Source organism: Streptomyces sp. WMMC940, assembly GCF_027460265.1.
Lineage (GTDB): Bacteria > Actinomycetota > Actinomycetes > Streptomycetales > Streptomycetaceae > Streptomyces.
Genome location: NZ_JAPZBC010000001.1, coordinates 5,548,060 through 5,604,757 on the forward strand (window position 1 = coordinate 5,548,060; position 56,698 = coordinate 5,604,757).

Genomic DNA, 56,698 nt, shown 5'->3' on the forward strand with positions numbered 1-56,698 from the left:
AACGACGTCCCGCCGGAGGAGTTCCTGCTGCGCCGCGCCGCCGCGTACCGCGCCTACTGGGAGAACCAGCCGCTGCGCAGACCGCAGCGGCCGGCCGGCCCGGACATGCGGCTCTACCGCCGGCTGCGGTTCGGCCGCCTCGCCCAGTTCGACGTGCTCGACACCCGTCAGTACCGCTCCGACCAGGCGTACGGCGACGGCTGGCAGACCCCGGGGCCCGAGTCCGAGGATCCGTCGCGCACGATGACGGGCGCGACGCAGGAGCGCTGGCTGCTCGACGGCTGGCGGGCCTCGGACGCGGTCTGGAACGTGGTGCCGCAGCAGGTCACGTTCGCCCAGCGGCGCAACCTCCCCACGCCCGACTACAAGCTCTCGATGGACTCCTGGGACGGCTACCCGGCCTCCAGGCAGCGGATCCTCGACGGTGCCGAGGCCGCCGGCATCGACAACCTCGTCGTCCTCACCGGCGATGTCCACGTCGGTTACGCGTTCGACCTGAAGAAGGACTTCGACGACCCGTCCTCGCGAACGGTCGGCACGGAGTTCGTCGCCACGTCCGTCAGCAGCGGAAAGGACGGCGCCGAGAAGCCCGCCAACTGGGACAACCTCACCCTGGCCAACCCGCACATGAGGTTCTACAACGGCCGCCGCGGTTATGTGACGGTCACACTGACCACCGAGCACGCCCGCGCGGACTTCCGTACGGTCTCCGCGGTGACGACCCCGGGCGCGCCGGTCACCACGGCCGCGTCCTTCGTCACCGAGGCCGGCGACCCCGGCCTCGTGCAGGTCTGACCGGGGCGGCCACTGCTGTTCCGGGAGGGGCGGGCCCGCACGTCTGAGGGGCGCGGGCCCGTGCTCCCGCCCGCCGGCGGGAAGTCCTTCCGTGGTTGGCTCCCGACTCGCACCCCGGCGAAGTCCCGCGCCGCCCGGTGGAAGGCCATCGCGACCACCCCGCGTCACCTCCTCGTCCGGCGACGCCGTCGGCTGCGCCGTGAGCGCCGCCGCGTTCCCGGCGGTCGCGCACCCCACCGCACCGCGTCACCCGTGGCCGTTCCTGGGTCCCCGGCCCCGCCCGGTCCCCGGTTCTCGGCTCGCCGGTGCTCCGTGGCCGATCCCGGCGGTGCCCGGGCACCGGCCGCGACCACTCCGGACGAGCTGAGAGCATATGGGGCGACGACCAGGACAGGAGCTGTTGATGCCGGAGAGCGGGCCGCCCACCCCAGAGCACATATCCCCCGCCGCGTCCGGCCCGTTGCCGGTACCTCCTCCCTCTCCGGTACCTGCTTCCTCTCCGGCGGCGGAAGCCACCCCGTCCCTGGCCGCGGTACCCGCCGCCGTCGCGGCCGCGCGCCGGGCCGGTCTGCTCGTCACCCTGGTCCTCGGCGGGCTCACCGCGCTCCCGCCGCTCTCCATGGACATGTACCTCCCGGCGCTCCCGGAGGTCACCGGCGATCTCCGCGCACCCGCCGCCACCGTCCAGCTCACCCTCACCGCCTGCCTCGCCGGGATGGCCCTCGGTCAGCTAGTCGTCGGCCCGATGAGCGACAGATGGGGCCGCCGCCGTCCGCTGCTCGCGGGCATGGCGGTGTACGTGGCCGCCACCGCTGCCTGTGCTCTCGCGACCGGCGCCGAGATGCTGATCGCCTTCCGGCTGCTCCAGGGACTGGCGGGGGCGGCCGGGATCGTCATCGCCAGGGCCGTCGTGCGCGACCTCTACGACGGCGTGGAGATGGCCCGCTTCTTCTCGACCCTGATGCTGGTCTCCGGAGTGGCCCCGATCGTGGCACCGCTCGTCGGTGCCCAGGTCCTCCGCGTCACCGACTGGCGGGGCGTCTTCCACGTCCTCACCGGGATCGGCGTGCTGCTCACCCTCGTCGTGGCGAAGTGGCTGCACGAGACGCTGCCTCCGGAGCGGCGCCACAGCGGCGGCGTGGGCCACGCCCTGCGCACCATGCGCGCGCTGGTCGCCGATCGGGTCTTCACCGGCTACACGCTGGCGGGCGGTCTCGCCTTCGCCGCGCTGTTCGCCTATCTCTCGGCCTCTCCGTTCGTGGTCCAGAGCCTCTACGGCGCCTCGCCCCAGACGTTCGGGCTGCTCTTCGCCGTCAACTCGATCGGCCTGGTCGCGGTGGGGCAGATCAACGGCAAGCTGCTGGTGGGCCGGGTCAGCCTGGACAAGGCACTGGGCTTCGGGCTCGCCGTGATCGCGCTGTCGGCCCTCGCGCTGCTGCTGGTCACCGCAGGCGTCTTCGGCGAGAGAGGGCTCCTTCCCGTGGCCGCCGGGCTCTTCGTCCTGATGTCGGCGATGGGCGTCACCCTGCCGAACACGAACGCCCAGGCCCTGATGCGCGCGCCGCACGCGGCCGGATCGGCGTCGGCGCTGCTCGGCACGTCCTCCTTCCTCGTCGGGGCGATCGCCTCCCCGCTCGTCGGGATCGCGGGCGAGGCGACGGCGGTGCCGATGGCGGTCGTCCAACTGGTGTGCGCGCTGGGTGCGGTGGGCTGCTTCCTGGGGCTGTGCCGGCCGTGGCGGGCGCGGGGGACCCGGGAAGCGGCGGTACGGTCGGCGGCCGAGGAAAAGGGCGAGACGGACAAGCGGGGCAAGGTGGGTGAGAGGGGCAAGGCCGGCCAGGACGGCAAGGCGGATGAGGAAGGCAAGGCGGACGAGGCCGGCCGGGACACGTAGCCGACGGGCTCGTGGGAACGGTCTCGTGGCGAGAACCGGCGGGACGCGCGGGAACGGACGCGCGGGAACGGACGCGCGGAAACCGGTTCGAGGGCACGGTCCCGCAGGCAGAGGGTGCCTGAGGCAGGTGACCCGTACCTCGGTGCCCCTCCTCGAGGCTCCTCGAGGTCAGGGGGCCGGGGCGGGACGATCCGCGCGGACGTAGCCGATCAGGTGCAGCCGGTCCCGGTTGTCCGTCCAGCGGAAGACGCCGACGCCCGAGGCCTCCGCCGCGGGCAGTCGTACGCTGCGGGGCAGCGGCTGGGGCACGCCCGTCGCGAGGTCCACGACGTGGGGCGCCCCGACGCCGGCCAGTGCCTCGGCGGGGCCGCGGGCGTCGGTCGCCCCGTAGGCGATTCCCGCGTCCGTGACCGTCGTCAGCGTGAGCGGACGCGTGCCGTCCGGCTCCTCGAAGCAGAGGCCGGTGCGTTTCTCCAGGTCGAAGGCGAGGTTCCCGGCGGCGAGGTAGCGCATCCGGGGGGAGAGCACGGCCTGCGGGTACGTCCCCGGCTCGATCGCCGGCTTGTGGCACTCGGCCGTGACCAGCGGCTTGCCCGACGCGGCGTCGTGCACCGCCCAGAGGTCGCGGGTGGTGGCCGCCTTGGTGCCCTTCGCCTTCTGCCAGCGCACGAGTAGCCGCCCGGAGGCCAGGGACACCGGTATCCCGTTCGCCCGGTCCGCGCCGCGGGGCGCGACGTTCCGGCTGAACCAGCCGTCGCGTACCCAGAACTCCCGGGCCCCGCGCACCAGCAGACCCTTCGCCGTCACTCCCTGGACCGCGGTGAGTTGCCGGCAGGTGGCGCAGCCCCTCGGCGGGCGCAGGTCCTCGGGCGCGACCACGGAGACCTCGCCGCTGTCGGGGTCGACGACCGCGCTGCGCGTGCCGCCGTCGCCGATGAGGATGCCGGGCCCGGTCCCGGAGACCGTGGGCGCGCCGGTCCAGGGCACCTCCACCCGCCGCCGCGAGCCGTCCACCGCGTCGTAGACGTCGAGGGAGACGAAGGGGCCCGAGGGCGTGAGGGAGCCGCGGCCCGTCTTCCCGTACGACCAGACGACGAAGTACTGCCGGTCGCCCTTGGCCACGGACAGCAGCCGCGGGAAGTTCTCCGCGCCGGAGAGCGGGGTGAAGGGGTCGCCGGACCAGCCGGGGCGTCCCGTGCCGGTGTAGAGCGTGCGCAGCCGGAAACGGGCGTCCTGCACCCGTTCCAGATGGGCGATGAGCCCGGACCGGGTGGCGAGCGCGTGGTCGGGCGAGGTGTCGGGGACCTCCCAGCCCCTGGCGGTGTCGTACCCGGCGGGGACGGTGAGCTCGGTGACCGGGCCGAAGACGCGCTTCCCCGGCCGCTTCGGCCCGTCGCCGCGGTCGTCGTCCTTCCCGCCTCCGCCGCCGCAGGTGGCGAGCAGAAGGATCATGGCCAGTACGGCGACGCCGGCCACCAGGGCCGCGCGCACGATCCTCTGTCTCATGGTCCCCCCGATGGGCGCTGCCGGGCACAACGGCCGTCAGATTAGCAACTGGGCGTGTACGCACAGTAGTTCGTCCGAGTGCTCGTTCCGGGGCGACCGCGCACCGGCCCGGGGAGCGGTGCCGTGCCGGGTGGCGACGACGGAAGGGCTCACCGGCATACGACGCCCCGCACGGCGCCTCGCGGGCGTTGCCGGAGTCGCCCGAGCGCTCCCGGGCACGAGGGCGCTCCCTCCGCCTCGTGGAGCGCCGTGCCGCGCCGGAGGGCGCTCCCTTCGCCTCGTGGAGCGCCGTGCCGGACGCCGCGGGCCTCGCGGGGCGACCCTTCCGGTCGCGCCCTAGAATTCGCCGGTGAACACAACCCTGCCCGACGCCCTCGCCGGTCTCCTCGACGGGCTGCCGCAGGGCCGAGCCGCCCAGGCGGTGGAGCGCCTGATCGCCAGCTACCGGGGGGACACTCCGACCGACGCGCCGGTGCTGCGCGACCGCGCCGATGTGGCCGCCTACGCCGCGTACCGGATGCCCGCGACCTTCGAGGCGGTGCGGTCCGCGCTCGACGCGCTCCGGGCGGCTGCGCCCGAGTGGACGCCCGCGACCCACACCGACATCGGTGGCGGTACGGGCGCGGCGAGCTGGGCGGTCGCCGACGCCTGGCCGGAGGGGGAGCACCGCACCACGGTCCTGGACTGGGCGGAGCCCGCGCTGGAGCTCGGCCGCGAGCTGGCGGCGTCCGCGGACTCGCCGGCGCTGCGGGGCGCGCGGTGGCGGCGGGCGCGGATCGGCGAGTCGATGGGGCTGGAGCCGGCGGACCTGATCACGGTCTCGTACGTGCTGAAGGAACTCGACGAGCGGAGCCGGGCGGCGGTCGTGCGCCAGGCCGCGGCGGCGGGACGGACCGTCCTGGTCGTGGAACCCGGCACACCGGACGGCTACGAGCGGATCATCGCGGCGCGTGACCTACTGGTGGACGCGGGGCTGCGGGTGGCGGCGCCGTGCCCGCACAGCGGGGAGTGCCCCATCGTGCCGGGTACGGACTGGTGCCATTTCGCGGCGCGGGTCAGCCGGTCGTCGCTCCACCGGCGGGTGAAGGGCGGCTCGCTTCCCTACGAGGACGAGAAGTTCGCTTACGTCGCCGCCACCAGCGACCCGGCGATCCCGGCGCCCTCCCGGGTGACGCGGAAGCCGCAGATCCGCAAGGGTCAGGTCCTGCTGGACCTGTGTTCCGCCGACGGCGCCCTCCACCGCGAAACGGTCGCCAAACGCCATGGCTCCCTCTACCGGGCGGCGCGCGACACGTCCTGGGGCGCCGCCTGGCCGCCGCCGGACGCCGAGGACGCCTGAGCCGGCCGGTTCGGGCCTGCCGGCGGGCGCCGGCCGGGCGCGGGGGTCGGTGGGGGCGGCGGACCGCCCCCGCCTTCGGCACTCAGGCGCGCAGCTCCTGGGTGCAGCACTTCACGCTGCCGCCGCCTTTCAGCAGTTCGCCCGTGTCCATCCCGATCGGTTCGAAGCCCCGTGCCCGCAGGGGGTCGAAGAGGCCCAGGGCCGCCTGCGGCAGCAGGACGTGGCGGCCGTCGCTGACCGCGTTGAGGCCGAAGGCCGCCGCGTCCGCATCGCGGGCGACGAGGGCGTCGGGGAAAAGGCGGGCGAGGACCGCGCGGCTGCCCGGGGAGAAGGCGCCGGGGTAGTACATGATCTCGTCCGTCTCGTCGTCGAGGACCGACAGCGCGGTGTCCAGGTGGTAGTAGCGGGGGTCCACCAGATCGAGCCCGATCACCGGCCGTCCGAAGAACTCCTGCGCCTCGTCGTGGGACAGCGGGCTCGACCGGAAGCCCCGGCCCGCCAGCACATAGGTCGAGGTCACCGCGAAGTCGCCCTCGCCCTCGTTGATGTGGGCCGGTTCGTGGATCTCGGTGAAACCGTGGGCGCGGAACCACTCGAGATGGGCGTCCGCCTCCGCGGCCCGCTCGGGGAAGGCGAAGCGCGCGCCGAGCACCCGGCCGTCGACCACGGTGGCGCCGTTCGCGGCGAAGACCATGTCCGGCAGGTCCTCGCGGGGTTCGAGCACTTCGACGGTGTGGCCGAGCGCGCGGTAGCGGTCGCGCAGGACCTCCCACTGGGTCATCGCCAGCGACAGGTCGACGGGCTTCCCGGGGTCCATCCAGGGGTTGATGGAGTACGTCACCTCGAAGTGCGTGGGTGGGCACATGAGGTAGCGGCGGGATCTGGCGTCACGAGGCAATGCGGGCTCCTCACGGACGACTGGGCGCACGGTTGTGCGTGAGGCCATGGTGCGGCCTCCGGCGCTTTCGCGCAGTGATCCGATCGGGTGGTTCATCGGACGTACGCCTGATATGAACCAAGACGATACGTCTCGTCGCGGTCATTGCTAGATTGGGCCCATGCCAGAGAGCAGGAAGCCCGACTCCTCACGCCGCAGCGAGCGTTCCCGCCGCGCCATCTACGAAGCCGCCCTCGCGCTCGTCGGCGAGGCCGGCTACACCCGGACGACGATCGAGGGTATCGCCGCCCGCGCCGGCGTCGGCAAGCAGACCATCTACCGCTGGTGGCCCTCAAAGGCCGCCGTCCTCCTGGAGGCATTCCTCGACGTCGCCGAGCAGGCCGCCCGGGGCGAGCACGCCCTCCCCGACACCGGGGACCTGGAGCAGGACCTGAAGCTCGTGCTGCGCGCCACCGTCGACGAACTCAACTCGCCCGTCTACGACGCCCCCGCACGCGCCCTCGCCGCCGAGAGCGTCGTGGACCCCGCCCTCGCCGCCCAGTTCGTGGAGAAGGTCCTCGAACCGCAGCTGGAGCTGTACGTGCACAGGCTGCGCGCGGCCCAGGACGCCGGACAGACGAGCCCCGGCATCGACCCCCGTATCGCCCTGGAACTGCTCGTGGGACCGCTGGCCCACCGCTGGCTGCTGCGGACCCTGCCCCTCACACACGAGTACGCCGACAGGGTCGTCGAGTACGCCCTGCGCGGGCTGGCCCCCCGCCCTTGACCGGCCCCGCCTCCGCCCCCGACCGGCGATTCGGCCACTCGATCGGGGGGTGCGGCCACCCGGCGCGTCCGATGGTGGGACGATGGCAGCAGTGCCGACGCGCGGCCGTGCCCGCGCGAGCCGGGGCGAGCAGGGAGATGTGAGGGGATAGATGGGCGACGGCAACGGCCGCTACCGCGGCACGGAGAGCAGGCTTTCCTGGGACAACCGGCTGCCGCAGTGGCTGCGCCGCCGCTCCCGGGAGGACGCCGCCGGCGCCGCGTCCGGCCGGGCCCGGTACCGTCTCGACCAGCTTCTGGCGGCGGCAGCCGCGGGACTCCCGCTGGCGCCGGCCGCGCACCCCTCGGGATACAGCTGCTCCTGTGAGCGCATCGGCTGTCCGACGCCGGCCCGGCACCCCGTCTCGTTCGCCTGGCAGACCCAGTCCACGCACGACCACGCCTCCGTCGAGCGCTGGGCGGAGGACCAGCCCGAGGCGAACTTCATCACCGCCACCGGCATGGTCCACGACGTCCTCGACGTACCGCTGGAGGCCGGCCGAGCCGCGCTGGAGCGGCTGCTCGCGGACGGCACCGAGGTCGGTCCGGTCACCGAGTCCGGAGAAGGGCGGATGCTGTTCTTCACCGCGACCCGCGGCACGCCCGAGGACGAGGACGAGTGGTGGCCCTGCGAACTCGACTGCCATCCCGGGACGATGGACGAGCATCCGGGCCTGCGCTGGCACAGCCGCGGCAGTTACGTCCTCGTACCGCCCTCGCGGCTCCCCGGCGATCTCGGTGTCGCCTGGGTGCGCGGCCCCGAGCACCCGCTCCCTGACCCGCTGACCCTGCTGGAGGCACTGGCGGACGCCTGCACCAGGTACGCCGAGACCGGGCAGCACGACCCGGAACACCACTCGGTGGCCTGGCCGCTGAGCCGCTGAGCGTTGCGCCGCCGTATCGCGTCTCCGCGCGCCGTCGAGCCGCCGGCCGTCGCGTTGCGTCTCCCGCGCCGCTGAGTCGTTCAGGCGCTCCGCCTTCGCGCGCTCGTGACCGCCGAGTCGCCCGGCCCCTTCCGCCCGCCCTTGGTTGCCCCTGGCGCCCCGTGCCCTGGCGCTCCTGAGCACGCCACGCCCGGAAGGACCCGCGCGGTGCTACGAGCCGCGCGCCGCCGTCACACCCTGCAGCCGGCTGATGATCCGCACCGGCGGGCCGACGGCACCCTTCGGGGCCACCGTCACCGCCTGGCTCGACACCCACTCCTTGGTGAGCGTGCTCTTCACCTCACCGCTCATGAGCGCCTTCACGTCCGGGCTCACCTTGGGCCGGTAACCCTGCGCGGCCGTTTGCCGGTCGAAGTAGCGCAGTGCGAAGAACACCAGCGCCCCGCCGTCCTCCGTGGCCAGCCCGAGGGGCGCGAAGTCCCCGGTGTCCAGCGCTTGGTCGACGTACTGCGTGCTCAGCCCCGCCCGCCGGCCGTTCTGCTCGCGCACCTGCCGCCATCCGCTCGTGTGCGCGCCGTCGGCGAAGTGCTGCGGCTTGCCGGTCCGCAGGTACGACGCGTACTCCTCGCTGAGGTCGCGCGGGGTGACGGCCGTCGCGCCGGAGTCCGGGGCCACCGGCTCCGCCCAGCCCTCCTGGTCCGTGCGGACCTTCGGCACCTCGCCCGGCGAGAGGATCGCCAGATACGCGGCCTCCCACAGCTGCTTGTTGCTGTTCTTGACGAACACGATCAGCCAGCGGCTGTCCTGGTCGCCCGAGTCGGTGTCCCGGTTGCTGTCGGCGTCCGCCACGAAGAAGCGCGGCCAGCCCGCCTTCTTGGGGATGTGGTACGTCGTGTCGCTGAGCTCCAGCGGGCGGTGCCGTGGATTGCCGCCGGGCGTGGTGATGCTGCGGGCCTTCAGGCCCGCCTGGTTGATGGCGCCCAGCGCGCCCGTGACCCGGCCCGCGTCGAGGGCCGGGTCGTATGCCTTGTCGGCCGCGTTGTAGGCGTCGGTGAAGTCCTGGAGGGCCTGCTCGGCCTCAGCATTCGTCGCCGACGGTACGACCTCCAGCTCGCCGTGCACCGTCACGCACCCGCTCGCCGTCAGCGACAGCACCGTCACCGCCGCGAGCCCCGCCGCCGCCCGACCCAGCCTGCTCATCGGTTGCCTTCTGTTCCTCGCCGCCCCGCACTGACCGTCCGAACCCTACCGGGGCGAGGAACAGCGTGAGTGCCGGGACCAGATACAGCGCCCACACCGTGACCTGGAGGACGGTCGGGTTCGGCTGGAAGTTGAACACGCCCTTCAGCAGGGTGCCGTACCAGCTGTCCGGGGGGACGGTGGCGCTGATGTCGAACGCCTTGTCGGCGAGGCCGCCCAGGAAACGGGCCTCCTGGAGATCGTGCACCCCGTAGGCCAGCACACCGGCGGCCACGACCACCAGCATCCCGCCGGTCCAGGTGAAGAACTTCGCCAGGCTGATCCGCAGGGCACCCCGGTAGCACAGCCGGCTGAGCAGCACGGCCGTCGTGATGCCGAGCACGACACCGGCGAGCGGCGCGGACGAGCCGGCGGTGTCCGCCGCCGAACGGACCGCCGCCCAGACGAACAGGGCCGTCTCCAGGCCCTCCCGGCCCACCGCCAGGAACGCCGTGGCGACCAGCGCACCGGTGCCCATCCGCAGCGCTGCGTCCAGTCTGCCGTGCGGTTCGGCCCTCGGCTGCCGCGCGTTGCGCCGCATCCAGAACACCATCCAGGTGACCGGGCAGACCGTGACGATCGACAGGGTGCCGCCCAGCAGCCCCTGGGCCTCGAACGTCAGCTCCTGGGAACCGAATTCGAGGGCCGCGCCGAAGGCGAGGGACACCCCGCAGGCGACGCCGATGCCGGCCCACACCGGCTTCAGCGCGTCCCGGCGGTCCGTCCTGACCAGATGGGCGACCAGGATGCAGACGACCAGTCCGGCCTCCAGCCCCTCGCGCAGCCCGGTCAGATAGTTGCCGAACACGGCAGGTCCCTTCCGCTCACGAGAACAGCGCCCGGCCCCACCAGTCGTCCTTGTCCCGAACGCCCGGAGGGGCCGCACGGAGCGCCGAACCCACGTGCTGGATGTACTCGTTGAGGTCGTCGGCGGCCGGACTCCGCTGCACCGGGACGAAGCCGTGGGCGACGTCCCGCTGGTGGGCGAGGAAGAACAGGCCCGCGTCGAACCGGCCGAGTCCGTCCGTGGAGTCCTCCGCGGTCACGGCGACGGCACCGCTTCCGTCCTCGGCAGCGCTCTTCCCGGCGCAGCCCGCGACGGCGGTGAGCGCGGAGAGCGCGGCGGCTGCGGTGACGACGGGCAGGCGGGCGGTTTGCATACGGGCTCCACGGGGGCGGCGGGGACGCGGGTGGGGCGGCAGGGCCGGTGAGGCGGGCCCAACCTATTCGAGCCTCACCTCCTCGGCACCGGCACGTCCAGTGATTCGGATCTCATCGCCGCACACCGCAAAAGGGAGGTCACAACATCGCCATGGCCGTCCTCCGGCGAGTCGAGTGCGGGTCAAGACCGATTCGGCACGATGTGCGGGGTGCCGGTACGCGGCTGCGGCAGCACCTCCACCGGCTGCCGGTAGACGTCGCCGAGCAGTTCGTCGCGGAACACTCGACAAGATCCCCGCCAAGCTGACCGAGGACGGCGCCGCACCGTTCGCCGGTCCGAACGGCCGGCCGTTCTACCAGCCGGGCACCCTCATCGACCCGGTGACGGTGGTCCTCTCCCTCGACCCGGACGTCGAACTGCCCGCCACCTCCGGTGGTACGTCGGGCGGTACCTCCGGTGGTGACACCGCGGGCGGTTCCACCACGACGGGCGGGGGGAGGGCCGGCGGTACCGCGGGCGGCTCCGTGGGCGGTGGCGGCGCCCTCGCCACCACCGGCTCCGAGGTCCCGGCGGGCGCGCTGCTCGCCGCGTCGGGCGCGATCGCCGCCGCGGGCTCCGGCGCGGTCGTCGCGGTCCGCCGCCGCGCCACCGCCCAGGGCTGACGCCCTCCTCGGCCCCCGGCAGGGTCGCGTCCCCCACCGAGCCGGTGGACGCGGCCCTGCCGGTCCGTGTCGTACGGGGATGCTTGAATGCCCGGGTGACACACGAACCACCCCGCGGCCTCGACGTCCTGCGCGTCTTCTGCTCCGGTGACGGCCGCCACGGCAACGCCCTCGGAGTCGTGCGCGACGGGCGGCCGTACCCCGACGAGCAGTCCCGCCGGGCGCTCGCGGCCGAACTGGGCTTCAGCGAGACCGTGTTCGTCGACGACCCCGAGCGCGGCGTCGTCGACATCCACACCCCGGGGGAGCGCCTGCCGTTCGCCGGCCATCCTCTCGTCGGGGTGGCCTGGCTGCTGGACCTGGAGACGGTGAACCCGCCGGCGGGGGAGGTGTGGGTGCGCTCCGACGGAGAGTTCACCTGGATCACCGCACCCGCCGAGTGGGCCCCGCCGCGTACCCTGCGCCGCTACGGCTCGGCGGCCGAGGTCGAGACATTGGAGGTGCCGCCGCCCGGCGAATGGACGTACGCATGGGCGTGGGAGGACGAGGCCGCGGGCCGGATCCGGGCCCGCGCCTTCCCCGGCCGGGGCGACGGCATCGACGAGGACGAGGCCACCGGCGCGGCGGCGCTGCTGCTGACCGAACAGCTCGGCCGCGCACTGAACATCACCCAGGGCCGCGGCTCCCAGCTCCTGACGGCCCCCGCGCCCGACGGCCTGATCGAACTCGGCGGCCGCGTACGGCTCGCGGGCCCCTGACGCATCGCGGCGGAGGCGCCCGACCCGCGAGTTTCGGCGCCCGGGGCACGCGGCGCGATGCCCGAGGGCGCGCCGCGTCGTCGCCCGCGGTCACGGTGGTCCCGCGGTGGCCTGCGGTCGCGCGGCGCCTTCGCGCCGCATGCGGTCTCGCGAGGTCCGTGGGCACGGGGCACTTGCGATACCCGCGGTCGCGCGACGTCCGTGGGCACGGGAAGCGCACCGGCGCCAGAAGCGCACCAGCACGGGCACGGGCCACGCGCGGTCCCGTCGCCGCGTCACGCCGCGCTGAGCGGGAACTCCCGGCCCAGCTCGCGGAACACCGCGCCGTTGAAGTCGAAGGCGCGCCTGCACTCGTCGATGATGCGCTGCTTCTCGAGGTCGTCCGCGTTCACCGCGTCCAGCAGCTCCCGGTAACCCCGCTTGAAGGCCGCCGGGTTGGGGATCTGCTCGAAGACGTAGAAGCGGACCCCGTCGCCCTTGCGGGCGAAGCCCCAGGTGCGCTCGGCCTTGTCGCGGATGATCTGGCCACCGGAGAGGTCCCCGAGGTAGCGGGTGTAGTGGTGGGCCACATAGCCCGCCGGCCAGGTGAGGGCGCACTCCTCCACCCGGGCCGCGTACGCGGCCGTGGCGGGCAGCGGGCGCAGACCGACACGCCAGTCCGGGCCGCGAAGATGCGCCAGGTCCCGCTCCAGTTCGGCCGCGCGGAACAGCTCCGGCCGGATGAACGGCCCCGCGACCGGGTCGCCCTCGAGCGCGCCCGCCGAGTCCTCCAGTGCCCGGTACACGAACCACAGCTGCTCCGTGTAGCGGGCGTACGCCTCGACGGCCAGCCGGCCGCCGAGCAGATCGCTCATGAAGGTCGACGTCTCCGCCTCGGTGTGCTGTTCGTGCGACGCGACACGGATCAGGGTCGAGAACGGCGTGTCCAGCGTGTCCAAGGCGGGCCTCCGGGGACCGATGGGGACGGGAACCAGAAGGATCCTCGTACTTAGGCTTACCTAAGTCAACTGGTTCCCGACGGCCTGTCGGTAAGAACGCTACCCAGGATTCGCGTCAGGGCAACGTCAGGATGTCCGCCCCGGTCTCCGTCACCACCAGCGTGTGCTCGAACTGCGCGGTCCGCTTCCGGTCCTTCGTCACCACGGTCCAGCCGTCGTCCCACATGTCGTACTCGTGCGTCCCGAGTGTCAGCATCGGCTCGATGGTGAACGTCATGCCGGGCTGCATCACGGTCGTCGCGTGCGGGCTGTCGTAGTGCGGGATGATCAGGCCGGAGTGGAACGAGGAGTTGATGCCGTGGCCGGTGAAGTCGCGCACGACGCCGTAGCCGAACCGCTTCGCGTACGACTCGATGACCCGCCCGATGACATTGATCTGGCGGCCGGGCCGGACCGCCTTGATCGCGCGGCTGAGCGACTCCCGCGTCCGCTCGACCAGCAGCTTCGACTCCTCGTCCACGTCGCCGCACAGATAGGTGGCGTTGTTGTCGCCGTGCACGCCGTTGAGGTACGCGGTGACGTCCAGGTTCACGATGTCGCCGTCGCGCAGCACCGTGGAGTCCGGGATGCCGTGGCAGATGACCTCGTTGACCGAGGAGCACAGCGACTTCGGGAAGCCCCGGTAGCCGAGCGTCGACGGGTACGCCCCGTGGTCGCACATGAACTCGTGTGCGACCCGGTCGAGTTCGTCGGTGGTCACCCCGGGGGCGATGAGCTTCGCGGCCTCCTCCATCGCCTGAGCGGCGATACGGCCCGCGACGCGCATCCTCTCGATCGTCTCGGCGTCCTGGATCTCCGGCCCGGTGTACGGCTTGGGCGCGGGCTTCCCGACGTACTCGGGGCGCCGGATGTTTCCGGGTACGGAACGGGTGGGAGAGAGCTTCCCTGGTACGAGCAGCGACTGGCCAGACATGCCAGCGAGTCTAACCGGGGGTTCCCGGCGCTCCGGGCGCCGGGAACGGCGTCGTCCTCGGGCGAAGGGGAAGACGTCGGGGCAGCATGGGTCAGAGGAAGGAGCCGACGATGGCCCTGTTCAAGAAGCGCACGGTGGGCAAGCCGGGCGAGTGGTACTACTGCCTGGAGCACAAGAAGGTCGAGGAGGGGCCCGAGTGCCCGGCGAAGGACCGCTTCGGACCGTACCCCACGCGCGAGGAGGCCACGCACGCGATGGAGCTGGCGCGGGAGCGGAACCTGGAGTGGGAGAACGACCCGCGGTGGCACGACGCACCGCGCGGCGGCGACACCGCCGCCGACTGACCGCGGGACGGACCTGGCGGCGGACCGGCGCAGGCCGTGCGCCGCAGGGTCCGTACCGTTTGCCGCACTCGGGCCTCTGCCGGTCGGTCTGCCGCACTCGGGCCGCGACTGCCGGACGGTCTGCCGCACTCGGGCCGTGTGGGCCGGGTTCGCCTGCCGTGGCGAGCCGTCGCGCCGGACCGTTGCCGGGTCAGGCGGTTGCGCACCGTGACGCGGCTCCGTCCCGTCAGACCGCCGTCCCTGCCGCCGCCGTCCCCTCCTTCTGGGCACGGCGGCGCAGGGCGTCCTCGTCCGTGGTCGCGTCGTATGTGACGAGCTTCGGCAGCGCAGCCGTCAGCAGGCCCACCGAGGCCACGCAGAGCAGCCCGCCGCTCCAGAACGCCGCCCGGGTGCCGGTCCAGCCGGCCACCGCACCCGCGCGCACCTGGCCCAGCTGCGGTCCCACGCTGTACGACAACACCTCGATGCCCGCGAGGCGGCCGCGCAAGGACTCCGGGATCGTCTGGTTCCAGATGGTGGAGCGGCCCAGTCCGCTGAGCATGTCGCCGGCGCCCGCGAAGGCGAGGCACAGCAGCACCAGCCAGATGTTCGTGAACCAGCCGGCCGCGGCGATCGCGAGCCCCCATCCGGCGGCGCCGAACACCACGAACAGGCCGTGCCGGCGCACCCGTGAGGTCCAGCCGCTGGTCAGGCCGAGCAGCAGTGAGCCGACCGACCCCGCCGCGTACATCAGCCCCAGCGACCACTCCGCGTCGAGTTCGTCGGCGAGGAACGGGAAGATCGTGTTGGGGAACGCGAAGAACATCGCGGCCAGGTCCACCGCGTACGTGCCGAGCAGCACAGGCCGGCTCCACGCGTACCGGGCGCCCTCCGCGATGCCCCGCAGCGACGGCCTCTCCGCGTCGTGCGCGGGCGGGGCGGGCGCGAGCCGGGTGCACAGCAGTACGGAGACCAGGAACCCGGCGACCGTCGTGGTGTACGCCGTCGCGTGTCCCGCGTACGCCACGACCAGCCCGGCCAGCGCGGGCCCGGCGATGGCGCCGAGCTGCCAGCGCAGCGCGTTGAGCGCGGCCGCGGCGGTCTGCCGGTCGTGCGGCACGATCCGGGCCATCAGGGAGTCCAGTGCGGGGCGCTGCAGACCGGCGAGCGCGGAGACACCGGCAGCGACGACATAGAGCGGCCACAGCGAGGGCTCCGGCAGCAACGCGTTGACCAGCAGGATCGTGGCCATCACGGCCATGCCGCCCTCGGTGAGCACCAGCACCCTGCGCCGGTCCACCGCATCGGCGAGCGCGCCCCCGTACAGCCCGAACCCGACCAGCGGCACGAGCTCCACGGCGCCCATGATCCCGACCGCGAGCGGCGAGCCCGTCAGGTCCTTGATCTGCAGCGGCAGCGCCACCATCGCCATGAAGCTGCTGAGGAACGTGACGAGCCCCTGCACCCACAGCAGACGGAAGTCCCGTGAGGAGCGCCAGGGGGAGAGGTCGGGGAGCAGCGCGCCGCCAAGTCGTGAAGCCACGAGCGGCCATGCTCGGCGGGGCGGGGCGGGTGCGGCAACCGAATTTCACCACCGCGCCGGCGGGGGCGCCGTGAGGTGGTCCGCCAGCCGGGCGAGACGGTCGCGGAAGGGCCTGAGGCCGCGCGGGCCCGGCGACGGCGGGACGTTCTCGCCGGCCGCCGCGCTCATGAGGTGCTGCACCGTGTCCAGGTCGACCTCCGCCGTCCCCGGGACCGTGAGCGTCTCGTGCGCCAGCCCGACGACCTCCGGGTCGCCGGCGTCCAGCGAGAGCACGGTCGCCCCGCAGCGCCGGGCGTCGTGGACCCGCTCCAGCAGCCCTCCGTCCGGCCGCTGCGGCGCCACCACCAGCAGTGTCTCCCCGCGCCCGGCCGCCGACACCCGGCCCAGACCGACGGCGAGGTGCGCCGGGTCCCCCGGGCGCACCCGGTGGCGTACGAGGGTGGGCGCCAGCTCGGGCTGCCCCGACCAGGCCGCCTCGTCCACGAGGTGCGCGGCGAGGTGCCACGGCTCGTACTCGGCCGTTCCCACCAGCAGCAGACCGCCGCCCTGGGGGACGACCGAGGAGCGCAGGGTGCCCGCGAACCTGCGGGCCGCCGCGGGCCACTCGGTCCCGGCGAGGACTTCCCTCAAGAGCGCGACGCGTACGGCATCCATGGGCCGGCATCCTGCCCCACGGGCGCGCCCGCCGCCCGCGGTTCCGCCGCGGTCCATCCGTACGGGACGGAGACCGCCCTGCTACCTGCGAGTAAGGTCGGATCATGACTTCTCAAGACAACGCCAGCGCACCGAAGCCCGCCACCAGGGACCCGTGGGACCTCCCCGACGTCTCGGGTCTCGTCGTCGGTGTCCTCGGTGGTACGGGGGACCAGGGCCGTGGCCTCGCCTACCGGCTCGCCCGCGCCGGGCAGAAGGTGATCATCGGTTCCCGGGCCGTCGAGCGTGCCGAGACCGCGGCCCGCGAGCTGGGCCTCGGCATCGAGGGGGCGGAGAACGCCGAGTGCGCCCGGCGGAGCGATGTCGTGATCGTGGCCGTGCCGTGGGACGGGCACGCCAAGACCCTGGAGGCGCTGCGCTCCGACCTCGCCGGGAAGCTGGTCGTCGACTGCGTGAACCCGCTCGGCTTCGACAAGAAGGGCGCCTACGCGCTCAAGCCGGCCGAGGGCAGCGCCGCCGAGCAGGCCGCGGCCCTGCTGCCGGAGTCCCGGGTGACCGCCGCGTTCCACCACCTCTCCGCGGTGCTGCTCCAGGACGAGTCGATCGAGGAGATCGACACGGACGTGATGGTGCTGGGCGAGGACCGCGCCGACACGGACCTGGTGCAGGCCCTCGCGGCCCGTATCCCCGGTATGCGCGGGGTGTTCTCCGGCCGGCTGCGCAACGCCCACCAGGTCGAGTCGCTGGTCGCCAACCTGATCTCGGTGAACCGGCGCTACAAGGCGCACGCGGGTCTGCGCGTGACCGACGTCTGAGCGGTACCGCCGCGGAAGCGGTGCCGCGTCACCGGCGCCGCGGGGGCATGGGGGACACTGGTGCGGAACAACCGTGACCGGACAGGAGCCGTCCCCATGCCCCGCCTCGCCCTCTACGCCCTCATCATCTGCGCTCTCGCCGTCGCCGCGGCGGTCGTCTCGTTCGTCGAGGGCAGCTGGCTGGGGATCGTGTGGGTGCTGCTGGCCGGTGTGTCGTCCAACATGGCGATCTACTACATCCGCCGCGGCAGGGAGCGGACGACGCCGACCTCCTGACCCCGCGCGCGGCCCGGCGTGCGGCATCCCGCGGCAGACCGCGCGCCCGCCCTAGCGGTCGAGCAGCGCCGTGCACTCCGGGTACTGCTCGGTCCAGAAGCGGTACAGGTCCTGGCCGCAGGCGACCTCCGCCCGGGACACCCCGAGCCCGTCCATCAGGGTGAAGATCGCGTCGAAGAACGCGTGGTTCACCTCCGGGACGAAGAGGACGGCGAACACCGCCAGCAGCCCGAACGGCGCGAAAGGCTCCACCTGACGGCGGAAGCCGTACGACAGCCAGGGCTCGATCACCCCGTACCCGTCCAGGCCCGGAACGGGCAGGAAGTTCAGGATCGCGGCGGTGACCTGCAGCAGCGCCAGGAAAGCCAGGGCGAAGCGGAAGCCGAGGGGCACGCCCTCGAGCGCACCGAGCCAGAACGGCGCCGTGCAGACGACCGCGAACAGGACGTTCGTCAGCGGGCCCGCCGCGGAGATCAGGCTGTGCTTCCAGCGCCCCTTGATCCGGTGCCGTTCGATGAAGACCGCACCGCCGGGCAGGCCGATACCGCCCATGATCACGAAGAGGACGGGCAGCACGATGCTCAGCACCGCGTGCGTGTACTTCAGCGGGTTGAGCGTCAGATAGCCCTTCGCGCCGACCGTGAGGTCGCCGCCGTGCAGGGCGGTGCGGGCGTGCGCGTACTCGTGCAGACAGAGCGACACGATCCAGGCGGCCGTGACGAACAGGAACACGGCGACGCCCGGGCTGTCCGCGAAGTCCGTCCAGACCGCCCAGCCCGTCACCGCCATGATCGCGGAGATGCCGAGGAAGACGGGCGAGACCGTCCGGTCGCTGGAGCGGGTGGTGGCCGAGGTCATCGAGGGTGCTCCCGGGGCGTGATCGGCTGGTGAGTGCATGGCTGGTTCGTGGTCGGCGGCCGTGATCGGCGGATCCGGATGCCGACCGTACAGGCGGCACGGCCGGAACGTCCCGGGCGGGGCGGGATTTCCGCAGCCCCGCGGGACCCCCGGGACCCCCGGGACCCGGCTACGCGGAGTCCACGGCCCGGCGCGCCGGGGGCGGCGTCCTCACCCCGGAGGAGGCCGCCGCCCTCGTGCACGACCGGAGCCGGGAGTTCAGGACTTGGCCCGGAACCGACTGATCGCCACCGGGGCCATCACCCCGGTGATCACCGCCGACCAGATCAGCGTCACCCACACCTCGTGGGCCACCGGGCCGCCGTTCATCAGCCCGCGAGCCGCGTCGGCCAGGGACGACAGCGGGTTGTGGTTGGTGAAGGTCTGCAACCAGCCGGGCATGGAGCCGGTCGGGGCGAAGATCGAGGAACCGAACTGCAGCGGCATCAGCACCAGGAACCCCATTCCCTGGATGGTCTGGGCGTTCTTCATCGTCACGCCCATGGTGAGGAAGATCCACATGATCGAGGAGCCGAAGACCATCGACAGACCGACGGCCGCCAGGAGACCCGGGACGTCGTTCGCGGACAGACCGAGCAGGAAGCCGACCGTCAACAGGATCGCGGTGGCGACCAGCATCCGGCCGATCTCGACGACGATCTTGGCGATCAGCACCGAGGAGCGGGCGATCGGCAGGGACCGGAAGCGGTCCATCACACCGCTACGGAAGTCCTCATTGAAGCCGGTGCCGACACCCATCGCGATGTTCATGCCCATCATCGCCATCAGTCCGGGGACGACGTAGTCGACATAGGCGTCGTGGTTGCCCGCGCCGGCGATGGCGCCGCCGAAGACGAACACGAACAGCAGGGTGAGGACGATGGGCATCAGCACCGCGTCCATCATGGACTGCGGGTCCTGCCGGATCCACAGCAGATTGCGGCGGACCAGCGCGCCGATGTGCCGGAGACTGCCGCGCAGGCCGATCCGCCCGCTGTGGGGGGCTGCTGCGGGAACGGTTGCCGTGGCGGCGCTCATGCAGCGACCTCCTGGGGGATCGTGTCGGTGACGGAAGCGGCCCGCCGGCCGGTGATGGCCAGGAAGACCTCGTCCAGGCTGGGCAGTTCGGTCCCGATGTCCGAGACGGCGAAGCCCCGGGCGCCCAGCAGGCCCACGACGGCGGTCAGTTGCTCGTCGCTGAGGATCGGGATGTGGAGCACGCCCTCGTCCGGGACGGCCTGGACGCCGGCGACGCCGTCGAGGCCCGCCTCGCGCACGGCCGAGGCCATCGCGGCCAGTTGCGCCGCGACGGCCGGCCGGATCCGCAGGGTGCGCCCGCCGACCTTCGCCTTGAGCTCGGCGACCCCGCCCTCGGCGATCACCCGGCCCCGGTCGACGACCGTCAGCGCGTGCGCCAGTTGCTCGGCCTCCTCCATGTACTGGGTGGTGAGCAGGACGGTGACGCCCTCGGTGACCATCCGCTGCACCTCGTCCCACACCTCGTTGCGGGTCCGCGGGTCCAGCCCCGTGGTGGGTTCGTCCAGGAACAGCACGGCGGGCCGGCCGATCATCGAGGCGGCCAGGTCGAGCCGGCGGCGCATACCGCCGGAGTAGGTCGCGGCGGGACGCTTCGCGGCGTCGGTGAGCGAGAACCGTTCCAGCAGTTCGTCCGATCGGCGCCGGGCGTCCCTGCGGGGCAGATCGAGCAGCCGCCCGATCAGGTACAGGTTCTCCCGACCGGACAGCTTCTCGTCCACGGAGGCGTACTGGCCGGTGAGGCCGATCGTGCGGCGCAGCTGCCGGGGCCGGCGCGCCACGTCGTGGCCGGCCACCGTGGCGCGTCCGGCGTCCGGGGTGATCAGAGTGGAGAGGCAGCGGACCAGCGTGGTCTTGCCGGCGCCGTTGGGCCCGAGGACCCCGAGGACGGTGCCCTCCCGGACATCGAGGTCCACCCCGTCCAGCGCCTTCGTCTCGCCGTAGTGTTTGACGAGGCCCCGTACCTCGACGGCGTTCATGTCGGTTCGCGTCATGAGGCAACCGTCCCAACCGCCGCCGACGGGCCGCCGACATATCGCCGACGGGCCGCCGACACCCGGCCGTAAGTCAGGACCGGCAGCCCTCGCCGTGGCCGAAGAGCCACGAACGGTGCGGCTTGCAGTGCTTCGAGCGAACCCTGACCCCGCCGTCGGTGAGGCCGTGGGGTTCGTTGCCGATGCCGTCGGTGATGACGGTGCGAACCCTGTTGCTCCTCGCGCTGATCACCGACAGGCTGTCACTCCCGGCGTTGGCGAGGTACACCTGGCGGCCGTCGGCGGTGAAGGCGATGTCCTCGGGGTTCAGCCCGATGCCCTCGGTGATGACGTCGACGACCTTCTCCCGCTTGGTGTCGACCACCGCGACGCTGCCCGGCTGATCGGGGTCGTCCGCGTCCAGGCTGACGTAGAGGCGCTTGCCGTCCGGGCTGAGTGCCAGGTCGTCCGGGGTGTTCCCGAGCGGGATCGAGGCGATGACGGTGTTGCGCCTGGCGGCGATCACCACGAGGGCGTCGTCGCCGGGGGCCGTCACGTAGACGCGCTTGCCGTCAGGGGACACCACGACGTCCTCCGCCCCGTCGATGTCCTCGATCACCTCGATGACCTTGTTGCGGGATGCGTCGATCACCGACACCGAGTCGCCGCCGTTCGCCACGTAGACGCGCCTGCCGTCCGGAGAGACGGCCGCCCCCTGCGGGGTCTCGCCGATCCCCTCGGTGATGGTGGCCACGACGGCGTTCTTCTTGGTGCTGATCACCGACACGCTGTCGTCGCCCGCGTTGGGCACGTAGAGACGCCGGCCGTTCGGGGACACCGCCACTTCGGTCGGAATGTCACCTACGGGGATGGTGTCGGTGACGTCGTCGGTCTTCGTGTCGATCACCGAGACCTGGTCGCTTCCCCGGTCGGCCACGTAGACGTATCTGCCGTCGGGCGACCCGGCCACCCCTCGTGGGTCGTCGCCCACGCCGGTGGTCGCGACGACCTTCTTGGAGTCCGTGTCGACCGCGGACACCGTGTCGTCATCGGCCAGGGTCACGTACATGTAGTCGCCCGGAGGTACGGCGAACGCCGTTCCGGGCGCCATCAGGGCCGCGATCGTGGCGGCCGCCACCACGGGCGACAGTGCTGCGGCCAGACGCCTGGGGTTTGCGGAGCGCGCGCGCCACGGCCGCCTCGGTCCGGTCCGGGCCTTCCTGAAGCGCGGCGCTGCTTGGTCCACCGTCACAACATTCCTCCGGGTTTCGCTGTCGCTGCCAACGGAACGGCCGTGCGCGATCGCACGAATGCCATGCAGGGCACCGCTCCGGGCCGGCCGGCGGATCGCGCGTGGCCGGGGCGATCTCACCACGCCTATCTGCTGAAAATGCATTAATTCTTGCTATTTCAAGCGATATTGACTCGATGGGATGCATTCCGTCGTCCCGGCGCCCGGGACGTCCGCCGACCGCCCGCCGCCGTGTGCCACCAGGTCATCGGTGTTGCGTACATGACGGCGTTGATCCTCGGCGGTACGTACCTCGACGCAGTTCCGCCGCCGGAAGCTGACGGCGGGACGCACGACGGGGGCGGGGCCGCTGTTCCTCGGTTTCGCGGCGAAGCCGGCCATCACGGGCAGCTGAGCACCGCCTCGGCGTCCGCCGGGGCTCGTGGCGAAGCCCTTGACGTGGCGGTGCTCTCGGCAGCCGCCGGGGCCGGCGCGTGGCCCGACTGCGTCCGGAAAGGAGGCAGCCCGCCGACGGGGGAAGATCGGCGGGCTGCCGTGGTGCCGCAGTGGCTCGTGAGGTCTGGGTGGTGCCGGTGCGGGCACCGGCGCCCGTGGGCGGTCAGTGGAAGGTGTGCTCCTCGGCCGGGAACGCACCTCCGGCGACGTCCTCGGCGAACGCCTTCGCCGCGTCGCCCAGCGTCTGCCGCAGATTCGCGTACTGCCTGGTGAAGCGCGGCACCTTGCCGCCCGTCAGCCCGGCCATGTCCGTCCAGACGAGGACCTGCGCGTCCGTGTCCGGGCCGGCGCCGATACCGATGGTCGGGATGTGCAGCGAACGGGTGACCTCGGCCGCGAGCTCGGCGGGTACGAGTTCGAGGACGACGGCGAACGCTCCCGCGTCCTGGGCCGCCTTGGCGTCGCGCAGCAGCCGGTGGGCGGCCTCGTCCCCGCGGCCTTGCACCCGGTAGCCCATCGTGTTGACCGACTGCGGGGTGAGGCCCAGGTGGGACATGACCGGGATGCCCGCCTGCACCAGCATCTCGGTCTGCGGCAGGGAGCGCTCCCCGCCCTCCAGCTTGACGGCGCCGACCCCGGCCTCCTTGACCAGCCGGGTCGCCGAGCGCAGCGCCTGGACGGGACCCTCCTGGTACGAGCCGAAGGGAAGGTCGCCGACGATCAGGGCGCGCTTGGTGCCCCGTACGACGGCCGCGGACAGCAGCGTCATCTCGTCCATCGTGACGGGCACGGTGGAGTCGTAGCCGAGGTGACAGTTGCCCATCGAGTCGCCGACCAGCATCACCGGGATGCCGGCCTCGTCGAAGACGGACGCCGTCATGGCGTCGTAGGCGGTGAGCATGGGCCACTTCTCACCGCGCTCCTTGGCGGCGGCGATGTCGTGGACGGAGATGCGGCGAGTGCCCTTGCCGCCGTACAGCGCCTTGCCGCTGCTGTCGGCGGGCCGCGTCTGGGCAGCCTGAAGCGTCATGGTGAACGGCTCCTTCGTCATCTCGAGGCGCCCTGACGGCGTCCCCGGACCGCGTCCATGGTGGCATCCCCGCGCCCGCCGCGTGAAGTGGCCCCGTTCACACCGACGCCAAATTGGCCGGTCCCGACACCGATGGCCCAGCATTTCTATACGAGACGGTGCCGTATAGAAATACGCTGCGGTCATGTCCACACCGCCGGGCGCACCCCCCGCCCCACCCCGGGTTCCGGAAGCCGTTCACCGACGCCGCTGGCTCATTCTGGCCGTCCTGATGTTCACCGTGCTCATCATGGTGCTGGACCACTCGGTCCTCAACGTGGCGGTCAAGACCATCGCCTCCCCCGCGCCCGTGGGGATCGGCGCCACACAGGGGGAGCTGGAATGGGCCATCAACTCCTACACCCTCGTCTTCGCCGCCCTGCTGTTCACGGCCGGTCTGATCGGCGACCGCGCTGGCCGCAGGAGGACCCTGCTGTTCGGCATGGCCGTGTTCGGCGTCGGCTCGGCGCTGGCCGCGTTCTCGGGCTCGTCCGGCGAGCTCATCGCGTACCGGGCGGTGATGGGCTTCGGCGCCGCGTTCGTGATGCCGGCGACCCTCGCCGTCCTCATGAACGTCTTCGAACGGGACGAGCAGCCCAAGGCCATCGGCATCTGGGCGGGCGGGGTGGGCATCGCCATCGCCCTCGGCCCGCTCACGGGCGGGCTGCTGCTCGAACACTTCTGGTGGGGCTCGATCTTCCTGGTGAACGTGCCGGTGGTGATCGTCGGATTCGTCGCGATGGCCCTGCTCATCCCCGACTCCAGGGACCCCGACCCCGGCCGGATCGACCCCGTCGGCGTGCTGCTGTCCATCGTCGGGCTCGTCCTCCTCGTCTACGGGATCATCCACGGCGGTGAACTCGCCTCGCTCTCCGACCGGTCCGTGCTGCTGCCCCTGGTCGGCGGGCTCGCCGTGCTGGCCGTGTTCGTGGTGTACGAGCACCGCATCGACCACCCGGCACTGGACTTCTCGTACTTCAGGAATCCCGCGTTCTCCGCCGCGATCACCGCGACGGCGCTGGCCTTCCTCTCGATGATGGGCGTCGCGTTCTTCTCGGTGTTCTACCTCCAGAGCGTGCTCGGCCACAGCCCGCTGCAGGCCGGTCTGCTGGTGCTGCCGCTCGCGGTGGCCCAGTCGCTGTTCGCGCCGCGCGCCCGGCTGGCCGTCGCCCGGTTCGGGGCCAAGGCGACCTGCACGGCCGGAATGATGATGATCGCGACCGGGCTCGCCTGCTTCGCCTTCTTCGACGCCTCGACCCCGCTGTGGGCGCTGGAGCTCGCCTTCTTCGTGCAGGGCGCAGGCATGGGGCACGTCATGTCGCCCGTCACGGTCACGGTCATGCAGGCGCTGCCGAGGGAGAAGGCGGGCGTGGCCTCCGCGATCAACAACACCTTCCGGCAGATCGGCGGGGCGCTGGGCGTGGCCGCTCTCGGCTCGCTGCTGTCCGCCGCGTACCGGGGCGGGATCGAGAGCACCCTGGAGCGCGCCCCCGGCGTCCCGGACGAGGCGAAGCACGCGGCGGGCGAATCGCTGGAGGCGACACTGGCCGTCGCCGAGCGGCTCGGCCCCGCCGGACGGCTCCTGATCGCGCCCGCGCACGAGGCGTTCCTCGTCGCCATGCACCTGGCGGCGCTGTCCGCGGCGACGGTGACCCTCATCGGCGCGGTCGTCGTGGCCACCTATCTCCCCGGCCGCCGGAAGTCCGCGGACGCTCCGGCCGTGCCGGACGAGCGCCCGGCGGCGGGGGTGGCGCGGGGATGACCGGGGTCCGCGAGAATCGAGGGACCCGCCGAGGGGCGGACCGGGAGACGCGACGAGATGCGCTTCACGGAAGGGCGCCACGGGGAGGGCGGGGCGGAGTGGAGGCGGCAGTGTCGAGCGGGACCGGAGCGGCACGGGACACGGGTACGGGCGGGAGGCCGGGCGCCGTGACCGCCCCCGGGGCGGGCGCGAGCGCTCCGCGGCGCGGCCGGCCCCGCAGCGAGGCGGCGGAGCGCTCGATCCGCCAGGCGGTGGTGACCCTGCTTGAGGAGGGGCTGCCGCTGGGCGACATCTCCATCGAGCGCATCGCCCGTACCGCCGGGGTAGGCAAGGCCACCATCTACCGGCGCTGGGCAGACAAGGAGGAGCTGTTCGTCGACGTCCTGCGGGACATCGAGCCACCGGATCCCGAGATGCCGGGCACCTCCGCCCGTGACGACCTCGTCGTCATGCTGGAGTCGGTCCGCCTCCGCGGCCTCGCCCAGCGCTCGTCCGCGCTGCTGCACAACGTCCGCGCCCAGATGAAGAGCCATCCCAGGCTGTGGGAGGCGTACGTCGCCACAGTCATCGACCCGCGTCGGGCGACCGTGCTGGAGATCCTGCGCCGAGGCGTCGCCCGCGGCGAGATCCGCGACGACCTGGACATCGACCTGCTCAACGACCTCCTGGTCGGCCCGATGCTCGTGCGTGCCGTGATGCGCCCCGACGCCCCGCTGCCCGGCGACCTCGCGGAACGCATGGTCACGGCCGTGCTGGAGGGCCTCGGACCTTCGTCGTCCTGACCTTCCGGCGGGAGGCCGCCTCGACCGTGCGGCGGTGGCCGTCCCGATCGTCCGGACCGTCGCCCGGCCGTCCCGACCGCTCCGTCCTCGCGCGGGCCGTCCGGCGTACCCCACCGGCCAATATGCGCGTTCTGTCACAGCCACGCCGCCGCCGACCTTGATCGGAACCCGTCGCGGCGCCCGGCCGTCCTCGAACCCGTACGGCAGGAACGCACCCGGTATCGCCTAGGGTCGTGGCGGGCAAGGTGTGCACGGCAAGGCAGTGAGGACTATGCACATGCGGCAGGCATACATGACGGAATCGGGACACGGCAGCGCGGAGGACCCCCGCCCCGGTTCCCGGATCCGGGCCCTGCTCGACCGTTTGCGGAGCGATCCGGGGATCTGGCGGCGCGGTGTCGTCGTCGCGGTCGTCGCGGTCGCCACCGGCCTGCTGATGATCCTGCACGCGCAGATCCCCAACAAGATCGGCAACGTGGGCAGTCTCACCGAGACGTTCCTGCCCTGGCTGGGGCTGCTGGTGCCGGTGCTGCTGGTTCTCGCGCTCCTGCGGCGATCGGCGACGGCACTGGTCGCGCTGCTCGTCCCGGCGATCGTGTGGCTGAACCTCTTCGGCGGACTGCTCACGGACAAGTCGGGCGGCGGGGGGAACCTCGTCGTCGCCACCCACAACGTGAACGCCGAGAACGCCGACCCCGAGGGCACCGCCCGAGAGGTCGCCGCCTCGGGTGCCGACGTCGTCGCCCTGGAGGAGCTGACGGGCGACGCGGTCCCGGCCTACGAGAAGGCGCTGGCGTCCCAGTACCGCTACCACTCCGTGCAGGGCACGGTCGGGCTGTGGAGCAAGTACCCGATGAGCGACACCCGGCCCGTCGACATCCGGCTGGGCTGGGTCCGCGCCATGCGCTCCACCGTCGCCACCCCGTCCGGCGATCTCTCGGTGTACGTGGCCCACCTGCCGTCGGTGCGGGTCAAGATGAACGCGGGTTTCACCGCCAGCCAGCGGGACACCAGCGCCGACGCGCTCGGCGAGGCGATCGCCCGCGACCCGGTGGGCAAGGTCGTCCTCCTGGGCGACCTCAACGGCACGATGAACGACCGCGCCCTGAACGCGGTCACCTCGCAGATGCGCTCCACGCAGGGCGCCGCGGGCGACGGTTTCGGCTTCAGCTGGCCGGCGTCGTTCCCGATGGCCCGGATCGACCAGATCATGGTGAAGGGCGTCGAGCCGGTCTCGTCCTGGACGCTGCCCCGCACGGCCAGCGACCATCTGCCCATAGCGGCCGGCATCCGTTTCTGACCGGATCACCCCGCCTCCCGGTCCTCCCGGCCTCCCGGTCCTCCCGGCCTCCCGGTCCTCCCGGCCTCCCGGTCCTCCCGGCCTCCCGGTCCTCCCGGCCTCCCGGCCTCCCGGCCTTCGGAACCGGTCAGGATCTCGACCGGGCCCGGCCTTCCCGGCCCCGCCTGCCAGGTGATCGCGGTGACCGCCGGGCTGCTCGACGGTACGGCGAAGGGGGCTTCCCGCGTCGTCGCGGGAAGCCCCCTCGCCCCGGACGTACCGCGCGTCAGTGCGCCGTCGTCTCGCGCCAGCGATTCGTGATCGGCAGCCGGCGGTCCTTGCCGAAGCCCTTCGCGGAGATCTTCGTGCCCGGCGGGTACTGCCTCCGCTTGTACTCGGCGGTGTCGACGAGCCGCAGCACCCTCGCCACCAGCTCCTCGTCGTAGCCCGCCGCCACGATCGCGTCCTTGCCCTGGTCGCGGTCGACGTACAGCTCCAGGATCCCGTCGAGCACGTCGTAGTCGGGAAGCGAGTCGGTGTCGACCTGCCCCGGCCGCAGTTCGGCGCTCGGCGGCTTGGCGATCGAGTTCTCGGGGATCGGCGCGGTCCGGCCCCGCTCCTCGGCCGCCCGGTTGCGCCACTTCGCCAGCCTGAAGACGGAGGACTTGTAGACGTCCTTGATCGGCCCGTACGCGCCGACCGAGTCGCCGTACAGCGTCGAGTAGCCCACCGCCAGCTCGGACTTGTTGCCCGGGGCGAGCACGATGTGGCCCTCCTGGTTGGAGACGGCCATCAGCGTCGTCCCGCGCAGCCGTGACTGGAGGTTCTCCTCCGCCAGACCGGTCAGCGGGAGCGAGCCCATGAAGGCGTCGAACATCGGCTCGATCGACACGGTGCGGAAGTTCAGCCCCGTGCGGCGGGCGAGCTCGGCGGCGTCGTCCCGGGAGTGGTCCGAGGAGTACTTGGACGGCATGGAGATGCCGTGGACGTTCTCCGCCCCCAGCGCGTCGCAGGCGATCGCGGCGACCAGTGCCGAATCGATACCTCCGGAGAGGCCGACGACGACGGAGCGGAAGCCGTTCTTGGCGACGTACGCGCGCAGTCCGACGACCAGGGCCGAGTAGACCTCCTCCTCGTCGTCGAGCCGCTGCGCGTAACCGCCCGTCAGTTCCGGCTCGTACGACGGGAGCGGGTCCTCGGAGAGGACGATCCGGTCGACGGTCAGCCCGTCGTCCACCAGGCCCGTCGGGGCGTCGGCGGACGCGGACGGGAGGTCCAGGTCCAGGATCACGCTGCCCTCCGCGAACTGCGGTGCGCGTGCGATCACCTCCCCGTCCCTGTCGACGACGATCGAGTCGCCGTCGAAGACGAGCTCGTCCTGGCCGCCCATCATCGCGAGGTAGGCGGTGGTGCAGCCGGCCTCCTGGGCGCGCTTGCGCACCAGTTCCAGTCGGGTGTCGTCCTTGTTCCGCTCGTAGGGCGAGGCGTTGATCGAGACCAGCAGCCCGGCTCCGGCGGACCGCGCGGCGGGGACCCGGCCGCCGTCCTGCCAGAGGTCCTCGCAGATGGCGAGCGCGACATCGACGCCGTGGACGCGGACGACGGGCATGGTGTCGCCCGGCACGAAGTACCGGAACTCGTCGAAGACGCCGTAGTTGGGCAGGTGGTGCTTGGCGAACGTCAGCGCCACCCGGCCGTCGTGCAGTACGGCCGCGGCGTTCCGCGGGGCGCCCGCGGGTTGGCCGTACCGCGGCTGCGCCTTCTCGGAGCGGTCCAGATAGCCGACGATCACGGGGACCTCCCCGAAGCCCTCGTCGGCGAGACGCGCGGCGAGCGCGCGCAGGGCGGCCCGTGACGCCTCGACGAAGGACGACCGCAGGGCCAGGTCCTCGACGGGATAGCCGGTCAGCGCCATCTCGGGGAACGCGATGAGATGCGCCCCCTGCGCGGCGGCGTGCCGGGTCCAGTGCACGATCGACTCGGTGTTGCCGGCGAGATCGCCGACGGTCGAGTCGATCTGATTCAGGGCGAGGCGAAGTTGAGGCACGCGCCCAGTGTAATCGTCTTTCTGACGCGATGTCCCGGCTGTGTGGCGGTCGCCACCCCGGGGCGCCCGGTGCGCGGGTCCCGGGGGAGGGCGGCCTCCTCCCCCGGGGCGGGGATCAGCCCTAGTACGCCAGCGTCGTCATCATCCCGGACTCCGAGTGGTAGATGTTGTGGCAGTGGAACATCCACAGCCCCGGATTGTCGGCGTCGAAGTCCGCCACCAGTTTGCGGTGCGGCAGCAGGATCGCCGTGTCCTTGCGGGCGCCCAGCGCGTCGATGCCGGCCAGGGCGAAGGTGTGGCCGTGCAGGTGCATGGGGTGCCACATGTCCGTGGCGTTGATGACCACCAGCCGCACCCGCTCGCCGTACTCGATCCTGTGGAGCACCTCCGGGTCGTACGGCTGCCGGTCGAATGCCCAGTCGTACCGCTTCATGCCGCCGGTCAGCGTGAACCGGATGAGACGGTCCGGGCGGCGCCGGTCCAGTGCCACCGAGTCCTCGGGCCGCAGGCGCGCGGACGACTGCAGCACCCTGCGGTCCAACTCCGACGGGCGGGTGGACGGCTTGGGCGTGGCCCCGCGGCCCGTCCGCAGCACGGCCATCGCCGAGCCCCTCTTGCCCTCCGCCAGCGCCGTGAACGGGAACACCCCGTCCTTCGCGGTGACCATCACGTCGTACCGCTCGGCCATGCCCAGCAGCAGCGCGTCGGTCTTGTACGGGTGGACGGGGAAGCCGTCCGAGTGGACGACGGTCATCTCGTGGCCGCCGAGTGCCACCCGGAAGGCCGTCTCGCCGCCCGCGTTGATGATCCGCAGCCGGATCCGGTCGCCCGGCTTCGCCCTGAACTCGGTCGGGTCGTCCGCCGTGCGCCCGTTGATCAGGTAGTACGGATACGCGACATCGCCCGCGTGGCCGCCGAGCAGCTTGCTCACGGCGTCGCTCATCAGCCGGCGCGGGCCCCTGCCGTCGGCCGGCCCGGGCGCATCGCGTCCGGCGTCCGGGTCCCCGGCCCTGGCAGGCCCGTACCCGGCGTCGACCCCGCCGGTCGGCCGGGACCGAGGACGGCCGTCGCGCTCCTCGTCGTCCCCCTCCTCGCGGTCCTCGCGGTCCTCGCGGTCCCGCTCGCGCCGGTCGTCCCCGTCGCCGCCGTGGCCGCCGTCGTGCGCGTTGCCGTGGCCCATGGCGGGCTTGCCCTTGCGGAGCTGTGACAGCACGTCGTCCGGAGTGGACCCGCCCACGCCGTCGATCCAGTCGTCCAGGACGATGACCCACTCGTGGTCGTAGGCGAGCGGCTCCTTCGGGTCGTCCACGATCAGCGGCGCGTACATGCCGCTGTCGATCTGCACTCCGTAGTGGGGGTGGAACCAGTACGTACCGGCGTGCGGCACGGTGAAGCGGTACTCGAAGGTCCCGCCCGGCTTGACCGCCGGCTGCGTCACGCCCGGCACGCCGTCCATCTTGTTCTCGAGGGCGATGCCGTGCCAGTGCACGGTGGTGGGCACCGGCAGGTGGTTGGCCAGGGTGAGCTCGAGCGTGTCCCCGGCGTTGATCCGCACCTCCTTGCCCGGCAGCCGGTCGTTGTACGTCCACGTCCTGAACGTGCGCCCGCGGCCGATGTCGACCGTGCTGGGCGTGGCCGTGAACGTACGTGTGCGGAGCGGGCCCACGCTGCGCACCGCCGCCGGGCCGCCGACCTTCTTGCCGTCGGCCCGTACGGAACCCTCGGCGGGGGCCCCCGCCGCGCCACGGCCGCCGTCGTCCGCCCCGCCGCCGGAGCAGGCGGCGAGCAGCCCCGATCCGGCGGCGGCGATCCCGGCGCCGAGTACGGCGCGACGGGTGCGAGAGGTCTGACGGGTGTGCTCCTGACTGGACATGGCCCTCCGGTCGGTCGAACATGCGCGCACCACCCCCGCAGGGGACGGGCCCCGGGTGGGGCTGAACGCGGCACGATCTAGCATGGGGCACGATGCCCGAAACATCCGGTACATCCAGAACTGTCGCGCTGCTTATCGCACTCGGCGCCCTGCTCTACACCGCATGGGTGCTGGAACTGCTCCTGGCCACCGGCCTCGACCCGGTCCGGGCGTACGTCAGCGAACTCTCGGCCGCCGACCAGCCCTTCGGTGGCCTGTTCCGCGCCACGGACCTCGCCGCCGGGCTGCTCGTCCTCGCCGGGGCGGCCGTCGCCCTGCCGACGCGTCCGAGACGGCCGTGGTCCGTCGCCGGCTGGACCGCCCTCGCCGTGTTCGGCCTGGCGACCGCCCTCGACTCACGGCTGCCGCTCAGCTGCGCGCCCACCGACGATCCCGAGTGCGCCGCCCTGGAGACGGCGGGCCTCGTCCCGGCCACGCACGCCGCGCACGCCGTCAGTTCCGGTCTCGCCATGACGGGCGCCCTCACCGGCATGGTCGCGCTCACGGTCGCGGCCCGCCGCTACCACCGGTGGCCCGCGCTGGGCCGGTTCGGGCCGGGTCTCGTCGCCGTCGAACTCGCCGCCACCGTCTGGACGCTGACCGCCGTCGCCGCCTTCGAGGCGGGCCGCGGCATCTGGTGGCTCGGCGCCGGGCAGCGACTCCAGGTGCTGGTCGTGGCAGGGTGGCTGGCGGTACTCGCGCTTTCCGTGGCGCGGGAGGGCACGGGCCGTCCGGGTGCGGGACGGCCGGGATCGAGGGGGACGGCGTGACGTTCGTACGGATCGGCGGAGTGCCCCACCACGTGGTGGCCGAGGGCAACGGACCCGTCTGCGTCCTCAGCGCGGGCCTCGCCATGAGCTGGTTCGACTGGGACCCCGTCGTACCCCTGCTGGCCCCGTACCGCACCGTCGTCCGCTTCGACCGGCCGGGGCACGGGCTGAGCGGCACCGCCGCGGTGCCTCCGTCCGCCGCGGGGGAGGCCCACCGCATCGCCGGGATCCTCGACGCCCTCGGGCTCGGCGGCCCGCCCGCCACCGTCGTCGGACACTCCATCGCGGGCTTCCACGTGGAGGCCTTCGCCCGGCTCCACCCCGCCCGCACGGCCGGACTCGTCCTGGTCGACGCCAGCATCGAGGAGGACGCCGGAGCCCCCCGCGCCCCCGCCGTCCGTACGGCCGTGGCACACGGCCTCGGCACGGCGCTGACGGCGGTCGGAGCGCCCGCCGCGATCGGCCCTGCCCTCCGCCGCGCCGTGGTCCGGCTGTCCCGCGAAGGCGGCGGCGACCCGGCCCCCGCCACGCTCGTACGCCGCTGCTACGGCACCTCGCGCGTGCTCCGGGGCGCGTTGCTGGAGAACACCCACTACCGCGCGGTCGCTGCCGAACTGCTCGACCTGCGCACCCGGTTCCCGCTTCCGCACGGCGTGCCCGTGACCGTGCTGGCCGCGTCGGACGGTCGCGGCCGTCGCTCGACGGGCCGCTGGCTGGCACGCCAGCGCGCACTCGCCGCGGAACTCGGCGAGGCGCACTTCGAGGCCGTCGAGCCGTCGGGGCACCTGGTCATGCTGGACCGCCCGGACGCGGTGGCCCGGGCGGTCCTGAAGCAGGGGTGAGGGGGCGACGGCAGTTCGCCGAGCACCGCGGGTCACCGGCCCGTCGGCCGAGTCGGCGTGGCGGGTCGCCGGGGGCTGCCGCCGGCGTACCGACGCATCGGCGTCGCGAGCCGGCGGCGGCCGCTACCGGGGTGGCGACGGTGGGGCCCGCGTACCTCCTGGCGGAGGGGTGGCGGGGTGGCGGCTTGGTGCCTGCCGCACACCCGCGCCCCGGGGCGGAGGGTGGTGGTCCGGTGCGGCGGCGGTGGGGCCCGCGTACCTCCTGGGCGGAGAAGTGGCGGGGTGGTGGCTGGATGCCCCGTACCCGCGCAACCGTGCACCCGCGTGGCGCCCCCTGCGGCGTACGCCGACTGACGCCGGATCAGGCCCGTGCGTACACCTGCTCGACCCACTGGGCGAGCTGGTCCTCCGACAGGTGCTGCGCCAGGTCGGCCTCGCTGATCATGCCGACGAGGCGCTTGTTCTCGATCACCGGGAGCCGGCGGATCTGGTGCTCCTGCATCTCGTGCAGTACGTCGCCGACGTCCGCGCCCGAGTCGATCCAGCGCGGGGTGCCGCGGGCCATGTCCCCCGCCGTGATCTTCGAGGGGTCGTGGCCCATGGCCACGCAGCCGACCACGATGTCGCGGTCGGTCAGAATGCCGCACAGCCGCTCGTCGGCGTCGGCGATGGGCAGCGCGCCCACGTTCAGCTCGCGCATCAACTGCGCGGCACGGTCGAGAGTTTCGTGCGCCGGGATCCACTGGGCCCCGGGGTGCATGATGTCCTTGGCGGTCGTCATGGGGTTCCTACCTCCTGGGCGCGGCCGACGCCCGTCGTCACCCGATGTCACGCCCGTCGTCCCATGCGGGTGGAGAGCGGTCCGCCGACGGCCCGGCCGACGCCCCGCACCCGGGCCGGGACCTCCCCGGCCGGGACCGCGGGGACTTCTTCGACGTGCACGCCGGCACCCGGGGCGGCAGGGAGCCGGGCAACTGGTCCCGGCGGACGCCGAGGAAGCCGTCTTCGACCTTACCGCCGACGTCGTGGCGGCGCCCGACGTGACCGACCGGCCTCCGCGGTCCCGCGTCCAGGGGCCGCGAGGGGCGCCCCTCGGGAGTGCGCCCGCGTGGGGCGGGTGTCCGCCCGGCCCACGCGGGCGCGCCGGTCTCAGGCCCGGGGGGCCGAGCCCCGCTTCTCCAGGAGATCCGCCATCAGGTCCATCTCGGACTGCTGGGCGTCGACCATCCCCTGGGCCAGGGCCTTCTCCTGGGGCACGGTGCACAGGTCCGCGCAGCCCTCCGCCATCGCGACGCCGCCCTTGTGGTGGTCGGTCATCAGCTGCAGGAAGAGGACCTCGGCCTGCTTGCCGCTCGCCTCGGCCAGCCGGTCCAGCTCGGCCTGCGTGGCCATGCCCGGCATCACCGGCCCGGCGCCGGTTGGCTGCCCGCCGTGGCCCGCGTCCCCGGTGCCGGCGCCCTGGCCGCTTCCATGAGCGCCGTTCCCGGACGTGCCGCCGTGTCCGCCGCCCCCGTGCCCGCCCTCGCCGTGGGCCCGCTCCATCCAGGCCATCGGCTCGGTCCCGGACTCCACCTTCGGCAGCTTCCACAGATCCAGCCAGCCCAGCAGCATGCCGCGCTGGTTCGCCTGGGTGTTGGCGATGTCGTAGGCGAGCCGCCGCACCTCCTCGTCCTGCGTACGGTCCCGGACGATGAAGGACATCTCCACCGCCTGCTGGTGGTGGACGGCCATGTCGCGGGCGAAACCCGCGTCGGCCGAGCCCGCAGCGGGGGCGGCCGGGACCCCCGCGCCGCCCCCTTGCCCGCCGGGGTGCTCGTCGCCGCCCGCGGACGCGACCGTGGCCGCGCCCGCGAACAGCAGCGCCGAGACCACCGCGGCGAGCGAGACCCAGTGCGTACGCGTCAGCGCGAGCGTCACGCGCTCAGTCCGCCCGTGCACGCGGCGCCCGGCTCCGGCGTCTGCGGGCCCTGCACGTACTTGGTGAAGAACTGGTCCACCCGCGGGTCGTCCGCGCCGTCGACCGTCACCTGCTTGCCCCAGGCGCTGAGCATGATGGCACCGGCCTGGTCCTTCACCGGGCTCATCATCGAGTACGAGGTCTTGCCGACCTTGTCCTTGAGCTTCTGCACGTCCGCGGCCGGGGCCTCGTCGCTGTACGTGACCCACACGGCGCCGTGCTCCAGCGAGTGGACGGCGTTCACCTCGGGGATCGGCTTGTCGTAGACGTTGCGGTCGCAGTTCATCCACGCCTGGTGGTGGTCACCGCCGACCGGAGGCTTCATCGGGTACGTCACGGCCGTGGTGACGTGGTTGCGCCCGAGCTTCTTGGCGTCCCAGGACTTCTCGTCCTTGATGGGCGCCTTGGCCGCGGCCTCGGCCTGCTCCTTCTTCTCGGACTCCTTGTTCAGCACGTATGTGCCGAAGCCGACGAGTCCCGCCACCAGGACCGCGCTGAGCGAGATCGTGATGATGCGGTTGCGGCGCTCACGGGCCTGTTCGGCGCGGCGCATCTCCTCTATGCGGGCCCGGCGGTCGTTCGTCTTGTCGTTCGTCCTGCTCGACACTCTGCTTCGTCCTTCTGCGTCGGGGGGTGTGGGGTGTGCGCGTGGTCGCATGGCCGTGGGCCATGCCTGCGCGGACTGGCGGTGGAACGGTCCTGCTAGGTCCGCAGCACCTGAAGGACGTGGAGATCCGGGGCGCGGGGGAGCGCACCGGTGCTCGGTGGGCCGCTCGCGTCGCGGGCGGGCAGGGCGCCGGACGGAAGCCCCGCCGGTGCCGGCGGCGAGTCCTCGGGCGGGGCGGTGAGGACGCCGGGCGTCAGGTGCGGGAAGAGCCCGCAGTGGCCGCGGTCGTACGGACAGGTGTACGCGGCGGAGTCGGCCCGGGCGGCGCCCGGCACGGCAGGGGTGGTCTCGCCGACCCGCCCGGCGGCCCGGGTCTCCCCGGTCTCCCGGTGGGTGCCGTGCTCGCGTGCCGCCCCGGCGCCGCCCGTGTGGGTCTGTCCCATGCAGAGGAAGAGCGCGGCGAGGAGCGTCGCCACGGCACTCCCCAGCGCCATGGGACGCGCGGTGTGCGCGGTGCGGGCGTTCCGCATGCCCCCCATGGGCGCAGATGGTAACGGCGGGTACGTGCTCCATGTCATACGGGGTGCGTAATCTGGGCGAAACCCCGGGTCGTGATACTGAAGCTCCTCCTCTACGCCCTGGCGGTGGTGCACAGGCCGTCTGAACTGCAAGGATGTGGCTATGGACAAGCAGCAGGAATTCGTGCTCCGTACGCTCGAGGAGCGCGACATCCGGTTCGTACGCCTGTGGTTCACCGATGTGCTCGGCTTCCTGAAGTCGGTCGCGGTGGCCCCCGCCGAGCTCGAGCAGGCCTTTGACGAGGGCATCGGCTTCGACGGCTCCGCGATCGAGGGCTTCGCCCGTGTGTACGAGTCGGACATGATCGCCAAGCCGGACCCGGGCACCTTCCAGATCCTGCCGTGGCGCGCGGAGGCCCCCGGTACGGCACGCATGTTCTGCGACATCCTCATGCCGGACGGCTCGCCGTCCTTCGCCGACCCTCGCTTCGTCCTGAAGCGGATCCTGGCGAAGACCTCGGACCTGGGTTTCACGTTCTACACCCACCCCGAGATCGAGTTCTTCCTGCTGAAGGACCGGCCCCTGGACGGCTCGCGCCCCACCCCCGCGGACAACTCCGGATACTTCGACCACACCCCGCAGAACGTCGGCATGGACTTCCGCCGCCAGGCCATCACCATGCTGGAGTCCATGGGCATCTCGGTGGAGTTCAGCCACCACGAGGGTGCGCCGGGCCAGCAGGAGATCGACCTCCGGTACGCGGACGCGCTGTCCACCGCGGACAACATCATGACGTTCCGCCTGGTCATGAAGCAGGTCGCGCTGGAGCAGGGGGTCCAGGCGACCTTCATGCCGAAGCCGTTCTCCGAGCACCCCGGCTCCGGCATGCACACGCACCTGTCCCTCTTCGAGGGCGACCGGAACGCCTTCTACGAGTCGGGTGCCGAGTACCAGCTCTCCAAGGTGGGACGTTCCTTCATCGCCGGCCTGCTCAGGCACGCCGCGGAGATCTCCGCCGTCACCAACCAGTGGGTCAACTCCTACAAGCGCATCTGGGGCGGTTCGGCCCGCACCGCCGGCTCCGGCGGCGAGGCCCCCTCGTACATCTGCTGGGGCCACAACAACCGCTCGGCCCTGATCCGCGTCCCGATGTACAAGCCGGGCAAGACCGGCTCCGCGCGCATCGAGGTCCGCTCCCTCGACGCCGGCGCCAACCCCTATCTCGCCTACGCGGTCCTGCTCGCCGCGGGCCTCAAGGGCATCGAGGAGGGCTACGAACTCCCGGCCGGCGCCGACGACGACGTCTGGGCACTCTCGGACTCCGAGCGCCGCGCGATGGGGATCGAGCCGCTCCCGCAGAACCTCGGCGAGGCGATCATGCTGATGGAGCGCAGCGAACTGGTCGCGGAGACGCTCGGCGAGCACGTGTTCGACTTCTTCCTCCGCAACAAGAAGCAGGAGTGGGAGGAGTACCGCTCCGAGGTCACGGCGTTCGAGCTGCGGAAGAACCTGCCGGTGCTGTAGGGGCGGGCCGGCGCGGGGTGTCCCGCGGGAACGAGCCGCGGGGCCGACGGTCGCGAACCGTCGGCCCCGCGGTGTCCCCATCGCGCGGGGGAGCCCGCGCCGCCCTTGCCGGCCGAGTCAGCCGGTGACGCCTCCGGTGGCGACCAGTGCGAAGTCGGCGTCGGTCGCCGGGGTCTCGACGTGTCCGTCCGCATTGACCTGACCTGCGATGACCTCGATCGTCCAGGTGCCGGCGGCCGGAGTCTGGACGAACACGTTCTCCACGGTGTCGATCGTGTTCGCCGAGCCGCCCGGCGTCGACCAATTGTCCGCCGCGAGTCCGTTGTTCCCCCAGTACACGGTGCCGTCCGGGGCGGTGAGCTTCAGGGTCAGGTCGTTGACGCGCGCCTGGGCCGCCGACGGCGAGCCCATCGGATCGGTGTAGGCCATCGTCGCCTTGAGCGGCCGGCTGCCGTCGGTGGTGAGTGTGTACGTCGCGGACTGGCCCACCGTGAGCACGTCCGTCTCGTCGACCAGGATCGGCAGCCGCCAGCCGTTGTCCTGTGCCAGCTGGTACAGGTTGCCGACGCCGGCCGTACCCCAGCCCTGCTTCATGCGGGCCAGGTCGTGGGACGCGCCCGTGAAGGCGTACTGGTCGGCCGAGTTGATCAGCAGCGCCTTCGCGGTGGCGGCGTGCGGCCGGGACGCGAAGACGTCGCGGTCCAGACCCGGGCCGCCGTCGAAGACCCCGTCCGCCCACATCTGGAAGACGAGGCCCGCGTAGCCGCAGGTGATCGGGGTGGAGGCGCTGGTGCCGCTGAACGTGCCGGTGTAGGCGGCGTCGCCGCCGCTCGCGGTGGTGTGGACCGCGTCGTAGTAGTTCGACAGGTCGGGCTTGATCCGCCCGTCCGCGGCCGGGCCGATGCTCGCGCCGCCGTTCCATGCGTCATCGGTGCGGGAGACGGTGTCGTAGTGGTAGGTGCCGCCCACGGACACCACGTTCTTCGCCCACGCCTGCGGCCGGGCGGAGCGGTTGCCGGTGTTGCCCTGGGACTGGCAGATCAGGATGTCGTGGTCGAAGACGATGTCGTCCATCGCCGCCGACGTGGCGTTGTAGCCGAACGTCAGCGCACTGCCCCAGCTGTTGGACTGGAACACCGCCCGGTACGGGCCCGTCGGGTCGACGAGCTGCGCGGTGTGGGCCCACCGGTCGGACACCAGGCTGTGTGCGGCGAAGATCGGTTGCGCCTGGGGGAGCAGACCGCGGGCGGTGGCGGCGACGCCCGAGGCGAAGACCTGCCCGTATGTCGAGGTGCCGTGACTGGTGCTGGTGGTGTTGGCGGTGTGCAGGATCGGCGGGAACGCCGCGAACTCCTGGTGTGTGGTGCGCAGTCCGGTGTCCATCACCTCACCGCGCACCCCTTGGCCGAGATACCCGAACGCCGTCTCGACCGCGTTGGCGCCGCCCGCGACGCGGGCGTTGTCCATGTCCACTTCGGGCGCCGTCCAGACGTCGAGCGCGAGCACCGCGTCCAGGTGCGCCACGGCGAGCGCCTGCGCCGGCTCGAGGGTTGCCTCGATCAGCTGCCGGCCCGCCGATGAGCCGTCGACCCTCCCGCCGATCGCGGTGATCCGCTCGACCACCGCCCGCTGGTCGGCGGCGTCCGGTTCGACCAGCGTGACGACATAGCGGCGGGTGCTCGGCTGCACGGCCCCGCCTTCCAGTTTGTCGCCGGCGTCGTACGGTCCGACCCATCGCACGTACGGCAGGGCGGCGACCCGCCCTCGAGCCGCCTTGTCCATGCGCACCACGTAGGTCGCGTCGGGAATGTAGGCGCCGATCCGGGCACCGAGGGCCGACAGTTCGGCGCGATGGCTGTCGAGCGGTGTGGTGGTGAACTGGACCAGGTAGGTGCGGCCGTTTTTCGTCCGCAGGTTGCCCCGCGGCCGGCTGCGCTCCCCCTCCGGCGTGGTCGGATCGAAGGTGCGTGTGCGCAGCCGGACGTGCGTGGGCTGCCGACCCAGGTGGTCGTCGGCGGCGGCGAGCCGGGTGGGTCCGGCGCGGTCGGGGGGCGCCGGGACGGACAGGGCGGGGCTGGCGGATGCGGCGAGGGCCAGGGCGAGGACGGTGTAGGCCGCTGTGCGTGCGGGGTTACGCATGGGGGCTCCTGGACGGAAATCCACCGAGTGGGTGCGGACGGGCGAAACCGATCGAGGAACGCTAACCGGTCACAGGAGGTCAGAAACCCACTGAAAGGGTGATGGGGTGCCAAAAGCCCCCACGGATGGATCTATAGTCGCGGCGTGCAAATGCTCTGGACCCTTGTGGGTGTCGGATCGGCGGTCGTGGCGGCGGTGTTGCCCGGCGCCGCGGCGCCGGTGACGAGCCAGGACATGGGACGCCTCGCGCGTCAGCCCGGCACCCTGTCGATCACCGTGCCGGCGGCGGTGAATTTCGGCTCGGCCTTTCCCGGTTCTTCGTTCAGCCGGCAACTCGGTGAGGCCCGGGTACGGGACAGGCGTGGCGGGCAGAACACGGTCTGGACCGCGACGGTGTCCGCGACCGACTTCACCACGCCGGGCGGCGGCGCCGCCCGGCAGATCTCCAGGAGCCAGTTCTCCTACTGGTCGGGTCAGGCCACCAGCACCACCGGCAGCGGCACCCGGGTGCCGGGTCAGGCCACCAGCGCGCAGGCGCAGAGCCTGAGCGTCCCGCGTACGGCGTTCAGAAAGACGTCGGGCAACGGGAACAACGACACCCGTTGGCGGCCGACGCTGATCGTCGCGGTGCCGACGACCGCCGTGGGAGGCACCTACACCGGGACGATCACCCATTCAGTGGCATGATCCAGCACGAATACCGACTCTTCCGCCCGGATCGAACTACGGTGGCCCTGTGCGCAGAAGACTCCTGATTCCCTGTATCGCCGCCGCCCTGGTCGGCGTGCCATCGATGCCCGCGGTCGCCCAGCCCTCGGGGGACACGACCGTGACGTTCACCGTCTCGACCTCGGACCTCACGATCGAGGTGCCCGCCTCACGCAACCTCGGGGCCGGCTTCCCGGGGCAGACCGTCAGCGGTCAGCTCGGCACCGTGACGGTGGACGACGGGCGGGCCGCGGCGAGCGCCACGTGGACCGCGTCGGTGGTCTCGACGCAGTTCGACACCGGTGTCGACGACCCCGCCGAGATCATCCTGCCGAACCTGGTGCAGTACTGGTCCGGTCCGGCGACCGCCACCACCGGCACCGGCACCTTCGTGCCCGGACAGCCCACGCGGGACGACCGGGTCAGCATGGACGAGCCCCGTACCGCGTTCTCCAAGACCTCGGGCAGCGGAAACAACAGCGCGAGCTGGAACCCCACCCTGGAGATCACCATTCCGCCGGACGCCGTCGGCGGGCTCTACAGCGGGACGGTGACCCATTCGGTGGCGTGAGCCCCTAGGTGGACTGTTCCTTGCGGTGTCACTGCTCGCCGGGTCGCTCACGCCCGTGGCCGCGGACCCGTCGCGACGGGCGTCCGACGACGTGAGCGTCGGCATCCGGCTCGTCGACGCGCCCGTCAGCCGCCGCGACGACGAGCGTGCCCACCGGTACGTCATCGACCACGTCGGACCGGGCGAGAGGATTCGCAGACGCATCGCGGTCACCAATCTGTCCGACCGTCGGCACCGCGTGCGGCTCTACCCCGCGGCCGCCGCCGTCCACCGAAAGGACGGCTTCGTCTTCGCTCCCGGCCGTACCGGCAACGAGCTCACCGACTGGGTGACGGTCCGACCCGGCGAACTCGTCCTCGCGCCCGACGAGACGGCGAAGGTGTGGACCGAGATCACCGTGGCGGACGACGCGACCCGCGGCGAGCACTACGGCGTCGTGTGGGCGGAGATCAGCCCCGAGCGCGAACCCGCGGAGCAGGTGCGCAACGTGGTCCGCGCCGGGGTGCGCATGTATCTGTCCGTCGGCCCCGACGGGGAACCGCGATCGGACTTCCGCATCGACGACCTCACCGGTTCCCGCACCACGGCCGGCATCCCCTTGGTCACGGCCCGGGTGAAGAACACCGGCGGGAGGGCCCTCGACCTCACGGGCAGGCTCACCCTGTCGGACGGGCCGGGCGGGCTGTCCGCAGGCCCGTTCAACGTCAGGGCGGGCACCGTCGGCCCGGGCCACTCGACGACGGCGAAGGCCACACTCGACCGGCGGCTGCCGGACGGTGCGTGGACCGCACGACTGACCCTCGTGAGTGGCCGTGTCGAGCGGGAGACCACCGGCCGTATCACCATCGGCACGAAGCCGGTCACCCAGCGCGGCGGGAACACCGCGATGTCCGTGCTCACGGTCGGCAGCCTCGTCTCGATCGCCGCGACAGCGCTGCTGGCCGCCTACGCGTACCACCGCCGCAACCGCGTCCGCTGACCCGGCGGCACGGAGAACGGCCAACAGACCGTGCGTCAACCGTTCGACGTCGCACCGTCGTTGAAGGACCAAGGTCAGACCGTGCGCCGCTTCGACAGGGGAGCGGGGGCCTCCTGGACGATCCAGCCGTTGCCGTCGGGGTCCCGGAAGAACATGAAGGAGTTCCAGGGTTCGCCCTTGCCCGGCGCCCAGCCCGACGGGGCGACGTGCTGGACCGCGCTGACCTCGACGCCGCGGGCGAGCAGTTCGTCGTGGGCCGACTCGATGTCGGGGACGCAGAGTTGGAGGCCCTGGATCACGCCGGGGGGCATCGCCTTCTGGCCCGGTGCCGGCGGCATGCCCTCGCCGATGACGATCGAGCAGGTGGAGCCCGGCGGGGTCAGCTGGAGGATGCGGACGCCGTCCGAGATGTGCGTGTCGTGGTCGATGGTGAAACCGCACTCGTCGGCGTAGAAGGTCTTCGCCCGCTCCACGTCGGAGACGGGTACGACGATCACTTCCAGGGTCCATTCCATGGGCACCGCCCGGGGGTGGGGTGCGGACCGCGGCTCGTGCGGACCGCCCGGGGGTGGCTCCCCCAGATCAGTGTGCGCCGGGGTGGAGGGCGCCCGCGACGCGGGCGGCCCTCAGCGGTCCGCGAGCGGGGCCGGGGCCTCCTGGACGATCCAGCCGTTGCCGTCCGGGTCCTGGAAGAACATGAACGAGTTCCAGGGCTCCTCGCCCTTGCCGTCCGCCCAGCCCGACGGTCCCACGTGGCGCACCGGGCCCACCACGACACCGCGGTTCACGAGCTCCTTCCGGGCCGCCTCGATGTCGGTGACGCAGATCTGCAGGCCCTGCAGTGAGCCCGGCGTCATCCGGGGCTGTCCCGGGGACTCCGGCATCCCGGACTCCAGGACGATCGAGCAGCGTGAACCGGGCGGGGTGATCTGGACGAGCCGGGCGCCCTCGAACGGCGACATGTCGAGATCGGCGGTGAACCCGCACCGGTCCACGTAGAAGTCCTTGGCCCGGTCGACGTCGGTGACCGGGATGGCGACCACTTCGAGGGTCCATTCCATGGGTTGGTCTCTCTCCTCTTCCGTGATGGGTCGGGTCTTCCGTGACGGGGCGGCCGGCCCTGGTGAGGGTCTCGTCCGCGGTCGTCCCGTCGGGGCGGACCGGCCCGGTGCTCCCGCGTCCGCCCGGTGGGACGGCCCGGCGGGTGTCCGGCCGCCCGCCCGGTCGCCGACCGGGCGGGCGGCTCAGCGGGTGAAGCGTCATCGGCTCCGGTCGTATGTCTCGGGTCCCCGGCCGAAGCCGAGGCCCCGTGGCGGGTGCCACCTCGAAGACCGGGGCGCGGCCCCCACTCTTGTGCCGGAGCGCCTCGTCCCGGACCTCGAAGTGCCACTCCGGACCGTACTTCGCCCGCCCGTCCCCGGCCAGCCGGGCGGGCCCGGTCTCGTCCGTCACCCGGACGGCCACGCCCCTCCACGACCAGGTGGCCCCTACGGAAGCGCCGCCGTCCGCGGACGGCCCGACGGCGTCCAGTGCAGCGCGCCGTCCAGGCTGATCGCGGCGATGCCGCCGGGGAGTCCGGCGGGCGCCCCGGCGAGGAGGAAATCGGCCTCGGTCCAGCCGGCCCTGGCCGCGGGCTCGCTCACCGGTACCGGGCGGGGCCGCGCCTCCGTGCGCGTCGTCGCCAGTACGCCGGTGCGGGACCGGACGGCCAGCAGATCACCGCCCGCGCCGACCGGGCCGAAGCCCGCCACGCCGGTCGAGGCCACGAACGAGACGACGGGGACGAACGTCCCTGCCGCACCCGTCGCCGCGCCCGAGCTCGCTGCCGTGCCCGTGCCCGCTGCCGTGCCCGCCGCTCCCGCGCTTGCTCCGGTCGCCGTCCCTGCTTCCGTCCCTGCCGCCGTGCCCGCTCCCGTGCCCGTCGCCGCCCCCGCTTCCGTCCCTGCCGCCGCGCCCGTCGCCGATCCCGTACCCGGCACTCCTGTCGTCTTCCCCGCGGTGCCCGCACGCCGCGGGGAAGCCGCTCCGCCCCTGTCACCGGTGCCGGGCACACCGGAGGTGCCGCCGAAGTGGGCGGCGCGGACCTCGCCCGTGACCGGGACGCGGTACCAGAGCCGGATGCCGTCGCCCCCGGCGTCGGCCGTCGCGTTCAGCGCCAGCGTCGTCGCCGGAAGGCCGGTCCGCTTCGGGCCGGTCAGCGGGCCGCCGGGCCCGGTCTGCGTCCAGGCCAGCACCGACGACGGGGTGGGGGCCAGGACGGTGTGCCGGCCGGACGCGTCCGTGACCGCCACCGGATCGCCGCGCAGACCCGTGCCGCCCAGCGGCGTCCAGGGCTCCCAGCCGCCTCCCGGCAGCCCGATCCGGCCGGTCAGCCGGTGGGCGGAGTCCCGGACGAACACCCTGAGCCGGCCCGTCGGGTCCACGACCGCCGCCGGTGCGCTGATGGCCGACGTACCGCTCTCGTCGTCGCGTTCCGGCGTGCCGAGCGAGAGCCACGGCCCGAAGTCGCCGCCCCGGGTGCGCTGCACGCTGAGCACCACGTCCCGGCGGTAGTCGGCGGCCCGGGCGCCGAGGGTCGTCCGGGTTCCGAGCACGGCGATCCGGCCGTCGGGCAGGCGTACCGAGGTCACCCCGCCGTCGATGCCGCCGTCACCGGTCAGCCGGGGACCGGTCCAGCCCGCAGTGGGTCCCGGGCGATGCCAGACGGCGAGCCGCCGGTCGAGCACGGAGAACGCCCACGCGGTCCCGCCCGGACCGGGCTGCGCCCAGGTCGTCGACTCGCCGCGGGTGTGGCGGACCGTCTGCGCCCAGCCGTGGCCGGCGGGCCGCGCCGCCACCTTGCGGTCCCCGCAGCCGGCCGGGTCGCCGCAGTGGTCGGCGCCGTCCGTCCACGCGTAGGTCTTGAGGGTGTGCAGCTTCGCCGCGGCGTCCGCGGGGCCGAGGGTGCGGGGCAGCCTGCCGGTGGAGTAGCCCAGGTAGGTCTGGACGCCGAAGGCGGGGTGCCCGGGTACGGCCGCGTAGCGGGCGAGCGCCGCCTGGGCGAACCGCGCCCCGTACAGATGGTCCTGGTGGTCGGAGTAGGTGCCTTTCGCGGTGCGTCCCGGGGTCGGGTCCTGGATGCGGACGAAGGTCGGCCGGAACCGCTCCAGCAGCCCGGCGACGGTCTCCACGACCTGCCGCTTCGTGTATGCGAAGTCCTCCTGTACCGGCGTCCCGGAGGACAGTTGTGACGCGAGGGAGTCCACCCGGCCGTCCCACAGACCGTGGAGGCTGTGGGGGCGGTCGCCGTTGATGCTTCCGGCCTCGCGGAGCTGGACCCAGACGAGACTGATCCAGGGCTTGGCGCGGAGGGTGTCGAGCTCGGCAGTCCCACCGCCCGCGGTGCGTACGGCCGAGCGCGACCAGGGGCTGGTCCGGTCACCGGTGGCCATCTCGGCGTAGGCGGCGCGTATTCCGTTCTGGCGGGCCTCGGCGTACGCGGCCTTGTCGGGGGCCGGGGGATCCGGGTCGTCCCGCCGGGCGTTGACGCCGTCGGCCTCGCCCGCCGTCAGGTACATCGACGTCAGACTGCGGCCCCTGGCCAGGGACTGGGCGGTGTCGGGGTTCATGAAGAACAGGTCGTCATCGGGATGGGCGACGATCTGGACCACCCGCTCGCCCGCGGTGGTGCGGACCGGCCGCACCGCCGGCCCCGCCGGGGGAACGGCATGCGCGCCCCGGCGGTCCGCGGCCGCGTCGGGCACGGTCACCAGCGTGCCCAGGACGCCCAGCAGCAGCGCGGCGGCCAGCCCGGCGACCACCCCTCGCCGGGCGCGCCCGGCCATGGGACCGGAGCGGGCCGGGAGGCCGGCACCGTGCGGGGATCCGGAACCGCCCGGAGCCCCGGGGCCGTCCGCCGAACCGGGACCGGGAGGCGAGCCGGGGCAGGTCGCGGAGTCGGGGCCGTGCGACGAACCGGAGTCGGGGTGGGCCGCGGGGTCGCGACGGAACGAGGAACCGAAGCGGGGCGCGGAAGCGCGACGCGCCGCCGAAGGGCGGCGGCTGCGGCGGGGCCGGCTGGGCATGGCGGTCGGTGCTTTCGTGATCGGTGGGGGCCGGTGACCGCCCGGGCGCACGCGCCCACGGGGGCACCGGTGTCCCGCGGGCGAACGCGCGCCCGCCGGTCACCGGGCGGCAGGCGGGCGTTTCGGGGCCCGACCGCGCACCGGCGACCCGCGGGCGCGGGTGGTCCTCGGTGAACGTGTCCGTGCCGTCCGGGCACGCGCGGTGCCCGGACACGACGGAAGACGGAGATTCCAGGAATACGGGTTGTCCCGCACGAACCACGAAGAACATGGCGAACATCACGGAACCGCACCGCCCGCGACGTCCTCCGGGGCGCGGCCCCCGCACCCCTGCGACTACGCTCGGACCCGGATCCGGACCTTGATCGGAGGCGGCGGGATGACATCGGTGCCGGGGCGCAGAAGCAGTACCTTCACCCGTCTGCTGCGACACGGCTTCACCCACCCCGCCGCGGCCGAGCGGCTGCTGGACCTGCCGGAGATGGCGCCCGTGCGCACCGACTCCGTGCTCCTCGACGCGCTCGGCGCCACCGCCGACCCCGACCTGGCCCTGCGCGGACTCGTACGCCTGGTCGAGGCCCAGCAGCCGGACGAGCGGCAGGTGCTGCTGGACACGCTGCTCTCCGCGAAGCCGCTGCGCGACCGGCTGCTCGGGGTGCTGGGCGCCTCAGAGGCGCTCGGCGACCATCTGGCCCGGCACCCGCACGACTGGCAGGCGCTGGTGATGTACGAGGCGTCCGATCTGCACCCCGGGGTGGACGACTTCGAACGGGGACTCGCCGAGGCGACCGGGCCGGTGTCGCTGCGCGTCGCCTACCGCCGCTGCCTGCTGTCGATCGCCGCCCGCGACGTGTGCGGCACCACCGACGTGGCGCAGACCGCGGCGGAGCTGGCCGACCTGGCGACGGCGACGCTGCGCGCGGCCCTCGCCATCGCCCGCACCGACGCCCCCGAGGACGCCGCCGCCTGCCGGCTCGCGGTGATCGCCATGGGCAAGTGCGGCGGCCACGAACTCAACTACGTCTCCGACGTGGACGTGATCTTCGTCGGGGAGCAGGCCTCCGAGTCCGTGGACGAGTCCACTGCGGTGAAGGCCGCGACCCGGCTCGCCTCGCACCTCATGCGGATCTGCTCGGAGACCACGGTCGAGGGCGCGATCTGGCCCGTCGACGCCAATCTGCGGCCGGAGGGCCGCAACGGCCCGCTGGTGCGCACCCTCTCCAGCCATCTCGCCTACTACCAGCGCTGGGCGAAGACGTGGGAGTTCCAGGCGCTGCTCAAGGCGCGGCCGGTGGCGGGGGACCCGGAGCTCGGCGCCGAGTACGTCGAGGCCGTGTCGCCGCTGGTCTGGCAGGCCGCCGAGCGCGAGAACTTCGTGCCCGACGTGCAGAGGATGCGCCGCCGCGTCGTCGACAACATCCCCGTCGCGCACATAGACCGCGAGCTGAAGCTGGGACCGGGTGGGCTGCGGGACGTCGAGTTCGCCGTACAGTTGCTGCAGTTGGTCCACGGGCGCACCGACCCCACGCTGCGCAGCGGCTCCACCCTGGAGGCGCTGAGGGCGCTCGCGGCGGGCGGGTACGTGGGCCGGGCGGACGCGGCACAGCTCGACGAGGCGTACCGCTTCCTGCGCTCCATGGAGCACCGGATCCAGCTGTACCGGCTGCGCCGTACGCATCTGGTCCCGGAGGGCGAGGAGGACCTGCGGCGCCTCGGACGGTCCCTGGGGCTGCGCGCCGACCCGGTGGCCGAGCTCGACAAGGAGTGGCGGCGGCACGGCTCCGTCGTCCGCAGACTGCACGAGAAACTCTTCTACCGGCCCCTGCTGGACGCGGTCGCCCAGCTCGCGCCCGGTGAGACCCGGCTCAGCACCCAGGCGGCACGGCAGCGACTGGAGGCGCTCGGCTACGCCGATCCGGCCGCGGCCCTGCGGCATCTGGAGGCCCTGTCGTCCGGCGTCTCGCGCAAGGCGGCGATCCAGCGGACGCTGCTGCCGGTGCTGCTCGGCTGGTTCGCGGACTCCGCCGATCCGGACGCGGGCCTGCTGGGCTTCCGCCAGGTGTCGGACGCGCTCGGAAAGACGCCCTGGTACCTGCGGCTGCTGCGCGACGAGGGCGCGGCCGCGGAGAACCTCGCCCGGGTGCTGTCCGCCGGCCGGCTCGCCCCCGATCTGCTGCTGCGCGCCCCGGAGGCCGTGGCGCTGCTCGGCGATCCCGAGGGGCTGAGGCCGCGGGGCCGCGACCATCTGGAGCAGGAGGTCCTCGCGGCGGTCGGGCGCGCGGACGGCGCGGAGGCGGCGGTCGCCTCCGCCCGCGCGGTGCGGCGGCGGGAGCTGTTCCGTACCGCGGCGGCGGACCTGATCGGCTCGTACGGCACCGAGGAGAACCCCGCCGAGCAGGACCCGGGGGCGCTCGTCGACCGGGTGGGCAACGCCGTCACCGACCTCAACGCGGCCACAATCGCCGGCGCGCTGCGCGCCGTCGTCCGAGAGCGGTGGGGGGACGAGCTCCCCACCCGGTTCGCGGTCATCGGCATGGGACGCTTCGGCGGACACGAACTGTCGTACGGTTCCGACGCGGATGTGCTGTTCGTCCACGGGCCGCGCGAGGGCGACGACGAGCACGAGGCCGCCCAGGCCGCCGCGACGGTCGTGGCGGAGATACGGCGGCTGCTCCAACTGCCCAGCTCCGACCCGCCGTTGCTGATCGACGCCGATCTGCGCCCGGAGGGCCGCAACGGCCCGCTGGTGCGCACGCTCGCGTCGTACGCGGCCTACTACCGCCGCTGGTCGCTGGTCTGGGAGAGCCAGGCCCTGCTGCGTGCCGAGCCGATGGCGGGGGACGCGGAGCTGGGGGCCCGCTTCATCGAACTGGTCGACCCGCTCCGGTACCCGGCGGAGGGCCTGGGCGAGGAGGAGGTCCGGGAGATCCGCCGGCTCAAGGCCCGGATGGAGACGGAACGGCTGCCGCGCGGCGCCGACCCCACCCTCCACACCAAGCTGGGCCGAGGCGGCCTGAGTGACGTGGAGTGGACGGTGCAGCTGCTGCAGATGCGTCACGGCTGCTCCGAACCGGGCCTGCGCACGACGCGCACCCGTACCGCCCTCGCCGCCGCCCGGGACGCGGGGCTCCTGTCCCCGGAGGACGCGGAGGTCCTCGACGACGCGTGGGTGCTGGCGACCCGGGTCCGCAACGGCGTCATGCTCGTCAGGGGCCGTGCGGGGGACACCTTCCCCTCGGAAGCGAAGGAACTGGCCGCGGTGGGCCGCTACCTGGGGTACGGCCAGGGGCATGTCGGGGAGATGGTCGACGAGTACCGCCGTGCGACGCGGCGGGCGCGTGCGGTGGTGGAGCGGCTGTTCTACGGGGCGTAGCCGGAGGTTCCCGAGCGCCGGCGGCACCCGCGAGTGTGCCCGGGCGCCGCTCAGGTCGCCTCCGTGGGTCCCGGCGTCGGGGCCTGGTGCCGGGGAGGCCCGTTCGTGGGCCCCGGCTTCCGGCTGGAGGGTGCCGCTTGGCGGACACGGCCTTCCGGGCGTGCTCCGTGCGCGACGGGCGTCCGGCCCGGCCGCGGGTACCGGGAGGGCGGGGTCGTGGGCGGGCGTCCCCCCCCACCACGGACAGTGAGGGCCGACACCGGCCCGCAGCCCGGGAGTCGGCCCGGCGACGCCGGGCGTTCAACCGCACCGGGCGAACCGCGCGGTGCGCACCGAACCACGCCGGGCGAACCGCGCAGCCCGAACCACGCAGTGCGCACCGCGCTTGGGGCGTGTGCTCGCTCCGGGCGTTCGGCTATGCCGTGAGTACGGCGCCGGCGGGCGCCGGGTCCGGCACATGGCGTGGCAGCCGATGCGGGAGGGAGCCGTACCAGGCGTAGGACAGGCCGTAGCCGAAGCCGAGGCAGAGCAGTCCGCCGACGGCGTCCAGCCAGAAGTGGTTGGCGGTTGCCACGATGACTATGAGGGTGAGCGTCGGGTACAGCAGACCCAGGATCTTTCCCCAGGGCGCCTTCGCCAGCGCGAAGATCGTCAGTCCGCACCACAGCGACCAGCCGATGTGCATCGACGGCATGGCCGCGTACTGGTTGGACATGGTCTTCAGATTGCCGGAGGCCATAGAGCCCCAGGTGTGGTGCACCAGCACCGTGTCGATGAAGTCCTGGCCGTTCATCAGCCGCGGCGGGGCCAGCGGGTAGAGGTAGTAGCCGACGAGGGCGACACCGGTGGTGGCGAAGAGGACGAGCCGGGTGGGGGCGTAGCGGCCGGGGTGCCGGCGGTAGAGCCACACCAGGACGCCGATCGTCACGATGAAGTGCAGGGTGGCGTAGTAGTAGTTCATCGTCACGATGAGCCATGTCACCGAGTTGGCTGCGTGGTTGACCGTCTGCTCGACGGCGATGCCGAGGGTGTTCTCGGCCTCCCAGATCCAGTCGGCGTTCCGCAGGGCCTGGGCCTTCTGCTCGGGAACGGCGTTCCGGATGAGGGAGTACGTCCAGTAGCTGACCGCGATGAGCAGGATCTCGAACCAGATGCGGGGCCGCCGTACCGACCGCAGCCTGCGCAGTCTGCCCTGCTCCGGGGCCGGGCCGTCCTCGGTCACCATGGGTGACGGGGACGCGGTCCGGCCTTCCAAGGTCTTCACGGTCGCTTCACCCATAGGAGGAGAGTCTGCCAGATGGGTGCGCCCGCTCCGATCATCCCTCGGTCGGGTTCGGGAGGGCGTCCGGTCCCTCCTGAGGACTAGCCGGAACCCCCGTGTTTCCCTGGTATGCCACGGAATTCGGGAGTCCGGTCGAGAGGCCCGCCGACCGGATGGGACGGATCAGGGCGAACCGTGCAAAGGGCCCGCCGCGGTCGAGCCGCGGACCACCAGTTCCGGCATGAAGACGAACTCGCTGTGAGGCGCGGGCGTTCCGCCGATCTCCTCCAGCAGCGTGCGGACCGCCGCCTGCCCCATGGCGGGGACGGGCTTGCGGACCGTCGTCAGCGGCGGATCGGTGAAGGCGATGAGCGGGGAGTCGTCGAAGCCGACCACCGAGATGTCGTCGGGCACCTCCAGCCCCCGCTGCCGCGCCGCCCGGATCGCGCCGAGCGCCATCATGTCGCTCGCGCACACCACGGCCGTGCAGCCCCGGTCCATCAGTGCGGACGCCGCGGCCTGGCCGCCCTCCAGGGTGTAGAGGGAGTGCTGGATCAGCTCCGACTCGATCTGCTGCTCGCTCGCGCCGAGCTGGTCGTGGACCGCCTTGACGAAGCCCTCTATCTTCCGCAGGACGGGCACGAAGCGGCGTGGCCCGAGGGCCAGTCCGATACGGGTGTGACCGAGGGAGACGAGATGGGTCACGGCCAGCTGCATCGCCGCCCGGTCGTCCGGGGAGATGAAGGGGGCCCGTACCTGCGGGGAGAAGCCGTCGACGAGGACGAAGGGGACGCCCTGGGCACGCAGCTTCTCGTAGCGCTGCATGTCGGCCGTGGTGTCGGCGTGCAGTCCGGAGACGAAGATGATGCCCGATACGCCCCGATCCACCAGCATTTCGGTGAGTTCGTCCTCGGTTGAGCCGCCGGGGGTCTGGGTGGCCAGCACGGGGGTGTAGCCCTGGCGGGTCAGCGCCTGTCCGATGACCTGGGCCAGGGCCGGGAATATCGGGTTCTCCAGCTCGGGCGTGATGAGCCCGACGAGGCCGGCGCTGCGTCGGCGCAGCTTCACGGGACGCTCGTAGCCGAGGACGTCGAGTGCGGCGAGCACTGATTCGCGGGTGGTCGAGGCAACGCCTGGCTTGCCGTTCAGCACCCGGCTGACCGTCGCCTCGCTGACCCCCGCCTGGGCTGCGATGTCGGCAAGCCGTGCGGTCATGGGATTGGACTGTACCGGTCGCATGTCAGATTGCCCACCAGACGGTCGAGTCGGCGGGAAGCCGGACCGTCCCGCCGCTGAACTCGGGGGTCGCGGAGGCCAGCAGCACAACCCCGGGGGCGGGGAACGCCGCGTCCGTGCCGCGGGTGTTCGTCGTGCAGACGAATCCGTCACGGGCGAAGGCCAGCACTCCCTCGGGTGCGTCGAGCCAGGTCACCGCTTCCCCCGCGCCGAGGCCCGGGTGGTCGCGGCGCACGGCGAGGGCCGCCCGGTACAGCTCCAGGGTGGAGCCGGCCACCCCGGTCTGTGCCTCCACGCTCAGCTCGGCCCAGTCGCCCGGCTGCGGGAGCCAGCTGCCGCCGCTGCCGAAGCCGTACGACGAGCCCCCGCGCGTCCAGGGGATCGGCACCCGGCAGCCGTCGCGGAAACCGTCCTGGCCCTCCGCCCGGAAGAACGACGGGTCCTGGCGCACCTCGTCCGGCAGGTCGACGACCTCGGGCAGGCCCAGCTCCTCGCCCTGGTAGACGTACGCCGACCCGGGCAGCGCCAGCATCAGCAGCGTGGCCGCCCGGGCCCGGCGCAGGCCCACCGGGCCGCCGCCGTAGCGCGTGGTGTGCCGGGGGACGTCGTGGTTGGACAGCACCCAGGTGGTGGGCGCGCCGACGGACGCGGTCGCCGCCAGCGAGGCCTCGACGACCTCCCGCATCCGCTCCGGGTCCCAGGGGCAGCGCAGGAACTGGAAGTTGAACGCCTGGTGCAGCTCGTCGGGGCGCACGTAGAGGGCGAGCCGCTCCGGGCTCGGCGCCCAGGCCTCGGCCACGCCGATGCGCTCACCGCCGTAGCCGTCCAGCAACCGACGCCAGGAGCGGTGGATCTCGTGGACGCCGTCCTGGTCGAAGAAGGGCAGCACCTGCGCGCCGATCATCTTGGCCTGCTCCCGGGCCCCGATGTCGGGCAGCCCGGCCGCCTTGACCATCCCGTGGGCGACGTCGATCCGGAAGCCGTCGACGCCCAGGTCCAGCCAGAAGCGCAGCACCGCGTCGAACTCCTCGCGCACGGCGGGGTGCTCCCAGTTCAGATCGGGCTGCTCGGGGGCGAAGAGGTGCAGGTACCACTCTCCCGCGGCCTCCGGCCGGGAGGGGCCCCCAGTGCCGTCCGGGGCCGCAGTCCGGGTCCAGGCCGGTCCGCCGAAGACCGACTCCCAGTCGTTGGGCGGCAGTTCGCCGTGCGCGCCCCTGCCGGGCCGGAAGTGGTAGTAGGCCCGCTCCGGGCCGCCCGCCAGTGCGGAGCGGAACCACAGGTGCTGGTCCGAGGTGTGGTTCGGGACGATGTCGACGATCACCCGCAGACCCAGCCGGTGGGCCTCCCGGACCAGGTCGTCGGCGTCGTCGAGGGCGCCGAAGAGCGGATCGACGGCGCGGTAGTCGGAGACGTCGTAGCCGCCGTCCGCCTGGGGCGAGGCGTAGAAGGGGGTCAGCCAGACCGCGTCCACGCCGAGTCCCGCGAGGTGGGGGAGCCGGTCGCGGATGCCGCGCAGGTCGCCGACGCCGTCGCCGTCGCTGTCGGCGAAGGAGCGGACGTACACCTGGTAGATCACGGCGTCCCGCCACCAGTCACCGGCCCGGCCGGGACGACTGGTCGGGTCGACCGTGCTGACCTGCGGCGTGGTGGTCGTGCCGAGCTCCTGCGTCATGGGCGCTCCTTCGGATGGCTGTCTCTCGATGTTCCGGGTGTTGCAGATGTTCCGGGTGTTCCGGATGTTCTGGAACTTCTCGACCTTCCGGATCTTCCGGCTCAACGCCGACCTATGTCGAAGGTAACAGCGCTGCAATCTCTTGCGGAAGCAGTTGCGCGGGCGCACGGGAGCGCTGGAGCGGGGTCAGGCGCTGTTGGCAAGGCGCACAACGGCAACCGTGCGGACACGCGGATGTAACGATCGCGGTCGCTTGCGGAAATCTCTCGCAAGGTCTTTCGGTCTTCTTTCAACCTTGTTACGTTCCTGACCGAATCGGCGCCGTGATGGAGCGGCCCAGGTTGAAGGAGTTCACATGCGACGTGGCATAGCGGCCACCGCTCTGGTCGCGAGCCTGGCGCTCACGGCGACCGCGTGCGGCGGGGACGACGCCGAGAGCGGCAAGAGCGCCTCGGGCAAGCTGTCGGGCACGGTCACCTGGTGGGACACGTCGACCGTCGGCAGTGAGGACAAGGTCTTCAAGAAGCTCGCCGAGGGCTTCACCAAGCTGCACCCCGATGTCAAGATCAACTATGTGAACGTGCCCTTCGGCGAGGCGCAGAACAAGTTCAAGAACGCCGCCCAGTCCGGCTCCGGCGCCCCCGACGTGATCCGCTCCGAGGTGGCCTGGACCCCCGAGTTCGCCGACCTCGGCTACCTCGCCCCGCTGGACGGCACCTCCGCCCTCAAGGAGGACAAGGACTTCCTGCCGCAGGCCGCCGCCTCCACGAAGTACGACGACAAGACCTACGCCGTGCCGCAGGTCATCGACTCCATGGGCATCTTCTACAACAAGAAGATCTTCCAGGAGGCCGGCGTCCAGCCGCCGTCCTCGATCGCCGAGCTGAAGACCGTCTCCAAGACGATCAAGGACAAGACCGGCAAGACCGGCCTCTACCTGCGCGGCGACGACGCGTACTGGTTCCTGTCCTTCCTCTACGGCGAGGGCGGCAACCTCGTCGACGCCGAGAAGAAGCAGATCACCGTCGACAACCCGGCCGGCGTCAAGGCCATGAAGGTCGTCAAGGACCTCGTCGACTCCGGCGCCGCGAAGACCGACGCCACCGACGGCTGGAACAACATGCAGACCGCCTTCAAGGAAGGCAAGGTCGCCATGATGATCAACGGCCCGTGGGCGGTCACCGACACGTACGGCGGCAAGGAGTTCAAGGACAAGACCAACCTCGGCATCGTCCCGGTCCCGGCGGGCTCCGACGGCCAGGGCGCCCCGCAGGGCGGCCACAACCTCGCCGTCTACGCCGGTTCCAAGAACCTCGAGGCCTCCTACGCCTTCGTCGAGTACATGACCTCGGTCGAGTCCCAGACCACGGTCGCCAAGGAGCTCAGCCTCCTGCCGACCCGCACCTCGGTCTACGACAAGCCCACCGTCTCCGGCAACGAGATGGTCGCCTTCTTCAAGCCGGTCGTCGACAAGGCCGTCGAGCGCCCCTGGATCCCCGAGGGCGGCAGCCTCTTCGCCCCGCTCGTGACCGAGTACACCAAGGTCCTCACCGGCCAGACCACCCCGGAGAAGGGAGCCAAGACGGCGGGCGACGCCTACCGCAAGCTCCTGAAGGACTGGAAGTAAGGGAAGAGGAAGACCGACTGATGGCTGTCCACACCAGCGGCCAGTCGGTGGCGAAGGCCGCGGAGCCCGGGAGGGCCCGCGGCCGTCGCCGCGACACCGCAGGCGCGCCCGGCAAGCTCCGCCGCGCCCTCTCCACGCACTGGTACGCCTGGACCATGGTCGCCCCCGTGGTGATCGTGATCGGGGTGATCATCGGCTATCCGCTCGTCCGCGGCGTCTACCTGTCGCTGACGAACGCCGACGAGCGGAACGTCGAGCGGTCGATCGGGGTGAACCATCTTCCCGCGACGTACGAGTTCGTCGGACTCGACAACTACGCCGACGCGCTCACCGGCAGCCAGTTCCTGGACACCCTCGGGTGGACGCTGGTGTGGACGGTCTCCTGCGTGGCCGTCACCTTCGGACTGGGCCTCGCCCTCGCCAACATCCTCAACCGCAGGATCGCCGGCCGGTCGTTCTACCGGATGATGCTGGTCCTGCCGTGGGCGGTGCCCGGCTTCGTCTCCGTCTTCGCCTGGCGCTTCCTCTACAACGAGGACAACGGCCTGCTCAACAAGCTCCTCGCGGGCGGCGGCATAGACGCCGTGCCGTGGCTCAACGACCCGACCTGGGCCAAGTTCTCGGTGATCGCCGTGAACGTCTGGCTCGGCGTTCCCTTCATGATGGTCGCCCTGCTCGGCGGACTGCAGTCCATCCCCGGCGAGCTGTACGAGGCCGCCGAGATGGACGGTGCGGGCGCCTGGCAGCGGTTCCGCAACATCACCATGCCCGGGCTGCGGTCGGTGTCCACCACCGTCGTGCTGCTGAGCACCATCTGGACCTTCAACATGTTCCCGGTGATCTTCCTGCTCACCCGGGGCGGTCCCGGTGAGGCCACGCAGATCCTGGTCACCCAGGCGTACAAGTTCTCGTTCGAGATCAGCCCCCGCGACTTCGCCCAGTCCTCCACCTGGGGCGTGCTGATCCTCGTCCTCCTGATGGTCTTCGCCGCTGTCTACCAGCGCGTCCTCCGCAAGCAGGGAGAAACCTGGTGACCACGACCAACGCCCCGGTGCGCGGCCGCCGCACGCCGCTGGCCTCGACCGCGCTGCACCTCACGCTGCTCGTCGCCTCCGTGATCGCCGTCTTCCCGGTGCTGTGGGTACTGCTGACCTCGCTGAAGCCGGCGAGCTACGCGACTACGACGGACTTCGTCAGGGAGACGACGCTCGAGAACTACACGAAGCTGCTGGCGGACACCGAGTTCCTGACCTGGTTCGGCAACTCGCTCCTGGTCGCCGGCCTCACCACGGTCCTCGGCGTCTTCGTGGCCGCCACCACCGGCTACGCCGTCAGCCGCTTCCGCTTCCCCGGCAAGCGGGGCCTGATGTGGACGCTGCTGATCACCCAGATGTTCCCGGTCGCGGTCCTGATCGTGCCGATCTACAACATCATGTCGGGCCTGGGCCTGCTCAACGAGCCGGCCGGTCTCGTCATCACCTACCTCACCATCGCGGTGCCCTTCTGCGCCTGGATGATGAAGGGCTTCTTCGACACCATCCCGCGCGAGATCGACGAGTCGGGCCAGGTCGACGGGCTCACCCCGTTCGGCACCTTCTGGCGGCTGATCCTGCCGCTGGCCCGCCCCGGCATCGCGGTGACGGCCTTCTACTCGTTCATCACCGCCTGGGGCGAGGTGGCCTACGCCTCCGCCTTCATGGTCGGCGACGAGAACCTGACCCTCGCCGGGGGCCTGCAGAAGTTCGTCAACCAGTACGGCGCCCAGTGGGGTCCGATGACCGCGGCCTCCGTGCTCATCGCCATCCCGGCCGCGATCGTCTTCCTCTTCGCACAGCGTCATCTGGTCACGGGCGTTTCGGCGGGCGCCGTCAAGGGCTGACCCGCACGTGCCGTACGTTCCCCCCAACCACGACCATCCCAGGGATGAAATGACCCAGCACCT

General features: G+C 72.4%; 50 protein-coding genes and 1 pseudogene (2 of these 51 running past the window's edge). 24 read left to right on the plus strand and 27 right to left on the minus strand.

Features of this window, described 5'->3' with window-relative positions:
* Both O7595_RS24475 and O7595_RS24480 read left to right on the plus strand, forming a co-directional pair.
* Positions 1–795, plus strand: partial view of an alkaline phosphatase D family protein gene (locus O7595_RS24475; RefSeq protein WP_269730769.1) — the final stretch only. It extends 837 nt beyond the left edge of the window; 795 of the gene's 1,632 nt are visible here — the last part of the coding sequence; the start codon falls outside the window, past its left edge; the stop codon is at positions 793–795.
* 403 nt (positions 796–1,198) lie between these two features.
* Positions 1,199–2,689, plus strand: a complete 1,491-nt coding sequence (locus O7595_RS24480; RefSeq protein ID WP_269730770.1) for a multidrug effflux MFS transporter — start codon at positions 1,199–1,201, stop codon at positions 2,687–2,689.
* 168 nt (positions 2,690–2,857) lie between these two features.
* Here the strand turns inward: O7595_RS24480 and O7595_RS24485 are convergent, their stop codons facing one another.
* Entirely contained in the window at positions 2,858–4,195 is a 1,338-nt protein-coding gene (locus O7595_RS24485) for a hypothetical protein (RefSeq protein WP_269730771.1), read from the minus strand.
* 349 nt (positions 4,196–4,544) lie between these two features.
* Here O7595_RS24485 and O7595_RS24490 point away from each other — a divergent pair, with 349 nt between their 5' ends.
* Positions 4,545–5,534 (plus strand): small ribosomal subunit Rsm22 family protein, encoded by a 990-nt coding sequence (locus O7595_RS24490; RefSeq protein ID WP_269730772.1) that lies wholly within the window; start codon positions 4,545–4,547, stop codon positions 5,532–5,534.
* Between the two features lie 82 nt (positions 5,535–5,616).
* On the opposite strand, the gene ddaH is transcribed toward O7595_RS24490, so the two are convergent.
* Positions 5,617–6,480, minus strand: coding sequence for a dimethylargininase (ddaH, locus tag O7595_RS24495; RefSeq protein ID WP_443071716.1), 864 nt, complete (start codon positions 6,478–6,480; stop codon positions 5,617–5,619).
* Positions 6,481–6,592: 112 nt separating this feature from the next.
* On the opposite strand from ddaH, the gene O7595_RS24500 reads away from it, so the two are divergent.
* The gene (locus tag O7595_RS24500; protein ID WP_269730773.1) at positions 6,593–7,198 is read left to right on the plus strand and encodes a TetR/AcrR family transcriptional regulator; all 606 of its coding nucleotides are present in this window, start codon (positions 6,593–6,595) and stop codon (positions 7,196–7,198) included.
* A gap of 151 nt (positions 7,199–7,349) precedes the next feature.
* Entirely contained in the window at positions 7,350–8,120 is a 771-nt protein-coding gene (locus O7595_RS24505) for a bifunctional DNA primase/polymerase (protein WP_269730774.1), read from the plus strand.
* Positions 8,121–8,330: 210 nt separating this feature from the next.
* Here O7595_RS24505 and O7595_RS24510 read toward each other — a convergent pair whose 3' ends face one another.
* The 3 genes and pseudogenes from O7595_RS24510 to O7595_RS24520 all read right to left on the minus strand — a co-directional run.
* The gene (locus tag O7595_RS24510) at positions 8,331–9,242 is read right to left on the minus strand and encodes a hypothetical protein (RefSeq protein WP_269730775.1); all 912 of its coding nucleotides are present in this window, start codon (positions 9,240–9,242) and stop codon (positions 8,331–8,333) included.
* Positions 9,199–10,167, minus strand: coding sequence for an iron uptake transporter permease EfeU (efeU, locus tag O7595_RS24515; RefSeq protein WP_269730776.1), 969 nt, complete (start codon positions 10,165–10,167; stop codon positions 9,199–9,201). Before efeU ends, O7595_RS24510 begins: the two co-directional genes overlap by 44 nt.
* A gap of 16 nt (positions 10,168–10,183) precedes the next feature.
* A pseudogene (locus O7595_RS24520) lies at positions 10,184–10,393 on the minus strand (deferrochelatase/peroxidase EfeB); the annotation flags it as partial.
* Between the two features lie 508 nt (positions 10,394–10,901).
* Between O7595_RS24520 and O7595_RS24530 the strand changes: the two are divergent.
* Complete coding sequence (locus O7595_RS24530; protein WP_269730777.1) at positions 10,902–11,183, plus strand: hypothetical protein; 282 nt, start codon at positions 10,902–10,904, stop codon at positions 11,181–11,183.
* Positions 11,184–11,278: 95 nt separating this feature from the next.
* Entirely contained in the window at positions 11,279–11,941 is a 663-nt protein-coding gene (locus O7595_RS24535) for a PhzF family phenazine biosynthesis protein (protein WP_269730778.1), read from the plus strand.
* Between the two features lie 275 nt (positions 11,942–12,216).
* Here O7595_RS24535 and O7595_RS24540 read toward each other — a convergent pair whose 3' ends face one another.
* Entirely contained in the window at positions 12,217–12,870 is a 654-nt protein-coding gene (locus O7595_RS24540) for a biliverdin-producing heme oxygenase (protein WP_269732610.1), read from the minus strand.
* A 124-nt stretch (positions 12,871–12,994) separates the two neighbouring features.
* On the minus strand, positions 12,995–13,852 hold the full coding sequence (map, locus tag O7595_RS24545; protein WP_269730779.1) for a type I methionyl aminopeptidase: 858 nt from the start codon (positions 13,850–13,852) through the stop codon (positions 12,995–12,997).
* A 110-nt stretch (positions 13,853–13,962) separates the two neighbouring features.
* Between map and O7595_RS24550 the strand changes: the two genes are divergently transcribed.
* Positions 13,963–14,196: a hypothetical protein gene (locus O7595_RS24550; RefSeq protein ID WP_269730780.1), complete on the plus strand. Its 234-nt coding sequence runs from the start codon at positions 13,963–13,965 to the stop codon at positions 14,194–14,196.
* Between the two features lie 226 nt (positions 14,197–14,422).
* On the opposite strand, the gene O7595_RS24555 is transcribed toward O7595_RS24550, so the two are convergent.
* Complete coding sequence (locus tag O7595_RS24555; RefSeq protein ID WP_269730781.1) at positions 14,423–15,718, minus strand: MFS transporter; 1,296 nt, start codon at positions 15,716–15,718, stop codon at positions 14,423–14,425.
* Positions 15,719–15,763: 45 nt separating this feature from the next.
* The gene (locus tag O7595_RS24560; protein WP_269730782.1) at positions 15,764–16,372 is read right to left on the minus strand and encodes a hypothetical protein; all 609 of its coding nucleotides are present in this window, start codon (positions 16,370–16,372) and stop codon (positions 15,764–15,766) included.
* Between the two features lie 104 nt (positions 16,373–16,476).
* On the opposite strand from O7595_RS24560, the gene npdG reads away from it, so the two are divergent.
* Both npdG and O7595_RS24570 read left to right on the plus strand, forming a co-directional pair.
* Positions 16,477–17,187 carry an NADPH-dependent F420 reductase gene (gene npdG, locus O7595_RS24565; RefSeq protein WP_269730783.1) on the plus strand — a complete coding sequence of 237 codons (711 nt, stop codon included), beginning with the start codon at positions 16,477–16,479 and terminating at the stop codon, positions 17,185–17,187.
* Positions 17,188–17,283: 96 nt separating this feature from the next.
* Entirely contained in the window at positions 17,284–17,463 is a 180-nt protein-coding gene (locus O7595_RS24570; RefSeq protein ID WP_269730784.1) for a hypothetical protein, read from the plus strand.
* Between the two features lie 51 nt (positions 17,464–17,514).
* On the opposite strand, the gene O7595_RS24575 is transcribed toward O7595_RS24570, so the two are convergent.
* From O7595_RS24575 to panB, 5 genes are all read right to left on the minus strand, one after another.
* Entirely contained in the window at positions 17,515–18,321 is an 807-nt protein-coding gene (locus O7595_RS24575; RefSeq protein ID WP_269730785.1) for a site-2 protease family protein, read from the minus strand.
* A 258-nt stretch (positions 18,322–18,579) separates the two neighbouring features.
* Complete coding sequence (locus tag O7595_RS24580) at positions 18,580–19,398, minus strand: ABC transporter permease (RefSeq protein WP_269730786.1); 819 nt, start codon at positions 19,396–19,398, stop codon at positions 18,580–18,582.
* Positions 19,395–20,390 carry an ATP-binding cassette domain-containing protein gene (locus tag O7595_RS24585; protein WP_269730787.1) on the minus strand — a complete coding sequence of 332 codons (996 nt, stop codon included), beginning with the start codon at positions 20,388–20,390 and terminating at the stop codon, positions 19,395–19,397. The genes O7595_RS24580 and O7595_RS24585 overlap by 4 nt, the downstream gene beginning before the upstream one ends.
* A gap of 73 nt (positions 20,391–20,463) precedes the next feature.
* The gene (locus O7595_RS24590; protein WP_269730788.1) at positions 20,464–21,507 is read right to left on the minus strand and encodes a YncE family protein; all 1,044 of its coding nucleotides are present in this window, start codon (positions 21,505–21,507) and stop codon (positions 20,464–20,466) included.
* 712 nt (positions 21,508–22,219) lie between these two features.
* Positions 22,220–23,086, minus strand: coding sequence for a 3-methyl-2-oxobutanoate hydroxymethyltransferase (gene panB, locus O7595_RS24600; protein WP_269730789.1), 867 nt, complete (start codon positions 23,084–23,086; stop codon positions 22,220–22,222).
* Positions 23,087–23,270: 184 nt separating this feature from the next.
* Between panB and O7595_RS24605 the strand changes: the two genes are divergently transcribed.
* The 3 genes from O7595_RS24605 to O7595_RS24615 all read left to right on the plus strand — a co-directional run bounded on the left by O7595_RS24605 (position 23,271) and on the right by O7595_RS24615 (position 26,969).
* Positions 23,271–24,887 carry a DHA2 family efflux MFS transporter permease subunit gene (locus O7595_RS24605; RefSeq protein ID WP_269730790.1) on the plus strand — a complete coding sequence of 539 codons (1,617 nt, stop codon included), beginning with the start codon at positions 23,271–23,273 and terminating at the stop codon, positions 24,885–24,887.
* Between the two features lie 167 nt (positions 24,888–25,054).
* Positions 25,055–25,669 (plus strand): TetR/AcrR family transcriptional regulator, encoded by a 615-nt coding sequence (locus O7595_RS24610; protein WP_269730791.1) that lies wholly within the window; start codon positions 25,055–25,057, stop codon positions 25,667–25,669.
* 352 nt (positions 25,670–26,021) lie between these two features.
* Positions 26,022–26,969, plus strand: coding sequence for an endonuclease/exonuclease/phosphatase family protein (locus O7595_RS24615; RefSeq protein ID WP_443071856.1), 948 nt, complete (start codon positions 26,022–26,024; stop codon positions 26,967–26,969).
* A 265-nt stretch (positions 26,970–27,234) separates the two neighbouring features.
* Here the strand turns inward: O7595_RS24615 and O7595_RS24620 are convergent, their stop codons facing one another.
* Both O7595_RS24620 and O7595_RS24625 read right to left on the minus strand, forming a co-directional pair.
* Complete coding sequence (locus O7595_RS24620) at positions 27,235–28,995, minus strand: NAD+ synthase (protein WP_269730793.1); 1,761 nt, start codon at positions 28,993–28,995, stop codon at positions 27,235–27,237.
* Between the two features lie 121 nt (positions 28,996–29,116).
* Positions 29,117–30,868, minus strand: coding sequence for a multicopper oxidase family protein (locus tag O7595_RS24625; RefSeq protein ID WP_269730794.1), 1,752 nt, complete (start codon positions 30,866–30,868; stop codon positions 29,117–29,119).
* A 92-nt stretch (positions 30,869–30,960) separates the two neighbouring features.
* On the opposite strand from O7595_RS24625, the gene O7595_RS24630 reads away from it, so the two are divergent.
* A complete protein-coding gene (locus O7595_RS24630; RefSeq protein ID WP_269730795.1) occupies positions 30,961–31,677 on the plus strand; it encodes a DUF998 domain-containing protein in 717 nt (238 codons plus the stop codon).
* Positions 31,674–32,519 (plus strand): alpha/beta fold hydrolase, encoded by an 846-nt coding sequence (locus O7595_RS24635; RefSeq protein ID WP_269730796.1) that lies wholly within the window; start codon positions 31,674–31,676, stop codon positions 32,517–32,519. The genes O7595_RS24630 and O7595_RS24635 overlap by 4 nt, the downstream gene beginning before the upstream one ends.
* Before the next feature lie 361 nt (positions 32,520–32,880).
* On the opposite strand, the gene O7595_RS24640 is transcribed toward O7595_RS24635, so the two are convergent.
* The 4 genes from O7595_RS24640 to O7595_RS24655 form a co-directional block, all read right to left on the minus strand.
* Complete coding sequence (locus O7595_RS24640) at positions 32,881–33,300, minus strand: CBS domain-containing protein (RefSeq protein ID WP_138055715.1); 420 nt, start codon at positions 33,298–33,300, stop codon at positions 32,881–32,883.
* A 368-nt stretch (positions 33,301–33,668) separates the two neighbouring features.
* Positions 33,669–34,436 carry a DUF305 domain-containing protein gene (locus tag O7595_RS24645; RefSeq protein ID WP_269730797.1) on the minus strand — a complete coding sequence of 256 codons (768 nt, stop codon included), beginning with the start codon at positions 34,434–34,436 and terminating at the stop codon, positions 33,669–33,671.
* Complete coding sequence (locus tag O7595_RS24650; protein WP_269730798.1) at positions 34,433–35,083, minus strand: DUF3105 domain-containing protein; 651 nt, start codon at positions 35,081–35,083, stop codon at positions 34,433–34,435. The genes O7595_RS24645 and O7595_RS24650 overlap by 4 nt, the downstream gene beginning before the upstream one ends.
* 95 nt (positions 35,084–35,178) lie before the next feature.
* On the minus strand, positions 35,179–35,622 hold the full coding sequence (locus tag O7595_RS24655; protein WP_269730799.1) for a hypothetical protein: 444 nt from the start codon (positions 35,620–35,622) through the stop codon (positions 35,179–35,181).
* A 142-nt stretch (positions 35,623–35,764) separates the two neighbouring features.
* Here O7595_RS24655 and O7595_RS24660 point away from each other — a divergent pair, with 142 nt between their 5' ends.
* Positions 35,765–37,126 carry a glutamine synthetase family protein gene (locus O7595_RS24660; RefSeq protein WP_269730800.1) on the plus strand — a complete coding sequence of 454 codons (1,362 nt, stop codon included), beginning with the start codon at positions 35,765–35,767 and terminating at the stop codon, positions 37,124–37,126.
* 117 nt (positions 37,127–37,243) lie between these two features.
* On the opposite strand, the gene O7595_RS24665 is transcribed toward O7595_RS24660, so the two are convergent.
* A complete protein-coding gene (locus O7595_RS24665; protein ID WP_269730801.1) occupies positions 37,244–39,265 on the minus strand; it encodes a S8 family serine peptidase in 2,022 nt (673 codons plus the stop codon).
* A 150-nt stretch (positions 39,266–39,415) separates the two neighbouring features.
* Here O7595_RS24665 and O7595_RS24670 point away from each other — a divergent pair, with 150 nt between their 5' ends.
* Genes O7595_RS24670 through O7595_RS24680 form a run of 3 tightly spaced genes read left to right on the plus strand, consistent with a single transcriptional unit; the run spans position 39,416 to position 41,523 of the window.
* Positions 39,416–39,952, plus strand: a complete 537-nt coding sequence (locus O7595_RS24670; protein ID WP_269730802.1) for a hypothetical protein — start codon at positions 39,416–39,418, stop codon at positions 39,950–39,952.
* Positions 39,953–40,001: 49 nt separating this feature from the next.
* Positions 40,002–40,544, plus strand: coding sequence for a hypothetical protein (locus O7595_RS24675; protein WP_269730803.1), 543 nt, complete (start codon positions 40,002–40,004; stop codon positions 40,542–40,544).
* 25 nt (positions 40,545–40,569) lie between these two features.
* A complete protein-coding gene (locus O7595_RS24680) occupies positions 40,570–41,523 on the plus strand; it encodes a peptidase (RefSeq protein WP_269730804.1) in 954 nt (317 codons plus the stop codon).
* Positions 41,524–41,597: 74 nt separating this feature from the next.
* Here the strand turns inward: O7595_RS24680 and O7595_RS24685 are convergent, their stop codons facing one another.
* The 3 genes from O7595_RS24685 to O7595_RS24695 form a co-directional block, all read right to left on the minus strand.
* Positions 41,598–42,038, minus strand: coding sequence for a VOC family protein (locus O7595_RS24685; protein WP_269730805.1), 441 nt, complete (start codon positions 42,036–42,038; stop codon positions 41,598–41,600).
* Between the two features lie 111 nt (positions 42,039–42,149).
* On the minus strand, positions 42,150–42,584 hold the full coding sequence (locus O7595_RS24690) for a VOC family protein (RefSeq protein ID WP_269730806.1): 435 nt from the start codon (positions 42,582–42,584) through the stop codon (positions 42,150–42,152).
* Positions 42,585–43,010: 426 nt separating this feature from the next.
* Positions 43,011–45,347 (minus strand): PIG-L family deacetylase, encoded by a 2,337-nt coding sequence (locus tag O7595_RS24695; RefSeq protein WP_269730807.1) that lies wholly within the window; start codon positions 45,345–45,347, stop codon positions 43,011–43,013.
* A 619-nt stretch (positions 45,348–45,966) separates the two neighbouring features.
* Between O7595_RS24695 and O7595_RS24700 the strand changes: the two genes are divergently transcribed.
* A complete protein-coding gene (locus O7595_RS24700) occupies positions 45,967–48,960 on the plus strand; it encodes a bifunctional [glutamine synthetase] adenylyltransferase/[glutamine synthetase]-adenylyl-L-tyrosine phosphorylase (protein ID WP_269730808.1) in 2,994 nt (997 codons plus the stop codon).
* A gap of 415 nt (positions 48,961–49,375) precedes the next feature.
* On the opposite strand, the gene O7595_RS24705 is transcribed toward O7595_RS24700, so the two are convergent.
* The 3 genes from O7595_RS24705 to O7595_RS24715 form a co-directional block, all read right to left on the minus strand.
* A complete protein-coding gene (locus O7595_RS24705; RefSeq protein ID WP_269730809.1) occupies positions 49,376–50,239 on the minus strand; it encodes a phosphatase PAP2 family protein in 864 nt (287 codons plus the stop codon).
* Between the two features lie 165 nt (positions 50,240–50,404).
* Positions 50,405–51,436: a LacI family DNA-binding transcriptional regulator gene (locus tag O7595_RS24710; protein ID WP_269730810.1), complete on the minus strand. Its 1,032-nt coding sequence runs from the start codon at positions 51,434–51,436 to the stop codon at positions 50,405–50,407.
* 25 nt (positions 51,437–51,461) lie between these two features.
* Entirely contained in the window at positions 51,462–53,129 is a 1,668-nt protein-coding gene (locus O7595_RS24715) for a glycoside hydrolase family 13 protein (RefSeq protein WP_269730811.1), read from the minus strand.
* Between the two features lie 355 nt (positions 53,130–53,484).
* On the opposite strand from O7595_RS24715, the gene O7595_RS24720 reads away from it, so the two are divergent.
* The 4 genes in view from O7595_RS24720 to O7595_RS24735 are tightly spaced (at most 49 nt apart) and all read left to right on the plus strand, a layout consistent with a single transcriptional unit that may run on beyond the window.
* On the plus strand, positions 53,485–54,756 hold the full coding sequence (locus O7595_RS24720; protein WP_269730812.1) for an extracellular solute-binding protein: 1,272 nt from the start codon (positions 53,485–53,487) through the stop codon (positions 54,754–54,756).
* 20 nt (positions 54,757–54,776) lie between these two features.
* A complete protein-coding gene (locus tag O7595_RS24725; protein ID WP_269730813.1) occupies positions 54,777–55,790 on the plus strand; it encodes a carbohydrate ABC transporter permease in 1,014 nt (337 codons plus the stop codon).
* Positions 55,784–56,635, plus strand: a complete 852-nt coding sequence (locus tag O7595_RS24730; protein WP_269732611.1) for a sugar ABC transporter permease — start codon at positions 55,784–55,786, stop codon at positions 56,633–56,635. The genes O7595_RS24725 and O7595_RS24730 overlap by 7 nt, the downstream gene beginning before the upstream one ends.
* Before the next feature lie 49 nt (positions 56,636–56,684).
* Positions 56,685–56,698, plus strand: the 5' end (the start) of a protein-coding gene (locus tag O7595_RS24735) for a glycoside hydrolase family 13 protein (protein ID WP_269730814.1). The gene runs 1,663 nt beyond the window's last position; the window shows 14 of its 1,677 coding nt (coding positions 1–14); its start codon is at positions 56,685–56,687; its stop codon lies off the right edge, out of view.

What these genes read in the sequence shown, in the direction of transcription:
- O7595_RS24480 (WP_269730770.1), top strand. Translation starts at nt 1,199, where the DNA reads ATGCCGGAGAGCGGGCCGCCCACCCCAGAGCACATATCCCCCGCCGCG.
- O7595_RS24485 (WP_269730771.1), bottom strand. Translation starts at nt 4,195, where the DNA reads ATGAGACAGAGGATCGTGCGCGCGGCCCTGGTGGCCGGCGTCGCCGTA.
- ddaH (WP_443071716.1), bottom strand. Translation starts at nt 6,480, where the DNA reads ATGGCCTCACGCACAACCGTGCGCCCAGTCGTCCGTGAGGAGCCCGCA.
- O7595_RS24500 (WP_269730773.1), top strand. Translation starts at nt 6,593, where the DNA reads ATGCCAGAGAGCAGGAAGCCCGACTCCTCACGCCGCAGCGAGCGTTCC.
- O7595_RS24505 (WP_269730774.1), top strand. Translation starts at nt 7,350, where the DNA reads ATGGGCGACGGCAACGGCCGCTACCGCGGCACGGAGAGCAGGCTTTCC.
- map (WP_269730779.1), bottom strand. Translation starts at nt 13,852, where the DNA reads ATGTCTGGCCAGTCGCTGCTCGTACCAGGGAAGCTCTCTCCCACCCGT.
- O7595_RS24550 (WP_269730780.1), top strand. Translation starts at nt 13,963, where the DNA reads ATGGCCCTGTTCAAGAAGCGCACGGTGGGCAAGCCGGGCGAGTGGTAC.
- O7595_RS24560 (WP_269730782.1), bottom strand. Translation starts at nt 16,372, where the DNA reads ATGGATGCCGTACGCGTCGCGCTCTTGAGGGAAGTCCTCGCCGGGACC.
- npdG (WP_269730783.1), top strand. Translation starts at nt 16,477, where the DNA reads ATGACTTCTCAAGACAACGCCAGCGCACCGAAGCCCGCCACCAGGGAC.
- O7595_RS24570 (WP_269730784.1), top strand. Translation starts at nt 17,284, where the DNA reads ATGCCCCGCCTCGCCCTCTACGCCCTCATCATCTGCGCTCTCGCCGTC.
- O7595_RS24575 (WP_269730785.1), bottom strand. Translation starts at nt 18,321, where the DNA reads ATGACCTCGGCCACCACCCGCTCCAGCGACCGGACGGTCTCGCCCGTC.
- O7595_RS24580 (WP_269730786.1), bottom strand. Translation starts at nt 19,398, where the DNA reads ATGAGCGCCGCCACGGCAACCGTTCCCGCAGCAGCCCCCCACAGCGGG.
- O7595_RS24585 (WP_269730787.1), bottom strand. Translation starts at nt 20,390, where the DNA reads ATGACGCGAACCGACATGAACGCCGTCGAGGTACGGGGCCTCGTCAAA.
- panB (WP_269730789.1), bottom strand. Translation starts at nt 23,086, where the DNA reads ATGACGCTTCAGGCTGCCCAGACGCGGCCCGCCGACAGCAGCGGCAAG.
- O7595_RS24605 (WP_269730790.1), top strand. Translation starts at nt 23,271, where the DNA reads ATGTCCACACCGCCGGGCGCACCCCCCGCCCCACCCCGGGTTCCGGAA.
- O7595_RS24625 (WP_269730794.1), bottom strand. Translation starts at nt 30,868, where the DNA reads ATGTCCAGTCAGGAGCACACCCGTCAGACCTCTCGCACCCGTCGCGCC.
- O7595_RS24630 (WP_269730795.1), top strand. Translation starts at nt 30,961, where the DNA reads ATGCCCGAAACATCCGGTACATCCAGAACTGTCGCGCTGCTTATCGCA.
- O7595_RS24640 (WP_138055715.1), bottom strand. Translation starts at nt 33,300, where the DNA reads ATGACGACCGCCAAGGACATCATGCACCCCGGGGCCCAGTGGATCCCG.
- O7595_RS24655 (WP_269730799.1), bottom strand. Translation starts at nt 35,622, where the DNA reads ATGGGGGGCATGCGGAACGCCCGCACCGCGCACACCGCGCGTCCCATG.
- O7595_RS24660 (WP_269730800.1), top strand. Translation starts at nt 35,765, where the DNA reads ATGGACAAGCAGCAGGAATTCGTGCTCCGTACGCTCGAGGAGCGCGAC.
- O7595_RS24665 (WP_269730801.1), bottom strand. Translation starts at nt 39,265, where the DNA reads ATGCGTAACCCCGCACGCACAGCGGCCTACACCGTCCTCGCCCTGGCC.
- O7595_RS24670 (WP_269730802.1), top strand. Translation starts at nt 39,416, where the DNA reads ATGCTCTGGACCCTTGTGGGTGTCGGATCGGCGGTCGTGGCGGCGGTG.
- O7595_RS24685 (WP_269730805.1), bottom strand. Translation starts at nt 42,038, where the DNA reads ATGGAATGGACCCTGGAAGTGATCGTCGTACCCGTCTCCGACGTGGAG.
- O7595_RS24690 (WP_269730806.1), bottom strand. Translation starts at nt 42,584, where the DNA reads ATGGAATGGACCCTCGAAGTGGTCGCCATCCCGGTCACCGACGTCGAC.
- O7595_RS24695 (WP_269730807.1), bottom strand. Translation starts at nt 45,347, where the DNA reads ATGGCCGGGCGCGCCCGGCGAGGGGTGGTCGCCGGGCTGGCCGCCGCG.
- O7595_RS24700 (WP_269730808.1), top strand. Translation starts at nt 45,967, where the DNA reads ATGACATCGGTGCCGGGGCGCAGAAGCAGTACCTTCACCCGTCTGCTG.
- O7595_RS24705 (WP_269730809.1), bottom strand. Translation starts at nt 50,239, where the DNA reads ATGGGTGAAGCGACCGTGAAGACCTTGGAAGGCCGGACCGCGTCCCCG.
- O7595_RS24710 (WP_269730810.1), bottom strand. Translation starts at nt 51,436, where the DNA reads ATGACCGCACGGCTTGCCGACATCGCAGCCCAGGCGGGGGTCAGCGAG.
- O7595_RS24715 (WP_269730811.1), bottom strand. Translation starts at nt 53,129, where the DNA reads ATGACGCAGGAGCTCGGCACGACCACCACGCCGCAGGTCAGCACGGTC.
- O7595_RS24720 (WP_269730812.1), top strand. Translation starts at nt 53,485, where the DNA reads ATGCGACGTGGCATAGCGGCCACCGCTCTGGTCGCGAGCCTGGCGCTC.
- O7595_RS24725 (WP_269730813.1), top strand. Translation starts at nt 54,777, where the DNA reads ATGGCTGTCCACACCAGCGGCCAGTCGGTGGCGAAGGCCGCGGAGCCC.